The organism is Bartonella tribocorum, assembly GCF_002777915.1.
Classification (GTDB): domain Bacteria; phylum Pseudomonadota; class Alphaproteobacteria; order Rhizobiales; family Rhizobiaceae; genus Bartonella; species Bartonella tribocorum_A.
This window is the reverse complement of sequence record NZ_NJGE01000011.1, coordinates 1-57,671: the sequence shown is the minus strand read 5'-3', so window position 1 is coordinate 57,671 and position 57,671 is coordinate 1. Positions and strand designations below refer to the sequence as shown.

General features: G+C 38.4%; 36 protein-coding genes, 1 tRNA gene and 2 riboswitches. Of the genes, 18 read left to right on the top strand and 19 right to left on the bottom strand.

Going from position 1 to position 57,671, the window contains the following annotated elements; translation table 11 throughout:
* Positions 1-80: 80 nt before the first annotated feature.
* From CER18_RS05535 to CER18_RS05525, 3 genes are all read right to left on the bottom strand, one after another.
* Positions 81-665: a GNAT family N-acetyltransferase gene (locus tag CER18_RS05535; protein WP_100129074.1), complete on the bottom strand. Its 585-nt coding sequence runs from the start codon at positions 663-665 to the stop codon at positions 81-83.
* A 77-nt stretch (positions 666-742) separates the two neighbouring features.
* Positions 743-1,876 carry a type III PLP-dependent enzyme gene (locus CER18_RS05530; RefSeq protein WP_100129073.1) on the bottom strand — a complete coding sequence of 378 codons (1,134 nt, stop codon included), beginning with the start codon at positions 1,874-1,876 and terminating at the stop codon, positions 743-745.
* Positions 1,877-3,109: 1,233 nt separating this feature from the next.
* Positions 3,110-4,027, bottom strand: a complete 918-nt coding sequence (locus tag CER18_RS05525; RefSeq protein ID WP_100129082.1) for a rhodanese-related sulfurtransferase — start codon at positions 4,025-4,027, stop codon at positions 3,110-3,112.
* 115 nt (positions 4,028-4,142) lie between these two features.
* On the opposite strand from CER18_RS05525, the gene eda reads away from it, so the two are divergent.
* The gene (gene eda, locus CER18_RS05520; protein ID WP_100129072.1) at positions 4,143-4,808 is read left to right on the top strand and encodes a bifunctional 4-hydroxy-2-oxoglutarate aldolase/2-dehydro-3-deoxy-phosphogluconate aldolase; all 666 of its coding nucleotides are present in this window, start codon (positions 4,143-4,145) and stop codon (positions 4,806-4,808) included.
* 195 nt (positions 4,809-5,003) lie between these two features.
* On the opposite strand, the gene CER18_RS10045 is transcribed toward eda, so the two are convergent.
* A complete protein-coding gene (locus tag CER18_RS10045; RefSeq protein ID WP_180299391.1) occupies positions 5,004-5,201 on the bottom strand; it encodes a hypothetical protein in 198 nt (65 codons plus the stop codon).
* 54 nt (positions 5,202-5,255) lie between these two features.
* The gene (locus CER18_RS05510; protein ID WP_100129071.1) at positions 5,256-6,086 is read right to left on the bottom strand and encodes a ferredoxin--NADP reductase; all 831 of its coding nucleotides are present in this window, start codon (positions 6,084-6,086) and stop codon (positions 5,256-5,258) included.
* A 692-nt stretch (positions 6,087-6,778) separates the two neighbouring features.
* On the opposite strand from CER18_RS05510, the gene alr reads away from it, so the two are divergent.
* Positions 6,779-7,894 (top strand): alanine racemase, encoded by a 1,116-nt coding sequence (gene alr, locus CER18_RS05505; RefSeq protein ID WP_100129070.1) that lies wholly within the window; start codon positions 6,779-6,781, stop codon positions 7,892-7,894.
* A gap of 574 nt (positions 7,895-8,468) precedes the next feature.
* Here alr and gcvP read toward each other — a convergent pair.
* The 3 genes from gcvP to gcvT are packed head-to-tail and all read right to left on the bottom strand — an operon-like array spanning position 8,469 to position 12,758.
* Entirely contained in the window at positions 8,469-11,264 is a 2,796-nt protein-coding gene (gene gcvP / locus CER18_RS05500; protein WP_100129081.1) for an aminomethyl-transferring glycine dehydrogenase, read from the bottom strand.
* Positions 11,265-11,269: 5 nt separating this feature from the next.
* Complete coding sequence (gene gcvH, locus CER18_RS05495) at positions 11,270-11,638, bottom strand: glycine cleavage system protein GcvH (protein WP_100129069.1); 369 nt, start codon at positions 11,636-11,638, stop codon at positions 11,270-11,272.
* 7 nt (positions 11,639-11,645) lie between these two features.
* Positions 11,646-12,758 carry a glycine cleavage system aminomethyltransferase GcvT gene (gene gcvT / locus CER18_RS05490; protein WP_100129068.1) on the bottom strand — a complete coding sequence of 371 codons (1,113 nt, stop codon included), beginning with the start codon at positions 12,756-12,758 and terminating at the stop codon, positions 11,646-11,648.
* Positions 12,759-12,813: 55 nt separating this feature from the next.
* A riboswitch (glycine riboswitch) is annotated at positions 12,814-12,905 on the bottom strand.
* A 1-nt stretch (position 12,906) separates the two neighbouring features.
* A riboswitch (glycine riboswitch) is annotated at positions 12,907-13,004 on the bottom strand.
* Positions 13,005-13,449: 445 nt separating this feature from the next.
* Here gcvT and CER18_RS05485 point away from each other — a divergent pair.
* The 4 genes from CER18_RS05485 (at position 13,450) to CER18_RS05470 (ending at position 17,423) form a co-directional block, all read left to right on the top strand.
* Positions 13,450-14,112 (top strand): LON peptidase substrate-binding domain-containing protein, encoded by a 663-nt coding sequence (locus CER18_RS05485; protein ID WP_100129067.1) that lies wholly within the window; start codon positions 13,450-13,452, stop codon positions 14,110-14,112.
* Between the two features lie 13 nt (positions 14,113-14,125).
* Entirely contained in the window at positions 14,126-14,332 is a 207-nt protein-coding gene (locus CER18_RS05480) for a Trm112 family protein (protein WP_100129066.1), read from the top strand.
* Between the two features lie 1,180 nt (positions 14,333-15,512).
* Positions 15,513-15,893, top strand: a complete 381-nt coding sequence (locus CER18_RS05475) for a helix-turn-helix domain-containing protein (protein WP_100129080.1) — start codon at positions 15,513-15,515, stop codon at positions 15,891-15,893.
* A 498-nt stretch (positions 15,894-16,391) separates the two neighbouring features.
* Positions 16,392-17,423 carry an aspartate-semialdehyde dehydrogenase gene (locus tag CER18_RS05470; protein ID WP_100129065.1) on the top strand — a complete coding sequence of 344 codons (1,032 nt, stop codon included), beginning with the start codon at positions 16,392-16,394 and terminating at the stop codon, positions 17,421-17,423.
* A 310-nt stretch (positions 17,424-17,733) separates the two neighbouring features.
* Here CER18_RS05470 and CER18_RS05465 read toward each other — a convergent pair whose 3' ends face one another.
* Positions 17,734-18,372, bottom strand: a complete 639-nt coding sequence (locus CER18_RS05465; RefSeq protein ID WP_100129064.1) for an SH3 domain-containing protein — start codon at positions 18,370-18,372, stop codon at positions 17,734-17,736.
* 538 nt (positions 18,373-18,910) lie between these two features.
* Here CER18_RS05465 and CER18_RS05455 point away from each other — a divergent pair.
* The 3 genes from CER18_RS05455 to CER18_RS05445 are packed head-to-tail and all read left to right on the top strand — an operon-like array spanning position 18,911 to position 21,464.
* A complete protein-coding gene (locus CER18_RS05455; RefSeq protein ID WP_100129062.1) occupies positions 18,911-19,729 on the top strand; it encodes a MetQ/NlpA family ABC transporter substrate-binding protein in 819 nt (272 codons plus the stop codon).
* 48 nt (positions 19,730-19,777) lie between these two features.
* Entirely contained in the window at positions 19,778-20,812 is a 1,035-nt protein-coding gene (locus CER18_RS05450) for a methionine ABC transporter ATP-binding protein (RefSeq protein ID WP_100129061.1), read from the top strand.
* Positions 20,805-21,464 (top strand): methionine ABC transporter permease, encoded by a 660-nt coding sequence (locus CER18_RS05445; protein WP_100129060.1) that lies wholly within the window; start codon positions 20,805-20,807, stop codon positions 21,462-21,464. Before CER18_RS05450 ends, CER18_RS05445 begins: the two co-directional genes overlap by 8 nt.
* A gap of 447 nt (positions 21,465-21,911) precedes the next feature.
* Here the strand turns inward: CER18_RS05445 and CER18_RS05440 are convergent, their stop codons facing one another.
* Positions 21,912-22,391 carry a MaoC family dehydratase gene (locus tag CER18_RS05440; RefSeq protein WP_100129059.1) on the bottom strand — a complete coding sequence of 160 codons (480 nt, stop codon included), beginning with the start codon at positions 22,389-22,391 and terminating at the stop codon, positions 21,912-21,914.
* 159 nt (positions 22,392-22,550) lie between these two features.
* Here CER18_RS05440 and CER18_RS05435 point away from each other — a divergent pair, with 159 nt between their 5' ends.
* Complete coding sequence (locus CER18_RS05435; protein WP_100129058.1) at positions 22,551-23,885, top strand: NAD(P)H-dependent oxidoreductase; 1,335 nt, start codon at positions 22,551-22,553, stop codon at positions 23,883-23,885.
* Between the two features lie 1,153 nt (positions 23,886-25,038).
* Here CER18_RS05435 and CER18_RS05430 read toward each other — a convergent pair.
* Complete coding sequence (locus tag CER18_RS05430) at positions 25,039-25,278, bottom strand: hypothetical protein (protein WP_348602659.1); 240 nt, start codon at positions 25,276-25,278, stop codon at positions 25,039-25,041.
* A 1,037-nt stretch (positions 25,279-26,315) separates the two neighbouring features.
* The gene (locus CER18_RS10280; protein WP_100129057.1) at positions 26,316-26,612 is read right to left on the bottom strand and encodes a hypothetical protein; all 297 of its coding nucleotides are present in this window, start codon (positions 26,610-26,612) and stop codon (positions 26,316-26,318) included.
* Between the two features lie 706 nt (positions 26,613-27,318).
* Between CER18_RS10280 and CER18_RS05420 the strand changes: the two genes are divergently transcribed.
* The 3 genes from CER18_RS05420 to CER18_RS05410 are packed head-to-tail and all read left to right on the top strand — an operon-like array spanning position 27,319 to position 30,098.
* Positions 27,319-28,062, top strand: coding sequence for a creatininase family protein (locus CER18_RS05420; protein WP_100129056.1), 744 nt, complete (start codon positions 27,319-27,321; stop codon positions 28,060-28,062).
* Positions 28,063-28,083: 21 nt separating this feature from the next.
* Positions 28,084-29,115, top strand: a complete 1,032-nt coding sequence (locus CER18_RS05415) for a CobW family GTP-binding protein (RefSeq protein WP_100129055.1) — start codon at positions 28,084-28,086, stop codon at positions 29,113-29,115.
* Between the two features lie 11 nt (positions 29,116-29,126).
* Positions 29,127-30,098: a WD40 repeat domain-containing protein gene (locus CER18_RS05410; protein WP_100129054.1), complete on the top strand. Its 972-nt coding sequence runs from the start codon at positions 29,127-29,129 to the stop codon at positions 30,096-30,098.
* Here CER18_RS05410 and CER18_RS10040 read toward each other — a convergent pair.
* The 7 genes from CER18_RS10040 to CER18_RS05375 all read right to left on the bottom strand — a co-directional run bounded on the left by CER18_RS10040 (position 30,088) and on the right by CER18_RS05375 (position 53,312).
* Complete coding sequence (locus CER18_RS10040) at positions 30,088-30,258, bottom strand: hypothetical protein (RefSeq protein ID WP_180299390.1); 171 nt, start codon at positions 30,256-30,258, stop codon at positions 30,088-30,090. The two genes, CER18_RS05410 and CER18_RS10040, sit on opposite strands and share 11 nt — an antisense overlap.
* Positions 30,259-31,276: 1,018 nt before the next feature.
* Entirely contained in the window at positions 31,277-34,555 is a 3,279-nt protein-coding gene (locus CER18_RS05400) for an autotransporter outer membrane beta-barrel domain-containing protein (protein ID WP_100129052.1), read from the bottom strand.
* A 171-nt stretch (positions 34,556-34,726) separates the two neighbouring features.
* A complete protein-coding gene (locus tag CER18_RS05395; protein ID WP_100129051.1) occupies positions 34,727-37,381 on the bottom strand; it encodes an autotransporter outer membrane beta-barrel domain-containing protein in 2,655 nt (884 codons plus the stop codon).
* Positions 37,382-37,585: 204 nt separating this feature from the next.
* Complete coding sequence (locus tag CER18_RS09890; RefSeq protein ID WP_245410056.1) at positions 37,586-41,251, bottom strand: autotransporter outer membrane beta-barrel domain-containing protein; 3,666 nt, start codon at positions 41,249-41,251, stop codon at positions 37,586-37,588.
* Between the two features lie 872 nt (positions 41,252-42,123).
* Complete coding sequence (locus CER18_RS05385) at positions 42,124-44,790, bottom strand: autotransporter outer membrane beta-barrel domain-containing protein (RefSeq protein ID WP_100129050.1); 2,667 nt, start codon at positions 44,788-44,790, stop codon at positions 42,124-42,126.
* Positions 44,791-45,947: 1,157 nt separating this feature from the next.
* On the bottom strand, positions 45,948-49,133 hold the full coding sequence (locus CER18_RS05380) for an autotransporter outer membrane beta-barrel domain-containing protein (RefSeq protein ID WP_100129049.1): 3,186 nt from the start codon (positions 49,131-49,133) through the stop codon (positions 45,948-45,950).
* Between the two features lie 666 nt (positions 49,134-49,799).
* Positions 49,800-53,312 (bottom strand): autotransporter outer membrane beta-barrel domain-containing protein, encoded by a 3,513-nt coding sequence (locus CER18_RS05375; protein WP_100129048.1) that lies wholly within the window; start codon positions 53,310-53,312, stop codon positions 49,800-49,802.
* 197 nt (positions 53,313-53,509) lie between these two features.
* On the opposite strand from CER18_RS05375, the gene CER18_RS05370 reads away from it, so the two are divergent.
* The 5 genes from CER18_RS05370 to CER18_RS05350 all read left to right on the top strand — a co-directional run bounded on the left by CER18_RS05370 (position 53,510) and on the right by CER18_RS05350 (position 57,375).
* Complete coding sequence (locus CER18_RS05370; RefSeq protein ID WP_100129078.1) at positions 53,510-54,460, top strand: siderophore ABC transporter substrate-binding protein; 951 nt, start codon at positions 53,510-53,512, stop codon at positions 54,458-54,460.
* 102 nt (positions 54,461-54,562) lie between these two features.
* Positions 54,563-55,519 carry an ABC transporter permease gene (locus CER18_RS05365; protein ID WP_100129047.1) on the top strand — a complete coding sequence of 319 codons (957 nt, stop codon included), beginning with the start codon at positions 54,563-54,565 and terminating at the stop codon, positions 55,517-55,519.
* Between the two features lie 40 nt (positions 55,520-55,559).
* A complete protein-coding gene (locus tag CER18_RS05360) occupies positions 55,560-56,462 on the top strand; it encodes an iron chelate uptake ABC transporter family permease subunit (protein ID WP_432417136.1) in 903 nt (300 codons plus the stop codon).
* Entirely contained in the window at positions 56,459-57,217 is a 759-nt protein-coding gene (locus CER18_RS05355; RefSeq protein ID WP_100129045.1) for an iron ABC transporter ATP-binding protein, read from the top strand. Before CER18_RS05360 ends, CER18_RS05355 begins: the two co-directional genes overlap by 4 nt.
* A gap of 87 nt (positions 57,218-57,304) precedes the next feature.
* A tRNA-Gln gene (locus CER18_RS05350) sits at positions 57,305-57,375 on the top strand.
* The last annotated feature ends 296 nt before the right edge of the window (positions 57,376-57,671 follow it).

Genomic DNA, 57,671 nt, shown 5'->3' with positions numbered 1-57,671 from the left:
CTTTGTATACCCCCTTTACCACCAGCCAATATGTTCTCTCTCAATGCTCGCACTGTTGAAAAATAAAATAGATACAATCTTCAAGCCACTTTATGATGCTGAAAACGTCTAGAAACGGCTCGTTCTCCGCTCGCAACCAAAGTGCCATAACATCCAGAAAGATAGTGCGGTATCAGTTCCAAGGCTTGGAAACGATGCTTTTCGTAAGGACCAGGCATTGCCAAATTTTCTGTTAAGCGATTTGAAAAACCAAAACGTTGATAAAACCCAAAATCTCCTACCAATAAAATAGCGCCATATCCTAATTTCTTAGCTGTTTCAATTGCATGGCGGACTAAAATTGACCCTATTCCCATACCAGCGCATTCAGCTGCAACAGCTAAAGGCCCCAAAAGTAAAGCATGTTGTGTTTCATTTTTTTCTTTAAAAAAAGCAACATGCCAAAGACGGACACTCCCCACAAGTTCACCAAGCGCATTTTTAACCACAAAAGAAAGCCCTTGAGCCGCTAACCGACCACGACGTAAAGCCTCTGATGATTTACGTTTACGTCCACGCCCCATCGTTGCATCAAGCAAAATTTCTCGATAAGGTTTGTCTGCTTCTTGCTCCAATAAAAGTGTAAAACATGCCCCATTTTTTGTTTGAAAATTAATCATGTTCATCTCGATGACCCACCCTCTTATAGCGCAATGACGAGCATAGCAAAAAATCTAAAAAAACCTATAATTAAAAGGAAATTTCAGATCACATACGATCGTAAAGGTTCAAAACCATTAAAAGCAACAGATGCATAAGTTGTTGTGTAAGCACCCGTTCCATGAATCAATATCTTATCTCCGATCGTCAGAGATAAAGGAAGCGGATAAGGTGTTTTTTCATAGAGAACATCTGCCGAATCGCATGTTGGTCCAGCCAAAATACAAGGCTCCATAACCTTATCATCATGAGGGGTCTCAATAGGATAACGAATGGCTTCATCCATCGTTTCAGCAAGACCATTAAATTTCCCAATATCAAGATATACCCATCGGACATTATCATTGTCAGCTTTTTTAGAGATCAAAACAACTTCTGTGCGAATAACACCAGCATTGCCAACCATCGCACGCCCTGGCTCAATAATTGTCTCAGGGATACGATTACCAAAATGCTTTTTTAATGAATCAAAAACTGCCGTGCCATAAGCTTGTTCTGTAGGAACATCTTTCAAATAACGCGTTGGAAATCCCCCTCCCATATTCACCAACTTCAATGAAATACCTTCTTGTTCCAATTTTTTAAAAACCCCAGCCACATCCGATAAAGCGCGATCCCACGCACTTAGATCAACCTGCTGAGATCCAACATGAAAAGAAACACCATAGGCTTGCAAGCCTAATTGGTGTGCGCGTTTTAGCACATCAACCGCCATAGCAGGAACACAACCGAATTTGCGTGACAATGGCCACTCTGCACCTTTTCCATCGGTAAGAACTCGGCAAAAAACACGCGCTCCTGGAGCAGCACGCGCAATTTTTTCCACTTCTTCAACACAATCAACCGCATAAAGTGCAACGCCCAATGCATAGGCTTGTGCGATATCACGTTCTTTTTTAATCGTATTCCCAAAAGAAATACGCTCTGGCGTTGCTCCTGCTTTTAAAGCCATTTCAATTTCTGCAACAGAAGCCGCATCAAAAGAAGATCCTAAAGAGCTTAGCAAACGCAAGATTTCAGGGGCTGGGTTCGCCTTTATGGCGTAAAAAATACGAGACTGCGGCAGAGCTTTCTCAAAATTTAAATAGTTGTCACGAACAACATCAAGGTCAACAATTAAGCACGGACCTTCAGAACGATGTGTTGCAAGAAAATCGCGAATACGTTGCGTTGCCATCTGCAATTCTCCTTGAGGGAAAGCTCCCCCACTCTATGCTCGAACAGCCAAAACTGCCAAGAACCAAAGGACAAAAACACACAACAACTATCCCCATTCTGATTATAAAAACCAGAAATTAGCATTGCATGCAGCGAAAGAACAGCGCGAAATCCGCGTCATCCTATATTTGTCTGCCTTTTTGATTGGAGTTGAGAAAACCACTTCCGCACTGAAGGCAATGAGGTGTGCCTCTATAGTTATCCCAGCATTTATATAGCTGGAAGACACCAGAAAGGCCCGCACCGTCGTTGCTTCAAGATGTCCTCATTCTTGCAATTGGCTGTAAGAATGACTGGAGCGGTTAGTTCCAGGTACCGTACCGGTTGACCTCACCATTTGAGAACCAGCGGACACCCACAGGCACGTGCGACTTTGGGCAAGAAATCCTATAAAACGAATCCTTTCTCATTTCAATGATTTTTTTAATTTTAAGCATTTTTTAATTCTTAAAGAAAATATGATGCGAAAGAGCAACACTCCCCTCCACCAGCCAAAGCCCCCCACTTTCATGAAATCATGCCCCTCATGTAAAACAGAATACCCCAAACCGGATATACTTGGGTTACTCATTCATGTGCTTTTTTTAAAGAAATATTTCTTAAAGTGCTCGAGACCATTTTTCAACCAACGCCCATAAATGATAGAATGGCCCCCCTTAATGAAATAATATAAATCTATTGAGCCCCACCATCTTTAGGCTTCATAAAAGAGCAAACCGCTCATCATCACACACTAAGCTCCCAATGTTGAAACAGCCCTTGACATTTGAGACGATTCATAAGAGGCATGTCTTGTCTTATATCGTTTTACACCACGTAGCTTTCCCGCTTGTAATGTGGAAGAGAGAGGGTTTTGATTGATTCAACCACAAAAACAGACTTGGGATGAGAGAATCCTCACGATATTGAGATCTCTTATTCAACATGTAAACAATCAACTATTTCAATGTGCTAAATCGTTAGTAAACGACTTTTCCATTTTAAAATGACAAAGTATTCGAAATATCGATCCTATAAAATCTAAGCAAAACAAACGATCTATAATGCTTATTTATAAATCAAATAATTAATGCCGATAAAAAGACTGAACAACATCCGATTTTATAAAACATTTTTCTACCAATATTAAAAACGCCTCTTTTTTAAATTTAAGAGAAAAACGCTAAGATTTAAACGCCTACCAACGATATCTTTATGTTCCTTGATGAGAATCAATTGCACGCAACTTCAATAATTGGAATTGCCTATGACGCTCACGAAAGCGCTCTCTATCCGCTTCACTGCGCGTATTATAACAAGCCTCACAGGAAACACCTTCTTCATAATGAGGCGATAATTTGCTTTCAGCATTCAGAGGAGAACGACACGCCCGACAAAGTTCGCGTCCACATTCTTCAAGACCGTGTTGAACAGAAACACGCTCATCAAAAACAAAACATTCTCCCCACCATAAACTTTCCTCTTTTGGAACTTTTTCTAAATATTTCAGAATACCCCCTTTTAAATGGTACACTTGCTCATAACCAAGTTCACGAACATACGCTGTTGATTTTTCACAACGAATACCGCCTGTACAAAACATAGCAATTTTCTTTTTTTTCTTTAAATCAGCTTCATGTTGACGCACCCATTCAGGGAATTCGCGAAATGTTTTAATCTGCGGATCAATCGCTCCTTGAAAACTCCCAATGGCATATTCATAATCATTCCGCGTATCGATCAAAATTGTCTCTTCATCTTGAATAAGAGCATTCCAATCTTCCGGATCCACATAAGTTCCAACAACTTTTAGCGGATCAACCCCTTCAACCCCCATTGTCACAATTTCTTTTTTCAACCGCACTTTCATGCGATGAAAAGGCATTTTTGATGCCCATGAATATTTAATCTCCGGCGTTTGAAAAACGGGCTCAGCCGTAATAAAATCGACCAACGCCTCAATCGCTTCACAAGAACCAGCAACAGTTCCATTAATTCCCTCTTGTGCTAAAAGGAGTGTCCCTTTGATATCCTTTGCTTGACATAAATCCTGCAAAGGCTTTTGTAATTGACGATAGTGCTTCAAATCTGCAAAGCAATAAAGTGCAGCAACTTTAAAATTTTTTTCCATGTGTTTTGCCATAACGCGCGTTTCATCCAATTTCAAGATCTATTCATTTACTCTTTAACATATTGTGCTTCATTAAACGATATAAACAATATCATTTCCAAAAGGAAAGAATATCATGTGCCAAAAAAGAGAAAAGCTTTTATTATATCTCCAAGGACAAACCGTTATACCTGTTTTGCTCATTGACGATCTACAAAGTGCTGTCTCCTTAGCACGCGCTCTTATCAAAGGCGGATTAAAAACAATTGAAATCACCTTGCGAACACCCAATGCCCTCAAAGCAATTCAGATAATTACACAAGAAGTCCCTGAAGCAATTGTTGGAGCCGGAACAATTCTCAACACAACGCACTACAAACAAGCCGAACAAGCGGGAGCAAAGTTTATTGTAAGCCCTGGATTATCAAATGAATTAATCAATTGTGCAAAAAACAGTGAAATTCCCCTTCTTCCTGGTGCAATGACCCCAAGTGAACTCATACAAGCATTAGACAAAGGCTATTCATATCTTAAATTTTTTCCTGCCAAAGCCGCTGGAGGTATTGCCTTCATCCAAGCATTAGCATCTCCTTTCTCTGAAATCTTCTTTTGCCCTACAGGCGGGATAACACAAAAAAGTGCAACACAATGGCTCCAACTTCCCAACGTTTTCTGCGTTGGCGGTTCTTGGATAGCGCCCCAACAGCTCATTGCAATAAATGATTGGGATTCGATTAGTGCGTTAGCGCAGACTGCAGCACAACTTTCCCCTCACCCCACAAAAGCGCGCTCTACAACATGAAGATGCGGGAACATTATTCGCTCCTTTAACAAGAACAAACCCCTCACACATCCTTGCACAATCTTTTAACACCTGCCACGGAACCACAAATCATCACCCGATCTTCATCCGAATAAATTTTAACAGACAGTTTGTTTTCAAAAAAGCACCCACTCTCCATAACAGTCGTAATATGGCCCCATATGCTCAGAAAGTTCACGAGTTCGTCATAGGATAAAATTTCAACTGTTGTGCATATGCCCCAATAAGTGGATCTTGTTGCAAAGAGAAAACAAGATCTTTTGCATAAGTCAACTCATTCTTTTCACGCGTTGTTTGAATAAGAATAACTTCTGAAAATTTTTCATACGTATCAAGATCACGAATAATGCTTGCAAAAGGAGCAACCTTCATACCGGTTGGAAGAAGATTAGGTCAATTGTTTCAAAAAAACGCCCAACCCCACCATCACTCTACAAAAGCGCGTTCTACAACATAAGTCGCGGGAGCGTTATTCGCCCCTTCAACAAGACCAAAGCCTTCACACATCCTTGCGCAATCTTTTAACATGGCCATGGAACCACAAATCATCACCCGATCTTCATCCGGATGAATTTTGGGCAAACCAGTTTTTTCAAAAAAGCATCCACTCTCCATAACAGTCGTGATACGCCCCATATGCTCGGAGGTTTCACGAGTCGTCATAGGATAAAATTTCAACTGTTGTGCATATGCCCCAATAAGTGGATCTTGTTGCAAAGAGAAAACAAGATCTTTTGCATAAGTCAACTCATTCTTTTCACGCGTTGTTTGAATAAGAATAACTTCTGAAAATTTTTCGTACGTATCAGGATCACGAATAAGGCTTGCAAAAGGAGCGACCCCCGTACCCGTTGAAAGAAGATAAAGACGTTTTCCAGGAATAAGAGCATCAAGAACCAGCGTTCCTGTAGATTTTTTACGCATGAGAACCGTATCACCAATTTTAATTTTTTGCAGATGCTCAGTTAATGGCCCTCCTGGAACTTTTATCGAAAAAAACTCAAGCTGTTCATCCCAAAAAGGACTTGCAATCGAATAAGCGCGATAAATTGGCTTTTCTGCATTTGGCAAACCAATCATAACAAATTCACCCGAACGAAAACGAAAACTTTCCGGACGATTCAAGCGGAATTTAAATAATCGATCCGTATAATGACAAACCTCTTGAACAGTAAGAGCAAATACATTCGCAGGAATCGGAAAATCTGAAGCAACGCTGCTGTTGTTTGACGGAACATTGGTAGCAGACGTATTCATACTCTTCCCCATATCTTTATTGAACGTTAAATTTCGAATCCTTGACGTGATATAGTACTTGCATAACCATCTGCCAACAATTTTCTTAAAACAAAAGCCTTAAGATTAACACTTTTATGTCAAAATGAATCGAATGAAGAAAATACAAATATAAATCATATTCAAAGAAAAAATGGAAGGTTAAACAATCATCACAGCGCCCTTATAACACAGATAAGTGACCATCCTTCTCTTCGTGGAAAAAACCTGTAAGTCATTGCTTGTAATTCATTGATTGAGGGTGAAAAATTTATCATTTTACATTCTCTGAATATCAAGCCATGGTTATTTTAAGAAAAACAACCCCACCAGCAATAATAGCATAACATTGCACTCTTCAAAATGATACAATACAATAAGTCATGCTTTATTTTTTTAATATGCCTCAACACAAGAAAGTCAGTAAAAAACAAAAGTCTATGTTTTATAAATTATCAAAAGACACCGTGTTGATAACAACACAAATAAAACTAAAATATCTCTTATATCCAGAGTGCCATTTTACATAAAAAACGGCTTTCATGGCGCACAATTTAGTATGGATTCCTTATGATTTTGGCCATAACAAATAGTATTTTTTCCTATATCATAAGAAGACTCTATGAAATAACCAAAGAAAAAGCGGTATTCACGAACAAAGATAAGATCTTAAAATGAACAAACCCGTTAATGATGAAATAAACGCACACCTCTATGCTGCTGTAGCAACCATTGATATCAATGCCATTGTTGCCAATTATATCACTTTAGCCAAACGTGTAGCACCAACACAATGTTCAGCAGTTGTCAAAGCAAATGCCTATGGGCTAGGAGCTCACAAAATTGCTCCTGCCCTTTATCAAGCGGGGTGTCGTACTTTTTTTGTCGCCCAAATCAGAGAAGCATTACATTTAAAAAGTATTTTACCACCAAATGTCACGATTGCTCTTCTGAATGGACTTCCACACTTAGCAGAAGAGTTTGTCGCACAGTCTGGTATTGTTCCTGTTTTGAACTCTTGGAATGCCATTGAAATTTGGCAAAAGATTTGTCAAAAAAAGGATAAAAAATTTCCAGCAATTGTTCAAATCGATACCCATATGAACCGATTAGGACTTGATCAAAAAGAATTACAAAAACTCATCAAACACCCTACAATTTTTGAAACCGCAGACATAAAATATATTCTCAGTCACCTTTCTAATGGAGAAGATGATACCCACCCATCAAATGATGTCCAATTAACCTCTTTCAAAACTGCCCTTGCACAACTACCAACATGCAGAGCTTCCTTTGCCAATTCTGGAGGTATTTTTTTAGGCTCGGATTTTTATTTTGACCTTGTTCGCCCCGGTATTGCTCTTTACGGAATCGACCCCTCAGGAAAGCACTCTTCTCTTTTAAAACCTGTTTTAAAACTTGAAGCCCAAGTCATTCAAAACCGTGTTGTTGATATAGGCACACCTGTTGGTTATGGAGAAAGTTTTATCACCAGCAGACCAAGCACTCTTGCAACCATTTCTATTGGCTATGCAGATGGTTGGCTGCGTGCTCTTTCGAATAAAGGAGCCGTTTATTTCAATGGGCACAAACTTCCCATGCTTGGGCGCGTTTCTATGGATTCTATTATTGTAGATACAACCGACCTTGATCAAAAACCTCAAACAGGTAACTGGGTAGAACTCATTGGCCCCCATCAAACACTTGAAAAAGTAGCTATAGATGCCAACACCCTTCCCAATGAAATTCTAACGTCTCTTGGATCACGCTATAAATACATTTACACATGAAAGACTTTTTAAACAAATAAACTGATCAAAGTCATCACCTTAGAAAATCAGAACGCTTCTCAGAAAGATTTTACAACAATCAGTCGTATAAAATGGTCATGAAGCACCGTACATTCACACAGATCCCCAAAGAGACAAACAAGTTAATGGGCTGTTTTATAAAAGTGAACTTCACCAAAAACACAAAAATTGATTTTATTCTTTCTGCAATGGGTCGTAGACTTCTTAAGAGTATTATGTCACAACCCATGCAAAAAACCGGCCCCTGTCCCCATAGATTTTTCTCTCGCTCTCGTTTATGTGGATTGGCTGGCTAAAAACAACCGCTGCACCTCGTCACTAAAACAAAGTCATACGATAAAAAGAAAAGAAGAGCATAGCTATTACCTACAAAGCACAGCTTTTCTGTCCATATTTTTGATTTTTCTCATGTTATAAAATGATAAAAACAAGGAAAAATTCTCGCAAACAGACAAATAGCGCTAGAGTAACATGATCAATAAGTACAAAACCCACACAAAATGTGTGGGCTTTTTTTATTTATGCAAATAAATAAATTGAATATATATTTTTACTAATAGGTATTTCCCAATGGTGGACACGAGCAAATAAGCATTCTGTCTCCCGCCACATTATCAATACGCGATACAGGAGGCCAATATTTATTGGCTGGATCAAGGGAGCTATTGGGAAAAGCAGCTTCTTGTCGCGAATAGGGTCGCGCCCAAGCATCATCTAAAGTATCTGCGACTGTATGAGGGGCATTCACCAATGGATTATTGTCTTTTGGCCAAACCCCGTTCCCAACTTTCTTCGCTTCTTCAGCAATAGAGAGTAATGCATCACAAAGTCGATCAATCTCTGCTTTTGGTTCTGACTCCGTTGGCTCAATCATCAAAGTTCCCGGAACAGGAAACGACATCGTGGGCGCATGGAATCCATAATCAATAAGACGTTTTGCAATATCATCAACACTCACCCCATACTGATCTTTCAACACACGTGTATCCACAATACATTCGTGAGCAACACGTCCATGTTTGCCTCGATAAAGAATGGAATAAGCAGATGAAAGACGTGCAGCAATATAATTAGCATTTAAAATAGCTATTTGTGTTGCATATTTTAAGCCATCAGCGCCCATCATTCGAATATACATCCACGTAATTGCGAGAATAGAGGCACTTCCATAAGGAGCCGCTGAAACCGCATGGGTTGTCCCATCTTGTTCATGCCCTGGTAAGAAGGACGTAAGATGCGCTGCAACGCCAATTGGCCCCATACCAGGACCACCTCCTCCATGAGGAATAGCAAATGTTTTATGCAGATTCATATGACAAACATCAGCACCAATATCGGCAGGACGCGCAAGCCCCACAAGTGCATTGAGATTAGCACCATCAAAATAAACTTGTCCGCCATTTTCATGAATAATAGAACAAATTTCCTTAATGCTTTCCTCATAAACACCATGGGTTGAAGGATAAGTAATCATGAGAGCAGCTAATTTATCCTTATGCAATTGCGCTTTCATTTTGAGATCATCCACATCAACATCGCCATCACTTAAACATTTTACCACAACAACTTCCATCCCTGCCATATGCGCCGAAGCTGGATTGGTCCCGTGTGCAGAGGCAGGAATAAGACAAACTGTCCGTTGATGTTCTCCCCGTGAATGGTAATAACGTCGGATAGCCAAAAGCCCCGCATATTCACCTTGAGCACCAGAATTTGGCTGAAAAGAGACTTGCGCAAATCCTGTAATTTCACACAACCACGCATTTAACTGATTGATCATCTCCCAATAACCCGCCGCATCCTCTTGTGAAACAAACGGATGTATATTGGCCATGCTGGCCCAACTTACAGGCATCAATTCAGCCGCTGCATTAAGCTTCATTGTACAAGAACCAAGAGGGATCATCGCCCGATCCAGCGCCAAATCTTTATCCGCCAAACGACGTAAAAAGCGCATCATATCTGTCTCTGAATGAACCGCATGAAAAAAGGGCTGAGAAAGGAAAGCAGCATCCCGTTCTTTGCCAAAGAGTCGTGGAGAAACCTGATCAACAAGTTGTGCTCCCAAAAGCTCGGCTAAAGCGCAGGCATCTTCTTCTGTCGACAATTCATCAAAATTGATTGCAATGGTGTCATCATCAAAAACACGAACAAGACGCCCATTCATCTTGGCTTGATGCGCAATCTCTCGCGCTTTTCCCTTTACAACAATGCTGACACAATCAAAAAAAGATTCTGCTTCACAAGAAACACCTGCAGCCTCTAACCCCGCAACAAAACGACATGTTAAATGATGAATCCGCTGCGCAATTTCTTGTAAACCTTTTGGCCCATGCCAAACCGCATAAGCGGTTGCCATGTTAGCCAACAAAGCTTGAGCTGTACAAATATTTGAGGTCGCTTTATCACGCCGAATATGTTGTTCACGGGTTTGCAAAGCTAAACGAAAACCAACACGCCCTTCTGTATCCACGGATTGACCAACAATACGCCCTGGAATAAGACGCGTGAGTGCCTCACTAACCGCAAGGTAACCAGCATGCGGACCACCAAACCCCATCGGAACGCCATAACGCTGCATAGAACCAACAACAATATCAGCCCCCCATTTTGCCGGTGCTTCCATAAGAGTAAGCGCTAAAGGATCAGCCACAACGATAACCAGCGCACCTTTTGCCTTTGCTTCTTTTATGATCTCACTGTAATCATGAAAAGAGCCTTTTGTATCAGGCCAAGAGAGAACAATTGCCGCTGTATCAGAACAAATTTCCCTCTCACAGCTGATCCGAATGCCTTGTGTTTCAGCACGCGTTTGCACAACACTCAAAGTTTGAGTATGCAAAAGACTTTGAAGAGAAATTTTTGTTTTTTTCTCACGGAAAAAGCGAAAAGCAAGAGCATTGGCTTCTGCTAAAGCGGTTGCTTCATCAAGAAGGGAAGCAGCAGCAACAGGCAAACCGGTCAGTTCACTAATCAAGGTCTGAAAATAAAATAAAAGCTCTAAACGCCCTTGGCTAATTTCTGCTTGATATGGCGTATAAGCGGTATACCAAGCCGGATTTTCAAACAAATTTCGTAAAATAACCGGCGGCACAAATGTTCCATGATATCCTTGCCCAATAAAACTTTTATGCACACAATTACGCTCCATCATTTTGGAGAGTTCTTCTAAGGCTTGGTTCTCACTTGCAGCTTTTGGAAGATTCAATGGACGCTTCAAATGGATAGAATTAGGAACCGCTTGAGAAATGAGAGTGTCAACACTATCAAGTTCTAAAACATCAAGCATTTTTTGTGTTTCATCAGGACGCAGCCCAATATGTCGAGAAGAAAAAGAACGCTCGATCATGATACTCATCCAATCAAAGTCTTGTAAGCATCTTCATCCAACAACTCTTCCAGTTGCGTTTCATCTTGCAATGTCATTTTCCACAACCAGCCTTCTGTTTCAGCTTTCTGGTTTACCAGTGCAGGATTATCAGCCAGTGCTTCATTGATTTCGACCACTTCACCATCAAGAGGAGAATAAACATCTGAAGCTGCTTTAACGGATTCCACAACAGCCGCCGCCTCCCCTTTGGAAAGCTTTGTTCCACTTTGCGGTAAATCAACAAAAACCAGATCGCCTAATTGCTCTTGCGCATAATGTGTAACCCCAACAGTCACCACTTGCCCTTCAACGCTAAGCCATTCGTGGTCTTGTGTAAAATAAGTTTTAGACATAAAAAAATCATCCTTTAAAATAACGTTGTTCAACAAAGGGAAGTGAATGAACTGAGAGTGCAATCTTTTTTCCTCGCAGTTCTGTAAAAACTTCTGTTCCTTCAACTTTACACGCAATAGGGACATACCCCATCGCAACAGGACCATCAAAAGAAGGACCAAAACCGCCTGATGTTACCACGCCAATCTCATTACCCTGATCATCGAGAAGCACCGCACCGGCACGAATAGGTTGGCGCGTTTGCGGTTTTAATCCAACACGACAACGCGCAGGTCCTTTTTGCAGGGCTTCAAGAAAAGCCTTTGCACCGTAAAATTGTGCTTTTTCTCGAACACTTTTAGGAACAGCCCATGTTAGAGCCGCATCAATAGGCGTTGTCTCAGGGGTAATATCATTTCCATGCAAACACAATCCTGCCTCCAACCGCAAACTATCGCGTGCGGCAAGTCCAATCCACTCCACACGAGAATCACTCAGTAATTTTTCAGCCAACATATGCGCATGCCCTATGGGCAAAGCAATTTCAAAACCATCTTCTCCCGTATACCCAGAACGCGTTATAAACCAATCTTGTTGTGGTTCAAATCCCTGCATAAAGAACAATTCATTTCCTGGTAAATCCGCATCAGCAAGAACAGCAGCGGCTTGAGGACCTTGAAGAGCAAGCAATACCCTTTCAAGAGCAACGACTTGACATTCAAAATCAACAGCACGCTTTTCCAATTCTACAAAATCAGCCTGTGCATTCCCCGCATTAGCAACCAACATAAAACGGTGTTCTTCCAAACGTGTAATGATAAGGTCATCAAGAATACCAGCCTGCTCATTAAGCAAATAATTATACCGTGAGTGCCCAATCTTTAAAGCTGCTGCATCAATAGGAAAAGCATAGGATAAAAATTCCACAGCTTGTGCTCCTTCAACAGCAATCAATTTCATATGAGAAATATCAAAAAGTCCTGCATGAGCACGCGTATGAAGATGCTCTTTCAAAACGCCAAGAGGATAAGTTAAAGGCATATTCCACCCTGCAAAAGCACCAAATTTTGCTCCTGCTTTTTCATGCAAATCATATAAAGGAAGTGTTTTTAAAAAAGATGTTTCTTGTTCTGTGCCCATAATAACTCCAAAGCTGCGCTAACACCCACCATAATCCCACCATATATGGCCGTCTCTGCACCCCTCTGTCATTAACCTGAGAGACTCGCGAAAAGATCTTTCGCTTACACCTTCGGCGCGGGCTCTCCCGACTTTCCAGATCTGCCTTCTTCCTTTTACGGTCCTTAAAGCCTGAGAGATTATGGGCTATTTCCCCTTCGGCGGCACTGCGAAAATTGGCAATCTGCACTCTCCCGCAAAAGAATGAAAGAAACAATAACGCTCTTTCCAGCATGTTTTAATCTATAACCTATCTTTATCGCACTGTCATTAGTAAAGTGATAAACAAGCTCTCATTTTAAAACTTGCATAAGCTGCTTCAAAAGATTTATAATAGAGCCCTTTTGAAGCTTACAAAAGTTGTAAGAAACACATTTTAGGAAATTTAAGACAAAAATAAAAAGCTATAGATAAAAATGCCTCTTGAAAATCATGCAAAACGTCACACACTAAAAAGATCGCAAAGCAATATTCTTTCTTGTGCAATTCAACCTTAACGATAGGATTTCATCTTCTTTTAAGAATAAGGACTTCAAGTATTTTATAAGTATGATTTTAATGCACAAGAAGTGGATTTTCTGCTCTCTCAATAGTGTCATAAATTGCAACGATTGACAGACTAAAATTACCGAATAAAGGTCAAAAAATACTCATGAAAGCTGGTAATATCTCCTACAATTGCGAAAATGATCTTCCAAAGCAAATTGCTCTTTTCCCTTTAGAAGGGGCGCTCTTACTACCCGGTGGTTTTTTATCCCTCAATATTTTTGAACCAGAATCGCTTGAAATGATTGAAAATGTTATGGTATCCGATCGTCTATTGGGCATTATTCAACCCCTTTCATCGGATACCGACTGTTTCTCTAAACAACTTTATAAAACAGGCTGTATAGGGCGCATTACAAACTATAGTGAAACAGGCAATGGACAACTGTTCATTATATTACAAGGTGTTTGCCGTTTTACCTTAGAACAAGAATTGACAAACACCAAATCCTATCGAACAGCTCTTATCCAATCAAACATAAAAGACTTACAAGAACTCGATATTGAAGAAAACATTCATCGAGAAAGCTTACTTGATGTTGTTGAAAAATATCTGACCATTCATGAAATGGAATATAATTGGAGCAGTATCATAGAAGCCCCTACCCCTATATTGGTGAATGCTTTTTCAGCTCTTATCCCTTTTACCCCAGCAGAAAAACAAGCTCTCCTTGAAGCTCCAGATATCAAGAGCCGTGCTCAAACTCTTCTTGCATTAACAGAGCGCTCACTGATGAAACAAACAGGAACAGATTACCGTTTAAACTAATGAACGTGAAAACATGAAAAAAATAACCACAGATCCTAAAATGCTCGAATTGCTTGTCTGCCCAATAACGAAAGGCACGCTTTCTTTTAACCGAAAAACACAAGAGCTTATTTCTCTCAAAGCCAATCTTGCCTATCCTATTCGTAATGGCATTCCCATTATGCTTACTTCAGAAGCGCGCCCTTTGCGAAACGATAAAGAGAAAACGCATAAAAAATAAAAAAATCTTCATGCAATTTCCCTTCAAAAGCCCACTATTATCAAGCCTCTATCCATAGGATCTTTCAATATTTACGCGTTTTGAGAAAACGCATTTGACAATAGAGCAATACATTGATTTATAAAGATATTTATATCGCTCTACCTCTTGCAATAAAGCCCCAAATAATATCGGATTCTCTCGTTTCAGCCTATTCATTCTGAAACAATCAAAACCATGTCTCTTGCACAACACAAATATCTGAATAAAAATAACTGAAAAAAGGATTCAAACAGCCTTTGTTTTTACCCACACGCCTCCCACTTATGATGTACAAGCAAGCGATTTTAGTTCATCCAACATGAAAAGATTTGTGATGAGAAATTTTACGATATTCCGCTTTGTGTTTTCAGTTAAAAAGGATGATCTATCAGACAAATCAATTTGTTGCTCTATCACGCAAGTGCAATACAAAAGTGCTTACACTGGGTCAGGAGGAAAGCATAAGTGCAACTGAACATTGATGTTTTCATGACATTTCTATAAGCTCTATAGGCTAAAAAATGCGTTTTATTGCTTGGAATAAGCAATTTGAATTTCAATTGACGATTGAAAATAATTTCCTTATGAATGAAGTTTGTTTTTTGGTCATATACGCGACGACCAATAGGTCTTAGAAGCCCGAAAAACTCAAACGCGAAAAATGGAACCGCTTTGCGGACATCTCTGAGTTCCGAGGATTCTTGTTATGTCCAAGTACTTTGAGCACTAAAAGCAAGAGGCTGTTTTGAGTCAGCACTTCCAGACCCCGGAATACTAATGCGAAGGGGCTTGCGACTGATAGAAGCAGTAAGTACAAACTGGATATTCGTATTTTCATGATATTTCTATAGGCTAAAAAAATGCGCTTTATTTACTTGAAATAAGCAATTTGAATTTCGATTGACGATTGAAAATAATTCCCTTATGAATAAAACTTGTGTTTTGGTCGTATACGCGACGATCAATAGGGCCTGGAAGCCCGAAACCGAGCATAAAGATTAGCCCGCTTTTGCGGATATCCCGGATTTTCCGGGGGCTCTTGTTATGTCCAAGTGCTTTCAGCACTAAAAGCAAGAGGCTGACTCGGTTTCAGCACTTCCAGACCCCGGATACTAATGCGAGGGCGCTCGCACCCAGTGGGGGGCTTTAAGTGCAAAAAGTGCAAACTAAAAATCCACATTTTTACGATATTTCTTTGGGCAAGAAAATTCGCTTCAAAAGAAAAATCATGGGGATTTCTCAAAAACAATTGGGAAATCATTTGGGTGTAACATTCCAACAAATACAAAAATATGAAAAAGGTTTAAATCGCGTAAGTGCAAGATGTTTGCAGGAAATTGCTGATAGACTCGATGTTCCCATTTCCTTCTTTTATGCCGATAGCGCACAAAAAGAAGATAGCCTCTATTATGATGATGACAAAATATCGAGCAAAGAAGAGTATTTACTTTTGAAAAACTTCAGAATCCTTACTCGCAAAAAACAAAAGGCAATCCTACAATTGATTTCTGATGAAAAAAATACTCCCTTATTTTCATAAATTCGCTGAAAGCGATAATCAATGTCCTTCATAACTTTAACAAGAATTTTAACAGTCTCCCCTAAAGGACAAAAATTTCTATCCGGTCTGGAAACAGTCTAAATAGAAATTTTCATCTTTAAAGAAGGAAAGAAGAGATCAAACAATTGAACACTGAACAAATAAAAGATAAAAAAATCTTCCAAGGCGATGCATTATACCATCTTTTAAAAATTGAAGAGCGTGAAGAGAAACAATTGACAGAAGATAAAGAATTCACTTAAGTGCTCTCTCAAAGAGATGAAGACTTAGCGTAAAATATTCAAATTTTTCAAATCTGAAAGACTAAAAAAGACCGTATTATTTGAAATAAGACAATTTATTGTGCTAACGATTATGATTGGTATGCACAAAATGGGATTATTGAAGATATAATTAATGGATGTCCCTTGACCAACGCATTCTCTCCTGAGTATAGCGCGGGGAATAAACGTGGAGAGACACGAAGGAGTATAGAAAATGAGTTTTAAAGTTGCAATTGTCGGCGCAACAGGAAATGTCGGTCGTGAAATGCTTACCATTTTAGAAGAGCGTGGTTTTCCTGCGCACGAAATTGTTCCTCTGGCATCACGGCGCTCATTAGGGCAAGAAGTCTCTTATGGGGACAAAACCTTAAAAGTAAAAGCACTGGATACTTACGATTTTTCTGACACAGATTTGTGTCTTATGTCTGCGGGGGGAAGCATTTCCAAAGAATATGCCCCTAAAATCGCTGCAGCCGGCTGTGTCGTCATCGACAATTCCTCCACGTGGCGCTATGATGCCAATGTTCCCTTGATTGTTCCTGAAGTCAATGCTGAAGCTGTAAGTACCTTTTCTAAGCGTAATATTATAGCCAATCCTAATTGTTCAACCATTCAACTGGTTTTAGCCTTAAAACCTCTCCATGATGCTGCCACCATTAAACGTGTTGTTGTCTCGACATATCAGTCGGTTTCTGGGGCTGGTAAAGAAGGAATGGACGAACTTTTCGAACAATCACGTGCAGTGTTCGTTGCTGATCCAATTACATCAAAAAAATTCACCAAACGTATTGCCTTTAATGTCATTCCCCATATCGATGTTTTCATGGAAGATGGTTATACAAAAGAAGAATGGAAAATGACGGCTGAAACGAAGAAAATTCTTGACCCCAAAATTAAATTAACAGCCACTGCTGTTCGGGTTCCTGTCTTTATTGGTCATGCAGAAGCCGTCCATGTTGAATTTGAAAAACCACTCAGCGCATCTCAAGCACAAGCGCTTCTCCGCGATGCCCCTGGATGTCAGCTTATCGATAAACACGAAGATGGTGGCTATACCACACCTTATGAATGTACAGGAGAAGATGATACCTTTATTAGCCGTATTCGCGAAGATATCACCGTTGAAAATGGTTTAGCTTTCTGGGTTGTCGCTGATAATTTAAGAAAAGGTGCCGCATTAAATGCTGTTCAAATTGCTGAATTGCTTATTTCTCGTCATTTGATAAAGCCTAAGTCTGTAAATTAATGCCCTATCCGAAAGGACGAAGAGCCCTAGCCGGTCCGTCAAAAGTCCGGCTTCTCTTCAGCAAGACCTACCCCTGCTAAAGCGCCATATCCCCCTAAAGGACAATAATTTTAAAGAACAGTAATTCGAAGCGTTGATAAATTTATTCTGAATATTCTTAACCCTCGCCCCCTTAAGTTAACCATCGCTGCTTTGATGGCATTTTATGATACAATAAGATCAGCAGCATAAAGCATTTTTTGCTTTATGCTGCCATCTTTTTTGATATTCCTCTTCTTTTGTCATCCCTTTTATGAGATTAACTTTATCCTTATCGAGCAGGATAGGTTACGATACGATAACGCGTTTCATTGCGTTCGAAATTTTTATAATTGACATCATTAGGAAAGAAGGGATTATAAGCATTCACTCGCTTTACAGAAACATCTTGTGCCTTTGGAGACGGATTTAAAATTGTCCGCTCATCCCTTTTTTTCACACCTGTGGAATCGATAATCACATCTGTTCTGTATAATTTTTGCATGTTTTTCCGTGTTTTTTGAATTGCTGGAAGCGCTTTAAAATCAGAAACAGCCTGTTTTACTTTTTCTTTTGGCGATTTTATCATGGGATTTGATTTTACAGGCATCTTTTTAAAAGCAATGGTAGGAACATTGTTGACATTGACATAACGTGCAGATGCCCAACCAACTTTTCCATGATAACCAAGAGAACACCAAGTTTTATTGGATAGGCAGCCATAAATTTGCACTTTTTCTCCCATTGGAACCATTGTGATCACTTTATAAGCTGTCGCAGGACCTGTGCGTAAAGAGACCTGACCTGATGCAACACGAGCAACGGTTCCAGCAATAGTCCCAGCCTGCCCATGAAAAGCACTCACAGCCACCCCTGATGCTCCCAAAGCCCATAAAATCATTGTTGTTGATAAAAAATTCTTTCTTAACATTATTTTTCTTCCTCTCTAACATGTGAAAGACAAAATATTCGCCTTTGCAAAAATTTGCCGCGTTTAAATCCAGTCATCATCAATCTTTGTTTTTCCCCAAAAGCCCTGAACCCCATTGCAACAAAATCTCTCTTTGTCCCCTCCACCCCTCTCCAAAAACACAGGCCTTTTGATCTTGATTGCGCAGTCTATTCCTCATGAATTGATGAATAAAACATCATCTGATTGCTTGATTCTTCAACCAATCATCCTCTTAAAGAAGTTTTTAAAAGGTCATTGGTTCCCTCAACAAATCATTACAATAGAAGAATTAATGACCTGAATTTCAGAGAATTTCTATGAACAAAGAAGGATATTTCCCCAAAACTGCCGAAAAAGGAGAGAAAAAAGAATATTTTTTTAAATTAAAGACTCTTTTTAAAATAAAAGTAATTGAATATTCTCTAAAGCTTGTATAGCCTCAAATGTCCTTAAAAAAACACAGAGTATATTGAAGCTTCCCTCAAAAAATCTCTTAAAAAAAGAAAGTTAAAAGCACATGACATTAAAATTTTTTTTCCGTAGTCGTCTTAGAGGATTATTTCTCTCTCTCTTAGCACTTTTTTTGTCTACTGCTTTTTCTATGGCCGCAGACAAAACAAAAATCAAACTCGGTATTATGGAAGGACGGGATGCGATTATCTGGAAAATTGCTGCTGAACAGGCTAAAAAAAATGGTTTAGATATTGAACTCGTTTATTTTTCTGATTACGCTTTGCCAAACGACGCTGTTAACGCAGGAGAGATCGATGCGAATGCTTTTCAGCACGCCCCTTATCTTAATGAACAAATGAAACAACGTGGCTATAAGCTTTCAATTGTTGGCTATACATTTATTGCTCCAATCGGTGTTTATTCGCACAAAATAAAAGATTTAAAAGATCTGCGTGATGGTGCACATGTTGGTATTCCTAACGACCCATCAAATGGTGGAAGAGCCTTACTTCTTCTCAATTCTTTAGGTCTCATTAAATTAAAAGATCCTCATAATATTCTTGCATCTCCACTTGATATTATTGAGAATCCTAAAAACCTGCAAATTCGCGAACTCGATGCCGGTATGTTAGGGCGTGCAATCGACGATTTTGATATTGCAATTGTAAACACAAACTGGGCTATCGTTTCCGGATTAAGCTTCGAAAACGATGTGGTCGCATGGGAGAGCGCAAAAAATAATCCTTATGATAATATCATCGTTGTACGCACAAGCGAAAAAGATGAACCATGGGTAAAAAAATTAGTTGCCGCTTACAACAATGATCTTATCCGTGCAAAAATCAAAGAGATTTTTGGTAAAACCGCCCAAACATCTTGGTAATTATGCCAAACATCTTGGTAATTGTGCCAAATATCTTGGTAATCGTGAATGGAAAAACCTACTCTTATCTCCTTAAAAAACATCAGCCGTTGTTTTAATAAAACGGCTGGTGTTCGGGTAATTAATAATCTCTCTTTAAATATTCATGCTGGTGAAATTCTTGGCATTATTGGACGCAGTGGAGCAGGAAAGTCGACACTTATCCGCTGTTTAAATGGGTTAGAGAAGATTGATGCAGGGTCTATTTTTTTTGAAGATGTTGATATTTCAAATCTATCAGAGACAGAATGGGCGCCTTACCGTCAACGGATTGGGATGATTTTTCAACATTTCAATCTTCTCTCATCACAAAATATTCTTGATAACATTGCATTGCCACTTAAATTAAGTGGTGTCAGTAAAAAACAGCGCCATAAACGTGCCCTTGAATTGATTGAATTGGTTGGGTTATATGGGAAAGAATATTGCTATCCGGCACAATTGTCCGGAGGACAAAAACAACGGGTTGGCATTGCCCGTGCTTTAGCCGCTAATCCTAAAATATTGTTATCCGATGAAGCAACTTCTGCTCTTGATCCTGAAACAACACAATCTATTCTAGAGCTCCTTGCTAATATTAACAAACACCTCAATCTCACGATTGTGCTCATCACCCATGAAATGGAAGTTGTGCGCACCATAGCGCATCGCGTCGTTGTTCTTAATCAAGGGCAGATTGTAGAAGAAGGACGTGTGAAAGACATTTTTACATCACCGCAAGACGATACAACAATCGCCATGCTCAAGCTTGTTACCCCACAACTTCCTGAAAAATTTGCGAAAAATCTCAAACCCATCGGACAAGAGGCTGTCATTGAAATCAATATTGCCGGTGAAATTGCCCAGCAACCTTTTCTTCATCTGCTAGAAAATGAGAGTGGTTTAAAAGCACGTATTTTGCATGGTGGCATTGATACTGTTCAAGATGAAACCATCGGGCGACTCTTCTTAGCTCTTCCTGGAGAAGATAAAGAAGCTTTAGAAAAAGCTGTTCAATGGTTAACGAAAAAAGGACGATATTGTGAGGTGTTAGGTTATGTTTAATGTTCTTACTCATGAACTTCCTCAAGCTGTTATTGATACAATATTGATGGCACTTAGTGCTTCTTTTATGGCATTTATTATAGGGCTACCCCTTGGCCTTCTTCTTCATACAACAGCACGCGGAGGGATTTTTGCCTCATCTCTCATCAATCGCCCTTTAAGCATGATCATTGACAGTATTCGTGCCATTCCCTTTATTATTCTTGCATTTTATCTTCTTCCCGTTACGCGTATCGTTGTAGGAAGAGGGATAGGAATGCCTGCTGTAATTTTTATACTGATCATTTCAGCTATTCCTTTTTATGCACGCATGGCAGAACTCGCTTTTAAAACCGTTGAAAAAGGTCTCATTGAAGCTATCCGCTCCATGGGTGCAAGCCGTCTTCAAATTATCAGACATGTTCTTATTCCTGAAGCTCTCCCTAGCCTCATTACAGGTTTTACAGTCATGCTTATTTCTCTCATAGGTGCCACCTCACTTGCTGGATATCTTGGTGGAGGCGGTTTAGGAGACATGGCAATCCGCTATGGCTATCAACGTTATAATACCTTCATCATGACCATTGTTATCATCCTTTTGATCATACTCAATATTATAACCCAGTGGACTTCTGATAAAATCGTACAAAAACTTGATAAAACGAAGCATTAAAACAACGAAAAGCTTGCGGCTGTCTTCCTATACCATAAGCCCTTTTTTTTACCGTTTCCCCACTTAATGCATATGGTGAGCAAAAAAGAGAGTAGAGAAATAACTTCCTGTTCTCTTTATTCTCACCATTTCAACTATTCCTTGTCTATACGCATAGCTGAACTCTCTTTCAAAACAGGAGGAAAAAAGCCCATTGAAGCTATCTCTTCTATAAGAAGAGCAAATTGTTGTTCTTAATTCCGTAAAGCACTTCGCATGATTATGGGTTTTGCCGTTATAGTTATTGTCTTGTCATCCACAAACCATTCCACTCACTGGACATTTCAGAAGCGTTATGCCTCTATTATGACAAGCTTTGGCCCTCTTATAATCACTCTCCACATCATTACCTAATGGTTGTCTAATAAAATTGTGCAAAAATTCATTGAAACAAAACACAAAAACAATTTAAGAGCTTGTGGATTTCTCTCCAACCACAGCCACAACAAGCCACTGAGCTGTGAGAGCTGGTTTTTTTAACTGTTCCACTTCCACTGTAACCCCATAATGGAAAACGACGCGACCAGAAGGACGAATCTCGGCATCATCTAACACAAAACGGGCACGCACCCGTGCCCCTGTTTTCACAGGGCTCATGAAACGGATTTTATCAAAACCATAATTAATCCCCATTGTAGCCCCTTCTAACTCTGGAAGAGCCTCATAAGCAAGCGTAGACAAAAGCGATAATGTTAAAAACCCATGAGCAATCGTTCCACCAAAAGGTGTCTTTTTAGCCTTTTCCTCATCAACGTGTATCCATTGATGATCATCTGTAGCGCATGCAAATTGATTAATCATATCCTGTGTAACAAGACGCCACTGCGATAATCCCATTTCTTTTCCAATAAAAGTAGTGACATCTTGTACTGCGATTTTTTGCTGCATAATGCTATTCCTATTTTACTTGATAAAGCCCCCCCTCTTGCTTTTATAAAACCCATTGATTAGAGCATCAAGGATAAAAGATTAATTGTCTTAAAAACAAATACACCTTATGAATAAGAAAACTCTTTGAGTAGAATAGTTTTCAAATGGGAAAAAAGAATGGCAAGCAATGTGAATCCAACAGGTTTGGCGCATGATTTGAAGCAACGTGCAGAAAACCATCCCCCTATCCGTATTGGACTGATTGGTTGTGGTGAAATGGGCACTGATTTATTATCAAGTGTTGCGCATATGGAGGGTATAACAATCGCTGCCGTAGCCACGAGGACACCATCACGTATTTTTGATGCTGCGATACTTGCCTATGGTGAAGAAGGACATGTCTGTGAAGTTGAAAATGCTCATGCCCTCACGCAAAGCATTGAAAAAGGTTTGATTGCGGCAACAGACGATATTGACCTTGTTTTGCGCCATGAACAAATTGATATTATCGTTGATGCAACAGGTTATCCTGAAGCAGGAGCAGAAATTGGCTTTAAAGCGCTTGAAAACAACAAACATCTTGTCATGATGAATGTTGAAGCCGATGTTACGATTGGCCCGTATCTGAAACATGAGGCAGAAAAACGAGGCCTTATTTATACCCTTGGTGCTGGTGATGAACCTACTTCTTGCATGGAACTCATCGAGTTTGTTTCAGCTCTTGGGCATAAAATTGTTGCAGCAGGAAAAGGGAAAAATAATCCTCTTCTCTTTGATGCCACACCTGATGCTTACGAAGAAGAAGCACACCGCCGTAATATGAATGTGCGTATGTTGGTTGAATTTATTGATGGTTCCAAAACGATGGTTGAAATGGCAGCAATTGCCAATGCCACTGGACTTCTCCCCGATTGCCCAGGAATGCACGGCCCTCAAGCAGCACTGCAAGATTTAAACAAAGTCCTTATCCCAAAACAAGATGGGGGTATTTTGCAACAATATGGTGTGGTAGATTATTCAATAGGTCAAGGTGTCTCCCCAGGTGTCTTTGTCATTGCAGAAATAGCACACCCACGTTTACGCGAACGTATGGAAGATTTAAAAATTGGTCAGGGACCTTATTTCACCTTTCACCGCCCTTATCATTTAACTGCAATGGAAGTTCCCCTCACCTGCGCACGCGTTATGCTTTATGGCAAAAAAGATATGGTGCCCCTTAACCATCCCGTAGTAGAAGTCTGTGCTGTTGCTAAAAAAGATTTATACCCCGGCGATCAGCTAGATTTTATTGGTCTTTACAGTTATCGCGCTTGGATTATGAACATTGCAGAAGCACGCGCTTGCCAAGCCATTCCTTGTGGTCTTTTAGAAAAAGCAACCGTAACAGCTGCAATTAAAAAAAATGAACTCATTACAGTACACAACACAGCTATTCGTGAAGGTCAATGGATTGCACGTCTTCGTGCCAAACAAGACCTTTTACTTCATTGCCCTTCCCCCGCTAAGCTATAATCATCCTCTTCGTTACCCTAACTAAAAATCCATTGATTTGTAAAGAACAACGTTTCTTTTCTATATGAGGGTAACGCGTAAAAAATAAACGCATTCTAGGTTAAGAAAACTTCTTTCGTGAAAATCACATGGATTGCAAATCTTTATGCCAAACAAGACCTTTTACTTCATTGCCCTTCTCCCGCTAAGCTATAATCGTCCTCTTCGTTACCCTAACTAAAAATCCATTGATTTGTAAAGAACAACGTTTCTTTCCTATATGAGAGTAACGTGTAAAAAATAAACGCATTCTAGGTTAAGAAAACTCCCTTCGTGAAAATCACGTGGATTGCAAATTTTTATGCCAAACAAGATCTTATACTTGCCCTCTCCTCTCACTCATGTATTCCCTCCTTATCCCCTTACTTAACAGCATCCTTCCCTTACGCGACAGAACAACCCAGAATATACTTGTGTTGCAAATTCAAGTGTCTGTTTTAATAAAAACATTTTCCAACCTTGCATATCAGCACATCTCTCTCACAAGAAAGCCTATAAATACGATAACATAAACCTCTCCATGAGATAATATAAGATATGTTCTGTATCGCTATCTTTATGCCATAAAGATACAAAACGGCATTATCTTCTTATTTTACAATTCCCAATACTACGATAACCCCCAATACTACGATAACCCTTGAGCCTTAGAGAGAATTCATGAGAAAATTTTTACTCTTTTCTTAAAGAGTTTTTATCCATACACAAATGCAATTTGTGATATATAAAAAATGTTTTTGATGGATTCAACATAAACAGATTTGAAATGATAATTTATCATCATACACTTATGCTCAAAGAGAAAATACAGAAATATTTTTTATTTTATCTCTTCTTATTTTACAGCCTAAAAAATATTTTAAAAAGAATGATAAAGAAAGTACAAGTGTTACGATGAAGAAATAACCATAGACTTTAAAAAATCAGGTTACACCACTTTGAAAAGAAAAAACATCAATTGCAAACCATTAAACTTTAATAACACCAACAAAAGATAGATCGTATTAATAAGAGTGATTTTCCATCAAATGCCGTATAAATTACTCTTAGCATTTATTTTTCAAAATAATAAAGTGAAGGAAAAACTCTTCGACTTTGTCGATGAGTCTTCTACCTAGAGTGTACACAATATTCCTACAAGAGATACAACGGTACCAATTATATCGCCACAACATAAAGCAGCAAGAAGTGAGACAACACCTATCCCACCCCAAAAAGCTGAACCTGAAAATGCAGAAACTTTTTCAACTTTTCCAAAAGGAACGCCTTCTTGTTCCTCAGCCCCGTAAATAACAGCTCTATCCGCTGCTTTAATAACTGCATTGTTGTCTGCTGTAAAAACAGTAACTGCCATTCTCTCTTGAAATTGACTTTTTACAAAACCCGCATTCCCTTCTAAAGCTTGTATAAAAAAAGCATAAACAATGTAAAAGTAAATGAATACACACGATTTTTAAATATTTTAAGCATAGCTTTATTTGCTCCTCTTTTTCTTCACTGCGAAAGTAAAAGAATATTCATATATAAAAATAAATAATACAATATGATATATTATATATAAATTTACGATAAATATAACACGCAATGTATTATATGTAAAGACATAATCCAAATTTTTAAAACAACAATAACAATAATAGAAAGTTGCTAAACAATAAACTTAAGAAAATTTATTAAAGTAAATATATCGCTCGTCTCTATCGCACTATTATTACCTAAAATTTTAGAAATATTGATGAATGATCAAACATAATTTCTTACTTTTACAATAAAATCATTTATGATATAAAATTAAGATAATTTAAGTAATATTTTATCATTTCTATTGCTTTAATTTAAAATAATAAACATTCATAAAATTTCACAGAAAAATAAAGCTTAAAAATAATACAACAGAGCTTTTATAAATGATTTTAAATGACAATAAATTTTAAAACAGTATAGAATTAAAAACTATTAACATCATAATACTTGTCTATTATCGAAATAAAAGAGAAATGGAATAATTCTTCTGAGCTCTCTTATTCTATAACGCATCGATACGGTGTAGGTTTGCTATCGGTGATATCGAGAAATGAAAACTTCTAACAAGTAAAAACAGCGATCTAAAACAAAGATATTTCCATCAATAAACCCTAAAAATGTGTACTATTCTTTGATAAAACAGCCATAAAGATCTCTATTTTCAAATAGAGAAGACGTTAATGAAATAATTTTCAACTTTTATTAATCTATAAAACACACCAGTGCATCTTCAAAAAGGCCTCTCACCCCCTATCCCATACAACATAACGCATTGAATATTTTCAAAATTAACAAAATACACTTATGAAATAAATCAACCTATCAGCTTTACAAAAACATTATAAGCAACACGAGAGGGCTAGAAAACTACCTAAAACCAAATACTAAGAGCGTCATGAAAAATGAGACAATCCCCCAAAATACTGAAAAACAACTTTCCTGCTTCACTTTCATAAAAGTTAGCTGATTTTTTTCCTCAATAGGATAGATTACAGCCCTACCTATATTTCGAGTCACTATATTTTCCTCTTGATTAGGCAAGAATAATTCACTTTGAAATAAATCTTTAGAAATATTTACATGACTTTCTGTAATTTGTGTAAAAAAAAGAATGAATGCTATAAAAATATAGAAATAAAAATTATTTTTAAATATTTTAGACATATATTCATATTATCATATTTTTATTTAAAATAAAATAGAAGTATAATAATAAACAGTGTAAATTTAAATACGTTTTATAAAATATAATATATTTTTGTTATGCGATTTTATCTAATGTAAAATATAATATTTACATTAATTTATCTCGTTATTTTTTCATTTTTCTAATGAAAAAATAAATTCTTATAAGACTCTATTTAAAGTAAAATGAATAAAAAAACACCTCTATCCTTTTGTAAAAAATATATGTAAACTTGAATTAAGAACGTAGGAATCCTGATTGAAGCCAAAGTCTGTGCCATCATAGCCGCTGCTACAACAAAAAGTGTTTTTGTTATCCTCGTTCCACAGCAGAAAAAAGACTATTCAACCTTATCTCGAATTACCTTTTTTAAGACATAATGAAAAAAATTATTTTTTATTCGATGATGTGAAATATTTAAAATTGCTAAATATTGACTTATCAAAAATAAAAAGAGGCATCAAAAACGCTTACAAAAGATACCTATCTTTAGAGGAGGTCCGCATATTCTATCAAAAAATGTGTTAACTTCACTCAATAAAATTTTAATAAAGCTCTCATTCTTAAAACCTCCCTATGGGATGTAAAAATACACCTATTTGCGTTTCTTTTCTAGATAGATTAAATAGTGACAACAGCTTTGATCACTTTGTCTGAGTTAACTTCTCTTTTGGGCAATAATTTATGGTATCGAACACACCTTTTCTCGCTCTTTTACCTTTGGGCGCCCACGAATATCACGGAGAGCACCTTCCCTTCGAAACCGACTGGATTATTGCTGAAGCTTTTGCAAAAGCTCTCACTTTACAAACAAAAGAACAATATCATATCGCACTTTTACCCGTTGAAAAGATTGGCTATTCTATAGAACATATGGATGTGACAGGAACACAAACCCTTACTTTTTCTGATGCGATTAAGCGCTGGATAAAGATTGGTGAAAACTGCTATCACCAAGGGATCAACCGTCTTCTTCTTCTCAATGCTCATGGAGGCAATTCACCTTTAATGAGCATTGTGATCACCGAATTACGAAAGCGCCTTTCCATGCTTGCTGTTGCAACAAGCTGGAGCCGTTTTGGTTTGCCACAAGGTCTGATAGAACCTTCCCAACAGCATCTAGATATCCATGGAGGTTTTATTGAAACCTCTCTCATGCTCTATTTAGCTCCAGAAAAAGTCCATATGGAAAAAGCCGCAAATTTTCATAATAAACAAGCGGATATGATTGCCAATTATCGCTATTTACGTGCTTATGGGCCTCATGCCTTTGGCTGGACAATGCGTGATCTAAACCTGCAAGGTGCAGCAGGAAATGCAAGCAAAGCAACACCACAAGCGGGTGAAGCAATCTTTTCTCATGTTCTATCTCAGCTTCTTGATTTACTTGATGATATCAAGCGATTTAACATAAACACATGGCAATAAAGAACAATAAAAGGTCCCCTCATGGAAACAATACCCCCAAAAAAACTTCCTGTTACAGTTCTCACGGGCTATCTTGGTGCAGGAAAAACCACCCTTCTAAACCGCATTCTCAGTGAAAATCATGGCAAACGTTATGCCGTCATTGTCAATGAATTTGGTGAAATTGGGATTGATAATGACCTGATTATTGAATCCGATGAGGAAATTTATGAAATGAATAATGGCTGTGTTTGCTGCACCGTACGCGGCGATCTCATTCGCATTCTGGAAAGTTTGATGCAACGTTCTCATCGATTTGATGCGATTATTATAGAAACAACAGGGCTTGCTGATCCCGTTCCTGTTGCACAAACCTTTTTCATGGATGATACTGTCCATGAAAAAACAGCTCTCGACAGTGTCATAGCGGTCGTTGATGCGAAGCATTTGCCCTCTCAACTTAAAAAAAGTCGTGAAGTTGAAGAGCAAATTGCCTTCGCAGATATCGTTCTTTTAAATAAGATTGATCTCGTCACGGCACAAGAACGTGCCCATGCAGAATCTCTTATTCTTGCCATTAATCCTCGCGCGATACTCTATACAACACAGCGCACCAATATCCCTCTTGATAAACTCCTCAATCGTGGCTTCTTTGATCTCCAACGCGCTTTAGACCATGAGCCTCATTTTCTTGATCACGAGCATACAGATCAACAGGGAGATCATGTGTGTGGTCCCGATTGCCATCATGACCATCATCATCACACTTCCAGTATTCATGATATTACCGTCACTTCTATAAGTTTAACAACAGGAGCCCTGCAACCAGAAAAGTTTTTCCCTTGGATCCAACAAGTTACGCAACAACAAGGACCTGATATCTTGCGTCTTAAAGGCATCATTGCCTTTCAAGGAGATGATGATCGCTATGTCATTCAAGGCATTCATATGCTTCTTGAGGGACAACACCAACGCCCATGGCATGAAGATGAAAAACGAGAAAGCCGCCTTGTTTTTATCGGACGCTCTCTTGATGCAGAAAAGTTAAAAACTGGTTTTGAAAATTGCCTATAAAATGAGTGACAATGCCAAATATTATCCATTATGATCTCCAAAGTTACTGCCTTTCCTGTGGTTTTATAGGCAATAAGCCAGCCTTTGTTTCTGTAGAAGGTTTGATTGTTTTTTTAACCCCAACCCCACAAACCTTTGAAGTTCACCAAGGAATAATTTCAAGTCATTTTTCCCATGACAATACCGCAATCATCACAGGGGGAGAAGATGGAAAAGTCTGTCAAACAAGAGCAGGTGGTCACACAGAACTTCTCAGTCAAAAAGAACGCAAATGGATCAATAACGTTGCTTTTGGTCCTCAAAAAGCTTTTGCCTTTTCCTCCACACGTCTTGCATTTGTAAATGTTGGAAAAGAACACCAAGAGTTTACACATGAGCGTAGTATAGAAGGTCTGGCTTTTGCCCCAAAAGGTTTACGACTTGCCGTTGCTCATTACAATGGCGTTACGCTTCATTGGCTCTCAACGCAAACATCCCCCACTACATTGGTATGGAAAGGCGCTCATTGTGGCGTCACCTTTTCACCAGACAACCGCTATGTTATCTCCACGATGCAAGAAAACGCCTTGCACGGCTGGCGTCTTACCGATCATCAACATTTACGGATGAGTGGCTACCCAAGCAAAGTCAAAAGCTGGTCTTGGAGTGCAAAAGGAAAATGGCTTGCAACATCAGGTGCCTCCGCCGCAATTGTTTGGCCCTTTCACACAAAAGACGGCCCCATGGGAAAAACTCCTCTAGAACTTGGAACACGAGCAAATGCACTTGTTAGCACCGTTTCATGCCATCCAAGCAAAGAAATTGTAGCCATAGGCTTCAATGATGGAATGATTTTAGCAGCACATTTTCGTGATGGAAAAGAAGTCCTTCTAAAAGGTTATGGGAAAAGTGCTATCTCAGCACTCAACTGGGATCACACAGGGGATAACCTCACCTTCGGCAGCGAAAATGGTGAATGTGGTGTAATTAATCTCACTGATTAACCAAGTACCAACAAACACAAGCATCACCGCTAAACATACCCATGCAATCCTCTAGAAATTTCAGCCCCCGCGCATCTTTAGAACGCGCAGAAATCCCAAACTGCCCCCCCAAAACGCCGCCCAAATCCCCAAAGTCTTTATAATTCATGAAGTCTTTCATCGTCCTATCTTCCCTCTTTAGACAAGAAAAAGCCTTCAACACTTCAACATGTTTTTGACCTTTTAACCTTGTTTTGCCATACAAGAATACCACCTCATAAAACCAAATTACCCCACCGCGCCTATACCCTTTCTCTATAATAGCCTATGCCATGGGCTGTAGGTTCCCATAAAGGCACTTTCCTTAGAATTTCAGCAAAATATAGTTTCTATGACCATCAAAAAAGCTTATTTATTTCTACGATCAGAGAAGGAAACGCAACATTATTTTTCTCAATAAAAATTTTTGACCTCCATTCCACACCTCACAAAATAAAATTCCCCACCAATTCTGATCAACAGTTCGGCTTCTTATCTCGACATATCAAATTGCTTTATAAAGTAATATTCACTGTTTTACATATCGAATGAAAGCTCTTTAAACCGTAAAGTTCTCTCATTTCAAATCTGTTTATATTGAATGAACCAAAACCTTTTGCTTGCACATTACAAACAGGGCGACCATATCCGATACACAACATTGAAGAAAGGACTAAAAATACTTCTTACGAACAGCTTTGAGTGCTAAAGTCTAAGCAATATTGAAAGCTGAAAAATAGAATGATGATGCCCACTTATTACAGCAATAAAAATAATCTACATCTTATAAAAATCACTCTTGGAGTCTATCATTTGTAAATGAGAAAAAACACCTAAAAACCAATCCTCATTCTACTTTGATATTAACTAAAAACAACCATCAACACCATCTTTTTTGAAAGAGTCCGCCACAAGCATACAAACTTCTCACATCCACAATAACATCTGTCTCCATATTATAACATCAAAAATTGTAGAAAAATTCCTCATCCATAGAAGAAAACATATTAAGCATCTTCGATCTATAAATCAAAGAAAACATTTATTGTAACCTTTTATATTTTAAAATAGCCATATTGATGAAGGAAAACAAATTCCAAGATATTAAAGGCAGAAAGATCTTCTACCTTTAATATAACAAAATACGCGTTATACCTCTTTTAAAAAAGATGACGCAATCCGGCAGAAAAACTCGCTCCAGAGAAACCAACTTTTTTAAGCCTGTGCTGATAAGTGACATCCCCATGAAGGAAAAGTTTTGAAGAAAGACGCGCATTAAACCCAAGTCCTGCTTCCAAAGAAGAACCAAAGGGACCTAATTGGAAATCGTTTTTAAACGAAACAAACTGCTTATCTTCAAAATTATGCGAATAAGAAAGCTTACTATAAAAAGAAACCTCACGCCCCTCTTCCAAAACACCTAGCGTCTTGCTTAAACGCCCACCAACACGCCCCACCCATTGATGAAATTTTCCCAAATTAACATCAATATGATCAACATCATACGCCTGATGAAACTGAAGATTTTGATAAACAACCTGAACCTGCGGATCAAAAACAATACCCTTACACCCTATTGCAAACGTTCTGCCACTCGTTAAAGAACCACTAAACTGTTTTCCCTTTAACGTCACAACCTTGCCCCGTGCAAGCGTCAAAACATCTCCTCTAAACAGACCATAAGAGAATACCCCATCGATATAAAAACCTGTATCATGCTGGAGACTTCCATAAGCCCCAAGAGACCATTTATTAAAGGCGCTTTTTTTGCTTTGTTCAACCTCCTGAGGGTGTAGAGAAAGGTTTCCATAGTTTCCCAAAACCCCAAAGAATGTACGCGTATATAAACTCTCAATCTCTTTTAACAAAACACCTGCTTGAAATGCATTATAATCCAGCTCAGCATCATAGCCGTATTCAAAAGCAGATAAATTGGAAGCATAATGATGGCTTCCCCCATAAGCATGCAGAAAAAAGGCTGTATTTTCATCATCTCTCCCAAAAGAATGAAAAGCACCCCGCATTGTCTCCAACTTCTTATTTTGCATGGTCATATCCATCAAACCAGCATGGAATAAGGCATTGGGCAAAAGGAGATACGTTGGCAATTGAGGAACAACAGCTCTAATTCCTTGTTCAGGCTGCACATCAAACGACACAGGAAGATCAGATGAAGGAGCAGAAGGTTTAGAAGGCTTTGGTTCAACTGGTTCAGAAGGAGGAGAAACAGGTTCAGAATCCGTAGATGAAGGAACTACCGGAACAGATGGCTCAGATGGCAAAACCTCATCAGTAGAAGGCTTCTCTGGAACAGTTGGTACAGAGGGAAGCTCAGAAGGCTTTGGTTCAACTGGTTCAGAAGGAGGAGAAACAGAATCCGTAGGGATAAATGTTTCAGACGGTTCAGATCCTTCAGGCAAAGAAGGTGTAGATGGTATAAGCGGCGGCTCAACAGAAGAGGGCTGCTCAGGTGAAATAGTCTCTGTTGGTCGTTCAGAAGGGATCTTTTCTTCTTCAGATTGAGGGGGGAAAACTGTAGATGTAGGTTTAGAAGCAGTTTCAGAAGGATCTAATTCAGGACTAATGTAAACACTTTCGAGACGAAAATCCCAAAAATCCCCTTCCCCTGCAACCAATCTATTCTCTGGATCTGCATTTCCAGAAGAAGAATTTGGACCATAGCCACGAAGTTTATATTGATAAGGAAATCCATTCACCGTAGTATAACTATTGACTAACTTAAAAGAACTTTCCTCTGCCGTCCCAGCAACTTGAACAAGTGAAATACTTTTCCCCCCTTTATTGCCAGCTTCTTTTTCTGAGATTTTGGAAAGTTTTTCCATCTTAATGAGTGTGGTTCCAAAAACATTCCCGTAGATCAAAATGCGATCCGTTTGTTGAGGATCAAATGAACCATCATTATTCATAAATGTGCCCATCTTAATCTGAGTATTACCCTTTGCACTATATCCGTAGCCTTCTTGGTCTGACATGACTGCATTTCTATCACTTTTTTTTCTAATTTGCAGCGTTTGATAACCAGTGGATTGATAGTGATCAAAAACAATTGTACTATCCTCAAGAGAAATACCTGAAAGCGATGAAACCATAGCATCTGCTTCCTGAGAATCTTGATGTTTGCTTTTGATAAGGTGCCATTTAGAACCATCCTTTAAATCCAAATAAATATCAGAGGTATCCTCGATACGAGCATTTCCTGTAAGTGTAGAGGAATTTGCTTCAACGAGAAGATCAGAGTTATTTTCAGCTTTTAACAACAAATCACCGGAGATACTTGTCTTTTCTAATCTAACCTTAGCTTTGGCTCTATAAACATGTTTTCCGATACTATAAATGGCAATACCATCCGGAACCGCAAAATTTGTCTCTGACAAATGAACAAATGCCTTTCCCGGAGCAACTTTCTTCGCTCCAGAACGCGCTCTATAACCATTGTAGATATTGCCCCATACATCTTCTGAATTTAACCCATAAAAATACAGACCATAGGCTCCCTTACCCTGAACAGAAATATTGGATTTTTTAATCTTAATATTCGTATTCTTAAACTCATCAGCTGAATTAAGTCCTCGCCACAACAACTTGCCTTTATTATCCTCATCATCTGAAAAATTTTTAACCAAAAAGCCATGCATATCACTAAGTTCAACAGAACTATTATTCAATTGAACAAAACCAGCTTGAGATATATCAAAAGCTTCTGGCAATTTATTGACACTTTTCTCACCAATGATAACAGTTTCTTGTTTTCCTTTGCCTTTAATGACAGAACTATCGAAACTATACTCTCCCCCATAAAGTGATAAAAATGCGCCTTTCTCATTAAAAGTAACGGTACTCCCTGACAGCCTAATCTTTGAACCAAAACTACTAATCAGACCTATATCTACACCATTCAATTCTTTTGGTGTAGTTTCAATATTGACACGCACTAAAGCAATATCGGTTCCTTTCCCCAATGCAAAAATAGCGTGAGAAACTTCCCTAATAGTCCCATCTATCATGTGAATAACCGCATTTTCAGCATGAAGAGCAGGTACATTCTTAAAATTTGAATTTGTTAAATTAAGACGAGCACCATCTTTTACAGATGCACCATATCCGAATAATCCGAATATTTCATCTGAGTTATCACCCGTAACTGTTATCTGAGATGCATCAACAATTGTACCTGCTTTTTCTACATATAGAGCTGAAATAGGAGTAGAACTAGAAACATATTCTTGAGAAGATTTTAAATGATAAGTTTTATTTTTAATCGTGTGTTTTTTACCATCATTGCATTTATAAAATTGAGCGTCTGGATCACAGGAGGTTGCAAAATTATTAGAATTTGCATTAACACTCACGATTGGCAAAAAAGAAACAATAGCCGTTGTGATAAATAAAAATCTATAATCCCTTAATACATTAACCATAACTTTATTCCCAATTTCCCCTTCTCCCCCTATACTTAAAAATAAAAAATACTCGCAATAACGCTAAATCAAACACACAAAAGGTGAGAAGTATAAAACTTAAATATCCATTTTATACTTCACACAACACTCTATAACTTATGTAAAAATTACTCTATATTTCATAGGTCCCTAAAAACGATAACGTAAACCGCCTGAAAAAATCATCCCTGAAAAACCAGCTTTTCTAAGACAATGCTGATAAGTTACATCTCCATGCAATGCAAAATCTGAAGACAACTGAGCATTCAACCCCAATCCTGTTTCTAAAGAAGAACCAAAAGCTCCTAATTGGAATTCATCTCCAAACCGCACACGTTGTTTTCCTCCAAAACTATTGGTCAGGTGAAGTTTCCCATTGAAAGAAACAACTTGTCCTTCTTCAAAGGCCGCAAGCATCTTACTTAAACGCCCACCAACACGCATCACCCACTGGTCTAATTTTCCCATTTCAATATCAAAACCATCGACATCAGAAGCCTTATCAAAGCGCAAATTTTGATAAACAACCTGAACCTGCGGATCAAAAATAAGCCCCTTATGTCCTGTTATAAATGACTTACCCGCAATCACTGAAGCACTCAAAGGCGTTCCCTTCAATGTTGTTGTCTTGCCTCTTGCTTTTGTCTGAACATCCCCTTTAAATAGCCCATAGGAAAAAAGACCATCGATATAGAAGCCTGTATCATGCTGTATGCTGCTGTATGCTGTAATAGACCATTTATCAAATGTACTTTTTTTGCTTTCTTCAACATCTTGAGGGTGTAGAGAAATTTTCCCATAGCTCCCCATTATTCCAAAATTTAGACTATGATGTGTATCCTCAACCGTACTAAGCAACAGACTTGCCTTTATAGCGTTATAATTCAAATTTCCGCTATAACCATACTCAAGCTCAGACAGATCAGAAACATAACGATAACTTCCACCGTAACCTTGCGCAAAAAATGCGGAATTTTTACCATTTTCTCCTAAAGCCCCAGCGGTGGTACGCCCAAAAGTGGTATGCAATGTCTCCAACTGTTTGTTATGATTGTTCATATCCATCAAACCAACCTGAAACAAAGCATTAGGCATCAATAGATAGGTTGGAACTTGTGGGACAACAGCCTTAACACCCTCTTCAGAATAAAGAACAGAAGTATCATGATCAGCTAAAACACTATTATGATGACCATGAAATCCAATAGAACGAGAAACACGGCGATGAGAGACAATTTTCTTCACTTGAGAACTAGGCTTTTGAGAAGAAGGTTGAACATATTCAGCTTCAAGTCGATAATCCCAAAAATCGCCATTATGCTTTGCCGATGTCCCTTTAGCGAATTTATTTTCCTCTTTTGCTTGTCCCAAAGAAGATGTTGGGCCATAAGCACGCAAACTATATCGATAAGGCGCTCCTCTTAAAGCGACATAATCTGTTGCCAATTTAAAAGAATCTTCCGCTGCTTTTCCGTAAACCTGAATAATTGAAGTATTATGGCGATCTCCGTTCTTAACTTGTAGCGTCTTTCCTTTTCCCAGAGTCACTGAAGGATTTACAATATACACCTTGGTTTTTCCATAAACATCACCATAGATCACAAGCGTATCAGCGTTTACCTCTTTATTTTTACCATTTGCAGCAAGCTGTGCATTGATATATAAGCGCGCATTCCCTCCCGCAACATAAGCATAATCACTGGATTGAGCCTCTACGCTTCCGACATGAAGTCTCTGATAATAACCGTTTTGAGGTTTACCAAAGAAAATGGAACTATCAATAAGCCTTACAAACGAAACAGATGAATCTACAAAATACGGATCTTTTCCATTCTTCTTAAGTGCATTTTTATCTGCTCTTACAGTCCATTGTGATTGATTGAACAACTCAACACTGCCATAAGAACCTTTCTCAACCTGTGCCCCCCCTGTAAGAAAAGACGCATAGGCATCAAGTGCAACAAATGAATTATTTTTAACATCTAATAACCGATCAGCAAAAATATGGGAACCTTCTGATGCCGTAATATAGGGATACCTCCTCGCATCATCACTATAAATAGCTGTACCATTGGGAACATGAAGATTTGTCTTTTTAAATCGAATTTCCCCTAAACTCGTAAGAAGCTCTCCCTCGTGATATTCGTATTGTGAAGGATTTCCTCTAAAATGTAGACCATGAGCTCCATGCCCCTTAAGAACAATCTTTGAGTTTTCAAAAGAAACCAAAGACATAGAATTATCCCGCAACTTAAATGATCTTTCCTGAAAAACCGGGTTTGCACTTTCAATTGCTATACCATGAACATCTGTAACATGAATCTCACCATCATCAACGAAGAGAAAACCGCCCTGCTTCACACCAAACACAGATCGAAGTACATTCCCGTTTTTACCTTTTTCCTTTTCGCCACTACCTGTAACAGAAATCTTTTTAAAAGAAATATTCTCATCTTTTGACACAATCACGGCTGATGTAATCTTCTCAGATTTATTAAATTCTAAAGTCCCACTAATTTTTGAAGTGCCTTCTCCCCCTTTACCTTTTTTCAGTTCAATAACTGTATTATTAGATTGGGATATAGAAACAACATTTTTTAAACTTGTATCCAATCCTTTCACATATTCTTGATCGCTTCTTTCGATAGTCTTTGAAGAATTAACAGTATCACACGAATACGATTTAAAGAGGGAATTACATGATGGTTTATAATCTTCTGCATTCACACCCATAGTGTGTGCGAAGAAAAAAATAGACGCCGTAAGAGAACATACACACACATGGCGTTGTAATACTTTAATCATAATTAACTTTAAACTTTCTTTATTTCATCTTCATTGAAAATCGAAAAGACACATCTGGCTCATCGACTGGTTATTATTATGTGTTGTCCACATAATTCGTTTTGGATTATATGTAAAGTTGAAAAACAGAAAAATAACACAATAAAGTTACATTTTGTGCTTGCAATTTTCACAAAAGATGAGATGTATTAAGAAAAAATACAGCTAAAAATGATAACTTAATCCACCAGAAAAGTGCATTCCAGAAAAACCAGCCTTTGTAAATTTACGCTGATAAATGAGATCGCTATGAAAAGTAATTTTTGCAGATAACTGTGAATAAACACCAATTCCAGCTTCTAAAGAAGACCCAAAGGAACCAAGCTGGAAAGCATCTTTAAAATACACAAACTGTTTATCATCAAAACTACGAATAAAATAAAGCTTACCATAAAATGAAAGAACCTGCGCCTCTTTCGTAAATGTCACTGTTTTGGTTAAATGCCCACCAAGACGCACTCCCCAATGGTCTGGTCTTCGCATATCAATATTAAAATTATCAATATCACGCGTGTTATGAAATTGGAGATTTTGATAAACAAACTGGACTTGTGGTTCAAAAATAAAACATCGACAGCCTATCATAAACGTTTTACCAGCCGTTAAGGAAAAACTTAAGGGCTTGCCTCTCAAGGCAACCGTTTTACCTCTCTCACGTGTAAGAACATTTCCATTAAACAGACCGTAAGAGAAGAGACCATCCATATAAAGACCCGTATCATGCTGCACGCTGCCATAGGCTGTAATGGACCATTTATCAAAGATACTTTCTTGACGTTGTTTTACCTCTCGAGGACGCAAAGAAAGTTTGCCATAATTTCCCATAATTCCAAAAGAAGTCGTACTATATGCATTTTCGATTTTTTTAAGTAAAATACCTGCCTCTAGTGCATTATAATCAAGGTCGCCTCCATATCCATATTCAAGTGCAGACAAATTTGAAGTATAACGATGATGCCCACCGTAACCGCGCAAAAACAAAGCCGGATTTTCATTATTTTTTAAAAACCGCTGAGAAAAAGTTCGCAGCGTTTGCAACTGCTTATTTTGGTTACTGATATCCACCAATCCAGCATGAAATAAGGTATTTGGCACAAGAATATAAGTCAAAAACTGTGGAGCAAAGGCTCTCGCATTTCGCTCAAAATAAGAAGAAGGCTCAGAAATAGGAAGAATAAACGCAGGCGGCACAACAACAGAAGGAGTGGGAGGAATAGATGGCGGCACAGGTAAACCAGATGCAGGGGGAGAAACAACAGGAGGAGGAGTAGGAACAGATGGCCGTACAGGTGAACCAGATGCRGGGGGAGAAACAACAGAAGGAGGAGTAGGAACAGATGGCCGTACAGGTGAACCAGATGCAGGGGGAGAAACAACAGAAGGAGGAGTAGAGACAGATGGCGGTATAGGTGAACCAGATGCAGGGGGAGAAACAACAGAAGGAGGAGTAGAGACAGATGGCGGTATAGGTGAACCAGATGCAGGGGGTGAAACAACAGAAGGAGGAGTAGGAACAGATGGCCGTACAGRTGAACCAGATGCAGGGGGAGAAATAACAGGAGGAGGAGTAGGAACAGATGGCCGTACAGGTGAACCAGATRCAGGGGGTGAAACAGCAGAAGGAGGAGTAGGAACAGATGGCGGTACAGGTGAACCAGATGCAGGGGGTGAAACAACAGAAGGAGGAGTAGGAACAGATGGCGGTATARGTGAACCAGATGCAGGGGGTGAAACAACAGAAGGAGGAGTAGGAACAGATGGCGGTATAGGTGAACCAGATGCAGGGGGTGAAACAACAGAAGGAGGAGTAGGAACAGATGGCGGTACAGGTGAACCAGATACAGGGGGAGAAATAACAGGAGGAGGATTTAGAACCTCAAACACAGAAACATCAGATCCATAAGGTGTGGTCGTAATATGGGAATCCCTATCGGGAGAATCTATAGGAGTAGAAAGACTTGGTTCCTGAGGTTCTTGCTGAGAATTAGAATCGATAACCTCCTCTTTACCTCCAGTAATATTAGGATGAATTTTAGGCACAGAAGGAATATCATTAGAAGAAAGTGGGACAAAGAAATCAATCACAGGAATAATTTCAGTGGGATCAAAAGGGGTAGGATCAACCAACTTACTTTCAAGGCGGAAATCCCAAAATGTTCCAGTGTTTTTAAGCACTCTTTGATTGGAATCAGCCTCTCCTAAAGTAGAACTTGGACCATAACTCTTAAGATGATACTGATAGGGTGAGGCTTCAAGTGCAACATACCCCCCCTTTAACTGAAAAGAATCTTCAGCAGCTTTTCCATAAACCTGAACAATGGAAATCCCCTGATTATTACCACCCTCTCCTGTCAATGCCCCTGGACTTCCAGGAACCTTATAAATATGGACTATCGTTTTTCCTTCAAGATTACCATTGATTAAAAGCCGATCAGTTTTCTGCTCTTCAAGCTTGCCCCCTTGATCCAAATATGTATTAAGATAAACATTCACATCGCCTTGCGCTTTATAGACAGTCCCTGTTCCTTTTCCGATGAGAAGTGTATGATAATCATCTGTTGCTTTGGACTTTAATTCTTCAAAAATGAGAGAACTCTCAGAAAGTTCGACCGATGAAATAGAAGAATAATCTTTTAATCTAGAACCAGACACATCAGAGTTTTGTAATTTTTCATATTTTGGTCGCGATAAAATCCACTTTGAACCATTTTTTAACACGATCTTAGCTGTAGAACTTTCATCAACATATGCGCTTCCTACAAGGGTAGAAGCATCAGCCTCAACCTTGACATTGGAATGTTCAACAGCTTTCAGCAGTGAATCGCCAGAAACTTTTGAATTTTGTAAGAGTTTAACAAAGCTTTCAAATTCGCGGTTATAAATAGCCGTACTTTCCGGAGCTACAAAAGTTGTCTGCGTCAACTGAACCGCCCCTTTTCCTGGTATAATTTTCTTTACCCCATCCAAGACAGCTTCCCAAAAAAAGTGCATACCATGAAATGCATTCCCTCTCACAAAAACATTGGAATGTTGAATATAAGCAGCAGCATTATTATTCCCCTGCAATACAATGCCATGAGCATTGTTAACATTAACGTTGCCCTTCTTGAAATGAATCATGCCTTTCCCCTGAAGCATACTAAAAGCAGAACCTTCACGATGATTATCGGTATTTTTCCCTTGTTTCCCCTTTCCGATAATAGAAACACCCTCTAAATTAATTTCTCCATCTCCTCCTGTTTGAACGCCAATACCATCAGCAAAGTCAATCTTTCCTCCTTTCATATGCATTTTTGCACCATTATGACTCAAAAGACCGATCGCATCAGAAGATGCCCTAATCTCTGTTTTGGTCAAAGAAACCAACGACTGCTCACCAACAACACCAATCCCTATTCTGGTTGCTTTAATCACCCCGTTCTGCATTTCAAAAGCACCCTCTTCACTAACATCGGCCCCTATCGAGACATCATTTAACATGGAATCATATAGAGCAACGCCTCCCCCTTTTGAGGTTTTTACAGCTGTTGTCCAAGCGCCTTTTCCTGAATGGTCATTTGCATTTGAAACACCGTTAATGATTATAACATTTCCCTCAATGAGTGTATTTTCCCCTGATGCCTCTAAGGCTGCATCAGAACTTTCACCTGTGAGTTTATAAATTTTCCCAGCAATTTCATGCGTTTGACCATCGTTGCAGTGATAAAATGAGGCACTTTCATTACATGAATAGTGCTTCTTCTCAGAAGAAACTTCACCAGCATCAGCATTGTGTACAAAGAAAAAAATAACCGTTGTAAAACGACATAAAGAGAGATGATTTTTGAGCATAATTTTCTACAAACTTTCTTCCCCTTCTCTAAAAGCAAAAAACACGCGTTCTATTTAATAATGTTGATTACGCGCGATAAATTAAAATACATTTTGTATTTTATATATCCACGATGCTTCTTATGTAAAGCCATAATCTAAAAATATCACAATTTAAAATTGTATTTTTATAAATACGCGCAAAAATAGAAAATAAATCCCTCTACCCCCAAGCAGTGATCTCAAAAGAATTTGTAAATTTATATAAAAAGAGATGACGTATTGCCGCACACTTTATGTTTATCGCGTTCCTTTTAATAGAACCACGACCATCACGAAGAACAAGCGCCCCGAGCAGAATATAATGTTGCCAATTCACATGTTATTTAAAAGACATATCTCTCAACATACTTAAGCCCATTTCACGATAACGCCCGTGAATAGTATAACGATAAATTCATTGAGTATCCCATCTTTACGCTTATAAATAAGTAAGCTTCCCCTTCCCCCACTTTGTCAATCTTAAAATATTGCAACAGCCCTTAGCACTTGAAACGGTTCATAAGAGGCATTTTGACTCTTTTCTTGTCTCGTTTTTATCCACACGGCTCTGCCCACTTATAACATGGAAACGAATGGTTTTAATCAATTCAACGGAGAACAAATTTGAAAGGAAAAAACCCCACGATATTCGTGTTTCTCATTCAATATAAAACAATGAATTCTTATAAATCAGTATCTTGCATAGAGAAAAAACAGCATAAAAAGTCAAAACTGGAACCCTGAAAGCATTATCTCGTTTCTAAAAAAACAAATTTTCTCATGCAACAAAAAAATAAAAAAACCACAAGGATAACTTGTGGCTTTTTTTATGCATCCCAAAGGCAATCATCCTAAAAACGATAGCGCAACCCACCAGAAAAACTAATTCCAGAAAAACCACCTTTACTCAACTTATGCTGATAAACCAAATCACCATGAAACGCGATTTTTTCAGACAAACGGGCATTAAGACCCAAGCCAGCTTCTAGAGAAGAACCAAAAACTCCTAATTGGAAAGAATCTTTAAAGCGCACAGACCTTTCTTTGCCAAAATCATGGGCAAAATGAACTTTCCCATAGAAAGAAACATCACGATCCTTTTCAGGCACAGCAAGAGTCTTCGTCAAACGTCCACCAATACGCACCATCCATTGATCAAGCTTATCCATCTCGATATTAAAATTATCAATATCACGGGCCTCATCAAACCAAAGATGTTGATAAACAACCTGAACTTGTGGATCAAAAACAACGCCTTCATATCCTGTGACAACTTTTTTACCACTCATCAAAGAAAGACTTAAGGGATTACCCTTCAATGTTGCTGTCTTTCCCCGTGCCGTTGTCATAACATCACCTTTAAACAAACCATAAGACGCAAGACCATCGACATAGAAGCCTGTATCATGCTGCATACTGCCATAGACTGTAGCAGTCCATTTATCAAATGTACTTTTTTGGCTTTGTTCAACATTCAAAGGCTGTAGAGAAAGCTTTCCGTAAGAGCCCATAATCCCAAAGGATATGACATTCTCAACATTTTCAATTTTTTGTAACAAAACACCTGCCTCTAGTGCATAATACCCTAGATCGCCTCCGTAACCATATTCAAGCGCAGACAAATCTGAGGTATAATGGTAGCTTCCCCCATAACCACGCAAAAATGAAGCAGGATTTGCACGAATTTCCAACACCCCACGAGGATTAGCGCGCTGTGTCTCCAACTGCTTGTTTTGATTGCTGATATCAATCAAACCAGCTTGGAGCAGACTATTGGGCAAAAGCAAATAAGTTGGAACTTGCGGAACAACAGATCTTACACCTCGTCTAGAAGAAGAAACATCTTCAATTTTAGAAAAACTATCCGCAGAAGACATCGAAACAACAGCTTTATCGCCTTGGTTAGGACGAGAAGCCGACACAAACTTAGAATTCTGAGTGGGTTTAGATGTAGGATCAGAATCAATATACCCATTTTCAAGGCGGAAATCCCAAAAATCTCCATTACCTTCGACTAATCTTTGAGACGCACTTGCCTTTCCTAATTCAGAGTTTGGACCATAAGCATAAAGCTTATACTGATAAGGCAGACCTTCTAATGCAACATAATCACCATCCAACTGAAAAGAATCTTTCTCTGCTTTTCCAGAAACCTGAATAATTGAGATACCTTTGTCATTTCCATGATGCCCTGTACCACCTCCTGGACTTCCTGAAACGCTTTGCACATGTATTACGGTTTCTCCTTCAACATCACCATGAATTAACAGCCTATCAGTTTTTTGATTTCTAATATCTCCCCCCTTATTTAAATACGTATTAAGATAAATATGCGCATCACCCTGCGCTTTATAAACAACACCCTCTCCTTTTCCAATATGAAGTGTTTGATAATCATTCGTTGCATTATCTGTGGGTTTCTCAAAAACAATAGAACTATCAATAAGATGTATTAATGAAATTGATGAAACACCTATAGAACTAGGAACTTGTAAAGTTTTATTTTTCGGTCGTGATAAAGTCCATTTCGAACCATCTCTCAACCGAAATTCAGCAAAAGAACTTTCATCAACACGCACTCCCCCTACAAGCATAGAATCATTAGCTAAAATCCTCACCAAAGAGTCACCTTCAGCCTTCAATAATAAATCTCCAGAAAGTTCGGATTTATCTAAAAGCTTAACAACAGCACCAGATTTTCTGCTATGAATAGCTATACTATTTGGAACTCTAAAAGTGGTTCTTAGCAAAGAGACATTACTTCGTACAGGCAAGCTTGTTTTTGGAAGACTTCCGATCTTATTTTTGTCCCCTAGTCCCTCCCTAAAACGTAAACCATAAGCCGTATCACTCTCTACTAAAACCGTAGAATCCTCGATAGATATATGCCTACCATCCATATTGCCATTCATATTGATATTATCCCCATGCATTGAAAAACCATGAGCATTGGCTAGCTTAACTTTACCTTTCTCAAAATGGATAGCCCCAACGCCAGACACATGAAAAGCTGAATTTTCACTATCACCTATACTCAGCCCCTGACCACCTGTTTCGGTAATGGAAACTCTCTCTAACAGGATCTTTCCCCCATCTTCTACTCCAACGCCGATACCATGTGTAAAGCTAATCTCTCCTCCTTTTATAAACACTTCTCCACGTGAACTCGCCAAAACCCCATATTTCCAAAAACTTCCTTCCAAATTATCAGCATTTGCAGCATCCTTAATAGTCACCTTTATCCCGAAGACACGCGTGCCGTATCCAATCGAATGTATAGCAACAGTTTGATCCATATTTTTATCAGTTTTTTGATAACTTTTATTTACCAAGAAATATCTACTACTACTATTATTACACCAAAAATATGCAGCATCCTGATTACATGAATCTTGCCCTTTTCCAGAGAGAATTTGAGATTCAGCATTGTGTGCAAAAACACCAACATTATGTGTAAAAAAAAGAACTGCTGTTGTGAAAGCATATAAGGAGAAACGATTTTTAAATAAACTGACCATAATTCCACCATAATTTGCCCCCCCTTGATTAAAAGCAACACATAACGTATCAGAAAACCTAACTTAAAAGAAATATTAATACGTTTTCGGTTAAATGTATAAGATATATTATTATTTTTTGTGTTTTATGTAAATATGCAATTAAAAAATTACTAAAAAATACACTCTGAATCTGTTGTTTTTACAAAGCGTTTGTCAAAATAGAGCTGAAAAACGAGAAAAATCACTTTTAAAGTTGTTATTCAAAAACAGCGTTATAGGCTTACATGCATTTAAAATGCTTCCTTTAACTCCTGCCTAATCAACACCAGAGCATATATAGTTAACATATTGCAGATAAATATTTATATTGAAACAATGAGCACTCTGTAAGCAAATAAAACTCAGTATATGCCAAAACTGGGAAACAAGGGGCACACATATGTCTGTTTTCAGGCAATCTTTATGGAAAGACAGCTTAATTTAGAACAGGAACATGTAAAAATCAAAATCAATTCCTATTTTTACCGCCTCCTTTTAATTCAACTTTACAACATTCAAAAACACTCAGAGTTATATCTTTAAAAAGTCAAGATTACGCATGACTTCATCCTGCTATTTATCGCATTCCTTTTAAGAAAGCGCATTTTCAAAAAAGATATTATGTTGCTCATTCTACCAGTTTTCTCAGATATCTCTCATTTCTTCTACCTCCATTTCACAACAGCAGCGGATATAATATAAAGTATCTACCGGATACAGCCCTCATTGCGCTTAAGGTGCATTATTTTCTTTACCAACTTCTAATATTACAAATCCACTCCTCTTAACACCATTCACAAAACGATATTGTCTCCTTTCTTAAACGATTTTTTATCCATCAACCAATCCTACACATGCAAATGAATGCTTTTTATATTTCAAAAGCATATTGAAAATATCCTTATAAATCAGAATATTATCAATAATACAAAAAATCATTATGAAATACGCTTTTTATAACAATAACGTATACACTCATTAAACTTCTCAAGAAAAATAAAAGAAAAACAACCCAAAAACATATTAAAAAGAAGCAAAACCACATTCTATAAAAAAGCTATAATAACAAAACGAATAAACGAAAAAAGCCACAAGGATAACTTGTGGCTTTTTCAAAAAATTAAACAAAAACAACACTAGAAATGATAACGTAATCCACCCGAAAAACTCGTTCCAGAAAAACCAGCTTTCGTTAGCTTGTGCTGATACCCCAAATCACCATGAAGCGCAAAATTTTGAGACAATTGGGCATTAAAACCTAATCCAGTTTCTAATGAAGAACCAAAAGCCCCTAGCTGAAAAGCGTCTTTAAAATGCACAAACTGTTTTCTTTCAAAACCATGAGCAAGATAAAGTTTGCCATAGAAAGAAATAACCTGAGCTTCATCAGTAGCAACCAGCATCTTTGTTAAACGCCCTCCAACACGCCCTACCCACTGATGAAGCTTTCCTAACTCAATATCAAAACCGTCCACATCACGCACTTTATTAAATGGAAGATATTGATAAACAACCTGAACTTGCGGATCAAACACAAAACCGTCCTCTCCCACCATAAATGTTTTACCAGCTGTCAATGAAGCACTTAAAGGATTTCCCTTTAATGTTGCCGTTTTACCCCGAGCTGTAGTCACAACATCCCCCTTAAAAAAACTATAAGACACAAGACCATCAACGTAAAAACCTGTATCATGCTGCACACCACCATATGCCGCAACGGACCATTTATCAAATGTACTTTTTTGACTCTGTTCAACATTCACAGGCTGCAAGGAAAATTTCTCGTAAGACCCGATCATTCCAAAAGAAGTCGTCCCATACATATCTTCGATTGCTTTCAGCAAAACACCTGCCTCTAGTGCATTATAAGCCAACTCGCCGCCATAACCATACTCAAGCGCAGAAAGATTTGAAGTATAACGATGATTACCGCCATAACCACGCACAAAAAAGAGAGGATTTTCGCGACTTTCTAACAAGCCACCAGAAGCAATTCGCAAAGCTTCTAACCGCTTATTTTGATTGCTAATATTCATCAAACCAAGATGACGTAGGGCATTAGGCAAAAGGAGATAAGTCGGAACCTGCGGAACAACAGCCCTAACTCCCGGCTTAGGCATAGGATGAGGCTCTGGAGCTGGTTCTGGAGAAGGACTAGGAGGCGTTGGAGCAGGAGGCGTTGGACTAGGATCTGGTTTAGGTTTAATATCAGAATCTACAGATCGACTTTCAAGACGGAAATCCCAAAATTCTCCGGTTCCTTCAACAAGCCTTTGCCCAGCATTGGCTTTTCCTAAATCAGATTCTGGACCATAACCATAGAGCTTATACTGATAAGGTAATTCGTTTAACGCTACATAACCACCTTCCAACTGAAAAGAATCTTGCTTTGCTGCTCCAGAAACCTGAATGATTGAAAGTCCTTCATCATTCCCGCCCTTTCCCGTGTACCCTCCCGGACTTCCTGCAACAGCATGCACGTGGAGCATTGTTTTTCCCGAAACATCACCATGAATTAAAACACGATCCGTCTTTTGATGATCAAGATCCCCCCCCTCATTCAGATATGTATTAAGAAAAATAGAGGCACCATCCTGCGCTCTATAAACTTCACCCTCTCCCTTTCCAATATGAAGGGTTTGATAATCATCAACAGAAGAAGATTCTTGTCTTTTTAAATGAATAGAACTCCCACCCATAAGACTAACCAATGAAATAGAAGAATTATTTGCAGCCTCATGTTGATCTTTTTGCAACCGTCGTTGTAAAATCCATGTAGAGTGACCTCCCAAATAAAGTTCGGCATTAGAATTTTCATCAACGTGAGCACGACCTTCAAGCGTAGAGCCATCAGCCAAAACCGTTATAGAAGCCCCGTTCTTAGCTTTTAATAAAAAATCCCCTGAATGAAGAGTACTTTTTAATAAACTCACCGCACCAGAAATAAGGTTTTCACCATAAAGAACCGTATCATCTTCAACAGAAAACTCTGTTGCATCCAAATTAACAACTTCTAATCGTGGTGGAGCTTTTTCTCCCTCTAGTGAGATATCCTCTTTTTTATTCCCATCTTCGTTCCATGGTTTTTTTCCCTTAAAATATATACCGTAAGATCTAGGGCCATTTACATTAATAGTAGAGGATTTAATATTAACTTCAGTCACAGAAGCCCCAGACTCAGAATGAGAATCCTCATTCGATAAATCTTTAACTTCCTGCTGAAGAATAGAATTGACTTTATTTTCTAACAATATGCCATGAACATTCATGGCATGAATGGTCGTCCCTTTTAAATTAACAGCCCTCCCTAAATCCGTATACAAAACTGCATGATGATCTGAATTTTTTTCTTTGCCCTTCCCAGTAATTTTAACATTCTCGAGATTTACTTTTCCACCTAACGTCGAAGAAACCCCATGACTGTTCATAAAATTAACTGATCCACCTGACATCCAAATTTCTGAATGATCATAACTTAAAAGACTTGCATTCCCATCAGCCGTCTTAATGTCTGTATCTTCTAAAAGAACAAATGAACGATCTGCTGCATCAACACCTTCATGACTTTCCCAAATCTTTCCATTTTTTACCTCAATCACTCCATTACTCGCACGAAGGCCTATAACTGTATTTTCGATAATCGGATTTTCCAACACAATCTTACCGTTCTCTAATACGTGTACCCCCATTAGAAAAGTTTTATCGGCAACTTGACTGCTAACCTTTACATTCTTCCCACTAACCTTTGTGCCTATTCCTTTCACCGTTATAGCAATAGGATCATCAGGATATTGAAAAACATTCTCTTTCGTAATGCTATAAGATTTATTATCAATTTTTAGCCCCTCCCCTGTAGACTTCACATTGTTAGGACCCGTCCCGCAATTATCGCATATATAATACAACCCATTATAGTAATAAAACGCAGAATCCACACCTCTTTCATCAGAGCCCTCATTTCTAACCCTATTATCGATATTTTTCTCATACCCTTTCCCCCCATTTTGATGTCCGTCCTCTCCCTCCTTTCCACTCAGAACACGATAGTCATTCCCCCCACGAATACCCTCATCGTTATTGCCAATACTAGGATAATAATAACTCCCCCCACTCTCCCCACTCAGAGGCTTATGCACATTATTTCCACTCAGAAGATGACCAGAAGTAACACCAATACCATTGATCGGAGTAACAGTTATAGTATAAGGTCCTCTATTCTTCCCCTCTGTAGCTGCATAAACTTCCCTTCCATTTTGGAGCAAAGAAAGGATAGCTGTTGTACAAACACACAAACATACATGATTTCTAAAAACTTTAATCATAGTTCCCTCGAAACTTTCCTTCCCCTCTCATTAAAAATAAAAGCACTTGCAAAATATCCCACTGTGCACCTCAAAATACAAAAGGTGTGACAAAAAAGACATGCCTCATGCTCATTTGAACCGTGCAATGAATTATCCCTATAAACTTGTCATAAGCTCTACACACAAAACTATCTATAAGAGAATAACAACAGAGCACACTTTATAAGTGTATAATGCATTCTGTATTTCGTGTAAAGAAAAATAAAATCGATGCGTGCAATTAATTAAAAACACAATTTAGCCTTGTGAATTTTAAAAAATTATTCCACAAAGAAATGATTTAAATCAGTGAAAAACAAACTCTTAAAAATGAGCTTTAGAAAGTATCAAATATTATATTGGATAATATCAATACGGTATAAAAAAAGATAACATAACACATACTGGACTCCTGCACGCTTAAAAAGTCCATACAAATGAGTGAATTTATCGCATTATCAGTAGATAAAAATTTTAAGAAAATTCGCTTTAGCATAAAAAAACGCGCTTATGCGCACAATAAACTATGTCTTTTCTATTCATATCAAACAGACGAAAAGCTTTTAAGAACAACACACATTGTTATAAAGAAAAAAGGCAGCACATTGTGCTGCCTTTTCTAAAAAATACATACCGTACCTTATATTAGAACTGATAACGCACGCCCCCAGAGAAACTTGCTCCAGAAAAACCAGCCTTATTAAGCTTATGTTGATAGAGAACATCAGCATGCAGAGAAAACTGCGGCAACAATTTGGCATTAAAACCTAATCCGGCCTCTATAGAGGAACCAAAAGCCCCTAACTTGAAAGCATCATTGAAACGTACAGACCGTTTTTCTCCAAAACCGTGAGAAAGATAAAGCTTACCATAGAAAGCAACAGCATCCACACTTTCAGAGCCTGTAGGAGTCTTTGTTAAGCATCCACCAACACGTGCCACCCACTGATTAAGGTTCCCCATTTCAATATCAAAATTGTCAATATCACGGGCCTTATTAAACTGAAGATGCTGATAAACAACCTGAACCTGCGGATCAAAGACAAAGCCCTTATATCCTGTTGCAATTGTCTGACCACTCATCAAAGAAACACTCAAAGGATTAGCTCTCAATGTTGCTGTCTTACCCCTTGCAAGAGTGAGAACATCACCTTTGAATAGACCATAGGATAAAAGACCATCAACATAGAAGCCCGCATTATGCTGCATACTACCATATACTGTAGCAGTCCATTTATCAAATGCACTCTTCTGGCTTTGCTCAACATCCAAAGGCCGCAGAGAAAGTTTTCCATAAGTTCCCATAACGCCAAAGGATAGAGCATGGTCAGTATTTTCAATAGTTTGCAACAGCATACCTGCCTCTACACCACGATAGTCAAGATCGCCGTCATAACCATATTCAAGTGCAGATAAATCTGAAGCATAACGGTAACTTCCACCATAGCCACGTAAATATAAAGCAGGATTCTTACGAATCTTTAGCATTCCTGTAGAAGTCATCCGCAAAGTCTCCAACTGCTTGTTTTGATTGTTAATATCCATCAAACCAGTATGGAATACGCTATTAGGCAAGACGAGATAAGTTGGCACTTGTGGAACAACAGACCTTACAAATTGTTCAGGAACGGATTCTCCAGACACAGAAGAGGTCACCGAATCACCATTTCCTTTTTCACGAGTGTCAGTAACCGTACTAGAAACAACATATTGATTTTCTAAGCGAAAATCCCAAACATTTTTACTGTTCGCATTTTCACTATTCGCAATTAATTTCCTATCAAAAAGCTGCATTTCCGAAGAATTGATTGGACTATAAGCGCGAAGAACATACTTATAAGGCGACCCTTCTCGTGTAATATAATCATCTTCTAGCTTAAAAGAATCCTTCTCTGCTTGTCCAAAGACCTGAATAATTGAAACACTATGAGGTTTATTCTGATCTTGTTGTACTCCTTTTGAAGTATCTTTTACACGCACTATCGTTTTTCCAACAACATCCCCATGAATCAAAAGCCTGTCAGACATTTGATCATTCTCCGAATCATTAGGAACTAAACGCGCATTAAAGTAAATATAAGAATCTCCAGAAGCAGTGTAAACCGCACCGTTCCCATCCCCAACGCGAAGCGTCTGATAACCTCTATCTTCACCTTCGGACCGGAAAAACGCAATAGCACTATTTCTGATATCTATAGATGAGACACACGAATCTATACAATCCGTATCCGAAGACTCACTACTATACTTACTTTTTGCTAAACGCCACCCCGAATTAGATAAAAAAAGTTTTGCACTCGCGTTTTCATCAATGCGTGCAGAACCTATAATATCAGATTCATGAGCGAAAACCGACAAACTAGAGGAACCTGTAGCATGCAATAATAGATCACCAGAAACTAATGTATCTCTCCCTAAAACAACAGAACCATTGAAGTCTTTACCATAAATGGCCACACTATCTGGTACGTTTAAAACAGAATGTCTTAAAAGTACCAGATGTGCCCGATCCTTCTCCAGAAAAGATGCTTGGCTCTCCACATTACCTACTGTTGATTCTGCAACAGCACTACTTCTTCTAACTCTAGCACTTGGACCTTCGCCTTCTTCACTTTGATTGTTATTTGTTTTTAAGCTGCCTTCTTTTAATTCTGGTGCACCAAAATATATACCATAAGAGCCTTTACCTTCCACTGTAATATTTGAATAGCTAATAGCAGCACTAATATTGGCATCGCCATCAGCAACAATATTATCAACAAATTCAGGAAAACTATCACTACCAAGACCATCATCAAAATAATTAATAACACCAAAGAGACTATCCTCAATACCAAGGTTATTATTAACCCATAGAGCAATGGCATCAGAACTGTTAAAGGTCACACGGTTAGCAGAAACAAAACCATCTTTCAATAAAAAGACAACACTTAGATTCGATACACTAGAAGCAGCCGCATCACCTCCCTTTTTATCAGCAATGTTAATCCCAACATCGTCTAGTTTTACAAATCCCTCGTCTTCCGCTAAAACTCCCACGCCGCCTCTTGCGAAAGTAATTGCCCCAGATCTCATCGTTATTTGAGATCCACCAGAACTACGTAAACCAACTGTATAATCCAGAGGTACTTTCTCATGAACGACCTCCACATTAATATCTGTTCCCTCTAAAAAAATAGACGATTCGACATCAGCTGAAGCACCGAAAAAAGTCTTTTTGATGCTTCCTCCCTTCATATGAATATTTCCTTTGTACCCAGCCTCAAGACCAGCAACAAAACTCTCGATATTTGACCCCAGCAATTCAACCTTTGCACCTGCTAACGAAAATACAGCACTCCCAAATCCCATAGTAGCATTTTGAATACTAGAGCCTTGAGAATTGACACCAACAATAGATACACTTTCTATCTTTACAGTTGTCGCCTTAGCAATATCTACAGTTTTGAAAAAAGGTCTCCGTACAGCGCCAGAACGCAAACCATGCGCATTATCTGCAACAACAAGACGCCCCATTGCAAACACAGCATTACCACCGTATTTTTTTACACGAACCTTACCTCCTTTTATTGTACGTTCCTCACCCCCTACACATACAATGGATTCATGCTCTGAATCAGATTCATGCTTTGAATCATCAGAACTATCTTCACACAACGCATCTATACCCTTTCTAGGCGAAAGCATAGAAAGAGGTACTTGTGAACCAGGAAGTCTTTTTATAGAAACGTACACTATAGGCACCGAAAGCTTTTCTTCTAATGAAGGTTCAAGTAATCCTTCTAAATATTCCAATACTGAAGCTACCCCCCTCATCATATTTACCGGCGTTGCAATTACGGAATCAGGGATCGAAGCTATACCGTCAGAGACTGAGTTAGAGATAGATGTTTTAACCGAATCCAACGCAAGCGAAAGTATCTGGTCAGAGATTGCGTTAGAGGCAGATGTCGGAAGCAAATTCAAAACTGGATTAGCTAGTTGAGCGGGCAGCGAAGATGAGTAAGAAGGTGAGTAAAATGACGCAAATGGAGACAACATAGGTGAAGAGAATGAAAACCAATTATTCCCCACAGAAGCATCTACACTTTGTAAAAAGAAGAAGGCACTTGTCGTCAGTGCGTACAAATGTGTACGCTTTTTAAATACATTGATCATATGTTAAACTTTCTAAAAATGTTGCAAAAGCATTAGAGTTAAGTGAAAATAAGGTAAGTGAGCAATTTGTAACATATGTTAGTCAATTTTACAACATAGTGTTATTTATCTACACTTCGTTTTGTGCACAAAACACCTAAATTAAGGTTTTTAAATGCGCAAACTCTTGTAATATCAGATAAAAGGATAAAATCATGATGATAAAATATATGAAATGGGTGACTTCTGTTTTGCTCGTTGCAATCAGCTTTGCGACGATTTTGTGGACTCATACGAGTATTGCAAAGACGAATACTCAGACAAATGTAACGATCAATCACGTTTCAGGTACGACTGCTGTTCCTGCTTCTCCAAAAAAAGTTGTGGTGTTTGATCTTGCCACGCTTGATAATATGAATCGCCTTGGTATCAAAGAAGTTGTTGGCATTCCTGAAGGAAAAAAACCATCCTATCTGCAACAATTTAATGATGAAAAATATGAAAAAATTGGCACTCTTTTTGAACCGGATTATGAAAAAATAGCCACCATTCAACCCGATTTGATTATTATTTCTTCTCGAACTCAAGCAAAATATAGCGATTTATCCAAAATGGCACCAACGATTGATCTAACAGTAGGAAACGAAAACTCTCTTGAAGATATTAAACGAAATGTGTCTATCCTTGGGAAAATTTTTGGTAAAGAACAGGAAGCAGAAAAAGAAATTGCAAAACTCAATGAAACTTTAGCTGAAGTCCGTAAAAATACCCAAGGAAAAGGCAAAGGGCTCGTCCTCATGACTTCTGGTGGGAAAATCAGTGCCTTGGGTCCAAAGTCACGTTTTGATATTTTTCATTCCGCTTTTGGGATTGCCCCTGCAACGGATAAACTCACTGTACAAAAACACGGACAGCTTATTTCTCCTGAATTTATTCTTGAGACAAATCCTGATTGGTTGTTGGTGATTGATCGTGATGCAGCAATTGGACGAGAAGGACAATCTGCAGCACAATTACTCAACAATGAGCTTGTTCACCGTACAACAGCGAGCAAGAAAAACCAAATTATTTATCTGGACTCTTGGAGCTGGTATCGTGCAAGTGGTGGTTTAACGGGTCTATTTGAAACCGCTAAACAGATCAATGAAGCCTTTACAAAGAACAAATAACCGTACAAAAGCACTTGCTTGCTCTATAAATTAAATTTAAAAGCAGAGGTTGTTTATTAAGCAACCTTTGCTTTTTTAGGTTTTATTAGAAAATGATTTAACGTGAAAAATTATTGGATAACCATAATATTTCTAATTTTCTTGTCCATCTTTAGCATTTTTGTTGGTTATTCAGATGTCTCGCCGTCTAGCCTCTTCGCAGCCGATCCCCATGCGTGGCTTATTTTTTGGCAAACGCGTCTTCCTCGCACCATTGCAATCCTTTTAGTAGGCGCAGCACTTGCACTTTCAGGCATGATTATGCAACTGTTGACACGTAATCGCTTTGTCGAGCCATCAACCGCTGGAACCGTTGAATCTGCTTCCCTTGGTATTCTTTTTACTATGATTATTCTGCCCGATATTCCTGTTTTAGGCAAAATGATCGTTGCGACACTTTTTGCCATGACAGGCACTTTACTTTTTATGTTTTTATTGCACCGTATTCCTCTAAAATCTGCTCTCATTATCCCTCTTACAGGGATTATGCTAAGCTATATTATTGGTTCTTTAACCAATGCCATTGCAGATTATGAAATGTTACTTCCTTCTCTTCAAGCTTACTTATTTGGTAGTTTTGCGATGATTCTTGAGGGGAAATATGAACTTTTATGGCTATCCTTCCCCCTTTGTATTCTGGCCTATTGTACTGCTGATCGCTTTACGGTTGCAAGCTTAGGAGAAGATTTAACCAATAACCTTGGATTAAATTATCGTGTTGTCATGTTTTTTGGGCTTTTTATTGTTGCTTCAATCACCGCTATTGTTGTCTGTACCGTCGGCCGTATTCCTTTTGTTGGATTGATTATCCCAAATATTGTTTCAAGTTTTATGGGAGATAATATGCGCTATACTGCTCCTTGGGTAGCCATCAGCGGTGCAGGATTGGTTTTGATTTGTGATCTTTTAGGACGAATCATTCATCCTTCTTTCGAAGTTCCTATCAGCACCATAATGGGCGTGATCGGTAGTTTTATTTTTATGATACTGCTTTTACGCTGGAGAAAGCATCTTGGATAAAAGCAAAAAAACAATATGTATACTAACAACCCTTATCATCATGGCATTTACTGTCATTATACTTTACATGACGTGGAATATCAATGTTTACACATGGACATTTCGTCTTACAAAGCTTTCCTCTCTGCTTCTTATTGCGTATGCAATAAGCGTTTCTACGGTTTTATTTCAAACAATCACGAATAACCGTCTTCTTACCCCTTCAATTATGGGATTTGATCAGCTTTATATTTTAATAAAGACTGTCCTTATATATTTTGTGGGCTCTCTTTCTTTACCTTTTTTGAATGAACAAGGACAGCTTATTCTCGAAGCCCTCATTCTCATTATTTTTTCAATAAGCCTTTTTCGCTGGCTCTTTTCAGGAAGCTTAAAAGGACTTCACTTGACGCTTTTAATTGGTGTTGTTTTAGGTGGTTTTTTTTTCAGTTTACGGATGTTTATGCAATTGCAACTTAATCCAGACCAAATGATGAATTTAACCGATATTATGTTTGCAAATTTTAATAAATTTAATACGTCGCTCATAAGCTTTGCCACAATCATTGTCTTCATTATGAGTCTGATTGGATGGCGTTCACGTCATCTTCTTGATATTTTGGCTTTGGGACGTGAAAATGCTCTCAATCTTGGTGTTAATTACCACAAAAGTGCGACAGCTATCCTTATTTTTGTTTCCATTCTCGTTTCTATTTCCACCGCATTAGTAGGCCCTGTCACCTTTTTTGGACTGTTAGTTGCCAACCTTTCCTATGAACTTTCTCCTCAAGCAAAACATAGTGTTGTTGTGCCAATTGCAATATTATTAGCGATTATTTGTTTGGTGGGGGGACAATTTATTTTAGAACAAATTTTTCACATGGCAGGACGTTTAAGTTTTATCATTGAGTTTTGTGGAGGGATTGTTTTCTTAATGTTACTGATGAAGGGAAAACTAAAATGATTGAGATCAATCATCTTTCCAAGGCTTACGGAGCACGATTGATTATCGATAATTTATGCCTTCATCTTCCCAAAGGGGGGATTATTTCTCTTATTGGGCCCAATGGTTCGGGAAAATCAACGCTTTTAATGCTGATAAGACGTCTTTTACCATATGACAAAGGAACAATTAATATCGGCGGTTTTGATATTKATAAAATGCCCCATGATATTTTKGCTCAAAAGCTCTCAATTTTKCGTCAAGATAATCCTTTATCCTTCCGCTTAACCGTTTATGATTTAGTGAGTTTTGGTCGCTATCCTTATTCAAAAGGCTGGTATACACATGAAGATAAACAATTTATTGACAGTGCATTGCGCTATCTCGGGCTACAAGATTTAAAGGACCGTTTTTTAGATGAGCTTTCTGGGGGGCAGCGCCAACGGGCTTTTATCGCCATGGTCATCTGCCAAGATACCGATTATCTTCTCTTAGATGAACCATTAAACAATCTGGATATGAAACATGCCGTTTCTATGATGAAGCAGTTACGCCGCACAGCGGATGAACTCAAAAAAACCATTCTTATTGTTATGCATGATATTAATTTTGCTTCATCTTATTCAGATATGATTGTCGCACTAAAAAATGGGAAAGCCGCCTATTGTGGGACTCCAAAAGAAATCATGCAACCAGAAATTCTTAAAGATATTTATGATGTCGATGTTCAGATCAAAACAATCAATGACATACCTATTGCTCTTTATTATCGATAAATTCTTCTCATCATCAATAATCAGAAAGTTTCTCTTTTGTCCTTGCTTGCACTCTAAAATCTGATAAAAGTGGCAATATTGGCTTATTGGGGAATAGTTTAATGGTAGAACAGCGGACTCTGACTCCGTCAATCTTGGTTCGAATCCAAGTTCCCCAGCTGTAGCTTGTTGTATGTAGCTTGTTGTAGCTTGCCTGTAGCTTGCCAGCGGGTTTTGTATATTTTGCCACCAGGTTTTGTACCAATTTATTTTCTTTTAAGGGTTTTTAAGGTGTTTTCAAAGGGTCTTTAAAGGCCTTTCAAAGGGTGTTTTAAGATTCGTCATTTTTTGTGAGAATCTATGGGTTTTTGCTTCTCAAGCATCGGATCATTATTTTGAGCTCAAGCGGATATTTCTGGAAAGTTGTCGTTATCCGTTAGGTCACTAAAGCATGTAAAGTCAGATTGGAAAGCAA

Excerpts from the sequence above, each read along its gene's own strand:
- CER18_RS10045 (WP_180299391.1), bottom strand. The coding sequence starts at position 5,201 with ATGAAGGTTGCTCCTTTTGCAAGCATTATTCGTGATCTTGATACGTAT.
- CER18_RS05435 (WP_100129058.1), top strand. The coding sequence starts at position 22,551 with ATGGCAAGCAATGTGAATCCAACAGGTTTGGCGCATGATTTGAAGCAA.
- gcvH (WP_100129069.1), bottom strand. The coding sequence starts at position 11,638 with ATGTCTAAAACTTATTTTACACAAGACCACGAATGGCTTAGCGTTGAA.
- CER18_RS10280 (WP_100129057.1), bottom strand. The coding sequence starts at position 26,612 with ATGTCTAAAATATTTAAAAATAATTTTTATTTCTATATTTTTATAGCA.
- CER18_RS05530 (WP_100129073.1), bottom strand. The coding sequence starts at position 1,876 with ATGGCAACGCAACGTATTCGCGATTTTCTTGCAACACATCGTTCTGAA.
- CER18_RS05445 (WP_100129060.1), top strand. The coding sequence starts at position 20,805 with ATGTTTAATGTTCTTACTCATGAACTTCCTCAAGCTGTTATTGATACA.
- CER18_RS05370 (WP_100129078.1), top strand. The coding sequence starts at position 53,510 with ATGATAAAATATATGAAATGGGTGACTTCTGTTTTGCTCGTTGCAATC.
- CER18_RS05470 (WP_100129065.1), top strand. The coding sequence starts at position 16,392 with ATGAGTTTTAAAGTTGCAATTGTCGGCGCAACAGGAAATGTCGGTCGT.
- CER18_RS05430 (WP_348602659.1), bottom strand. The coding sequence starts at position 25,278 with ATGGCAGTTACTGTTTTTACAGCAGACAACAATGCAGTTATTAAAGCA.
- CER18_RS10040 (WP_180299390.1), bottom strand. The coding sequence starts at position 30,258 with ATGAAAGACTTCATGAATTATAAAGACTTTGGGGATTTGGGCGGCGTT.
- CER18_RS05455 (WP_100129062.1), top strand. The coding sequence starts at position 18,911 with ATGACATTAAAATTTTTTTTCCGTAGTCGTCTTAGAGGATTATTTCTC.
- CER18_RS05485 (WP_100129067.1), top strand. The coding sequence starts at position 13,450 with ATGAAAGCTGGTAATATCTCCTACAATTGCGAAAATGATCTTCCAAAG.
- CER18_RS05465 (WP_100129064.1), bottom strand. The coding sequence starts at position 18,372 with ATGTTAAGAAAGAATTTTTTATCAACAACAATGATTTTATGGGCTTTG.
- eda (WP_100129072.1), top strand. The coding sequence starts at position 4,143 with ATGTGCCAAAAAAGAGAAAAGCTTTTATTATATCTCCAAGGACAAACC.
- CER18_RS05400 (WP_100129052.1), bottom strand. The coding sequence starts at position 34,555 with ATGGTTAATGTATTAAGGGATTATAGATTTTTATTTATCACAACGGCT.
- CER18_RS05375 (WP_100129048.1), bottom strand. The coding sequence starts at position 53,312 with ATGATCAATGTATTTAAAAAGCGTACACATTTGTACGCACTGACGACA.
- CER18_RS05510 (WP_100129071.1), bottom strand. The coding sequence starts at position 6,086 with ATGAATACGTCTGCTACCAATGTTCCGTCAAACAACAGCAGCGTTGCT.
- CER18_RS05395 (WP_100129051.1), bottom strand. The coding sequence starts at position 37,381 with ATGATTAAAGTATTACAACGCCATGTGTGTGTATGTTCTCTTACGGCG.
- CER18_RS05450 (WP_100129061.1), top strand. The coding sequence starts at position 19,778 with ATGGAAAAACCTACTCTTATCTCCTTAAAAAACATCAGCCGTTGTTTT.
- gcvP (WP_100129081.1), bottom strand. The coding sequence starts at position 11,264 with ATGATCGAGCGTTCTTTTTCTTCTCGACATATTGGGCTGCGTCCTGAT.
- gcvT (WP_100129068.1), bottom strand. The coding sequence starts at position 12,758 with ATGGGCACAGAACAAGAAACATCTTTTTTAAAAACACTTCCTTTATAT.
- CER18_RS05535 (WP_100129074.1), bottom strand. The coding sequence starts at position 665 with ATGAACATGATTAATTTTCAAACAAAAAATGGGGCATGTTTTACACTT.
- CER18_RS05525 (WP_100129082.1), bottom strand. The coding sequence starts at position 4,027 with ATGGAAAAAAATTTTAAAGTTGCTGCACTTTATTGCTTTGCAGATTTG.
- CER18_RS05410 (WP_100129054.1), top strand. The coding sequence starts at position 29,127 with ATGCCAAATATTATCCATTATGATCTCCAAAGTTACTGCCTTTCCTGT.
- CER18_RS05440 (WP_100129059.1), bottom strand. The coding sequence starts at position 22,391 with ATGCAGCAAAAAATCGCAGTACAAGATGTCACTACTTTTATTGGAAAA.
- CER18_RS05480 (WP_100129066.1), top strand. The coding sequence starts at position 14,126 with ATGAAAAAAATAACCACAGATCCTAAAATGCTCGAATTGCTTGTCTGC.
- CER18_RS05420 (WP_100129056.1), top strand. The coding sequence starts at position 27,319 with ATGGTATCGAACACACCTTTTCTCGCTCTTTTACCTTTGGGCGCCCAC.
- CER18_RS05415 (WP_100129055.1), top strand. The coding sequence starts at position 28,084 with ATGGAAACAATACCCCCAAAAAAACTTCCTGTTACAGTTCTCACGGGC.
- alr (WP_100129070.1), top strand. The coding sequence starts at position 6,779 with ATGAACAAACCCGTTAATGATGAAATAAACGCACACCTCTATGCTGCT.
- CER18_RS05385 (WP_100129050.1), bottom strand. The coding sequence starts at position 44,790 with ATGGTCAGTTTATTTAAAAATCGTTTCTCCTTATATGCTTTCACAACA.
- CER18_RS05360 (WP_432417136.1), top strand. The coding sequence starts at position 55,560 with ATGGCATTTACTGTCATTATACTTTACATGACGTGGAATATCAATGTT.
- CER18_RS05380 (WP_100129049.1), bottom strand. The coding sequence starts at position 49,133 with ATGATTAAAGTTTTTAGAAATCATGTATGTTTGTGTGTTTGTACAACA.